The sequence below is a fragment of the Streptomyces longispororuber genome, from assembly GCF_024448165.1.
Classification (GTDB): domain Bacteria; phylum Actinomycetota; class Actinomycetes; order Streptomycetales; family Streptomycetaceae; genus Streptomyces; species Streptomyces longispororuber_A.
The window spans coordinates 1-55,054 of sequence record NZ_JAMOLN010000007.1 but is presented as its reverse complement, the minus strand read 5'-3'; the positions used below and the strand labels follow the sequence as shown (position 1 = coordinate 55,054).

Genomic DNA, 55,054 nt, shown 5'->3' with positions numbered 1-55,054 from the left:
TCCAGGAGCACGGCACCGAGGAGCAGATCCGGGCCGTGGTCACCGCCATGGCGCTGATCGACGAGGTGGCCCAGGCGTGAGCCGGATATCCGAGCGCATCCGCCGCGCCCGGCCCGCCGGGCCGGGCGGCTTCGACCGCCGGCTGGTCGCGCCGATGGTCCTGGGCTCGGTGCTCAACCCGATCAACTCCTCGATGCTCGCGGTCGCGCTGATCCCCATCGGCCGCGCCTTCGGCGCACCGCCCTCGCAGACGGCCTGGCTCGTCTCGGGGCTCTACCTCGCCACCGCCGTCGGCCAGCCGGTCATCGGCCGGCTCGTCGACGCGTTCGGGCCGCGCCGCCTCTATCTCGTGGGCACCGCGCTGGTCGGCGTCGCGGGACTCGTCGGCGTGCTCGCCCCTGACCTGTGGGTGCTGGTCGTCTCGCGGGTCCTGCTGGGCTTCGGCACCTCCGCCGCGTACCCCGCCTCGATGTCGCTGCTGCGCACCGAGTCGGAGCGCACCGGACTGAAGAGCCCCAGCGGCATCCTCGCCACCCTGTCGGCGTCCTCCCAGGTCATCTCCGTCGTCGGGCCGACGCTCGGCGGCGTCCTCATCGGGGTGGGCGGCTGGCACCTGATCTTCGGGATCAACGTGCCGCTGTCGGCGGCCTGTCTGGTCCTCGGCGCGCGGCGACTGCCCAGGACCCCGAAGGGCGAGCGGTCCGACGCGGGCACCGACGTGCCCGGGATGGTGCTGTTCGCCGCGTCGCTGACCGCGTTCATGCTGTTCCTGATGGGGCCCGGCCTCGCGCACGCGTACCTGCTCCTGATCGGCCTGGCCGCGGGCGCCCTGTTCGTCCGCCGTGAGCGCGGCGCCCCCGCGCCCTTCCTCGACCTGCGGGTCCTGGGCGGCAACGGACCGCTGCTCGCGACCTACGCCCGGCAACTCCTCGCGTACACCACCGCGTACGTCTTCCTGTACGGCTACGCGCAGTGGCTCCAGGAGGGCCGCGGGCTGGGCGCCTCGGCGGCCGGGCTGCTCCTGCTGCCGATGTCGCTGGCGGCGCTCGCCGTCACGGTGCTCACCGGCCGCCGTCCCCAGGTGCGCGGCAAGCTCGCCGTCGGCGCCGTCCTCCAACTCGTCGGCTGCGCCTCTCTGTTGTTCCTCGGCGCCGACAGTCCCGTCTGGCTGCTCATCCTGGTCGGCGTGGTCTTCGGCGTCCCGCAGGGGCTCAACGGACTCGCCAACCAGAACGCCCTTTACGCCCAGGCCGACCCGGCCCGCATGGGGGCGTCCGCCGGGCTCCTGCGCACCTTCACCTACCTTGGCGCGCTGCTCGCGGCCGCCGCGAACGCCGCCTTCTTCCAGGACGGCGCCACCACCGCAGGACTGCACGACCTGGCCTGGCTGCTCGTCGCGGTCGCCGCGCTGTTCCTGGTCGTGAGCCTCGCCGACCGCTCGCTGCGCCGCGTCGGCCGCGAGGCGTAACCCCCTTCTCCCGTCTCGCCCCCGTATCCGAAAGGGACCGTACCCATGCCCGTCACCGTGCTCGACCCCACCTCCGCACTCGTCGTCGTCGACCTCCAGAAGGGGCTCATGGGCGTGCCCGCGACCCCGCACAGCACGGCCGACGTCGTGGAGCGCACCGCGCGGCTCGCCGACGCCTTCCGCACCGAGGGGCTGCCCGTCGTCCTGGTCCGTGTCACGTACGCGGCGGACGGCGCCGACAAGGCGCCCGGCCGCACCGACGCCCCGCAGCGCGGCGGCACCCCGCCCGAGGGCTGGGACGAGGTGGTCGACATGCTCGCCGGCCACCCCGGGGACATCGTCGTCACCAAGCGGAACTGGTCCGCGTTCTACGGCACCGACCTCGATCTGCAGCTGCGCCGCCGCGGCGTCACCCAGGTCGTCCTGACCGGTGTCGCCACCAGCATCGGCGTGGAGTCCACGGCCCGCGCCGCCCACGAGCACGGCTACCACGTCACCCTCGCCACGGACGCCATGACCGACCTCGACGACGAGGCGCACCGGGGCAGCGTCGAGCGGATCTTCCCGCGCCTCGGGGAGACCGGCTCGACGGACGACGTCCTGAAGACGCTGGCCCGGCGCGGCTGAGAGAGCTGAGGGGGCTGAGAGGGGGGCCGGAAGGGCGGTGTACGTCGGCGGTGAACGGGTGCGCAAGTCCCGTGCGCTATGGCGTACTTCACCCACCGATCGATGATCGGAATCTGTTGACCTCCGGAAATCCGCGGCCGTAACGTCCACTCCACGACTTTGGAAGTGTGATTTCGGATAGCGGAACCGGAGGGGTCTTCGATGGCCACTGCACAACAACGCCCCCCAACTCCGGCGACGGACTCCGCGACGCCCGCAGGGGCGGAACTCAGCCCCCGCCTCTACAACAGCGATCTGGCCCCCACGAAGGCGGCGGGCCGCAGCTGGGGCGCGTACAACGTCTTCACGCTCTGGGGCAACGACGTGCACAGCCTCGGCAACTACGCGTTCGCCATCGGGCTCTTCGCGCTGGGCATGAGCGTGTGGGACATCCTCATCGCGTTCGCGATCGCCTCCGTGCTGCTGTTCGTGCTGCTCAACCTGTCCGGACGCATGGGACACCGCACCGGTGTCCCGTTCCCGGTGATGAGCCGGATCGCCTTCGGCGTGCGCGGCTCGCAACTGCCCGCCGTGGTCCGCGGGGCCGCCGCCATCGCCTGGTTCGGCATCCAGACCTACCTCGCCTCCCAGGTGCTGCGCACGCTGATCACGGCGCTGTGGGCGGGCGCGGCCGACTACGACAAGAACGCCATCCTCGGCCTGTCCACGCTCGGCTGGATCAGCTTCCTGTTCCTCTGGCTCGTCCAGGTGCTCATCGTCAGCTTCGGCATGCAGGCCATCCGCCGCTACATGGCCGTCGCCGCACCGACCGTCCTGGTCACGGTGCTCGCCCTCGCCGTGTGGATGTTCACCAAGGCGGACATGTCGATCGCGCTCGACAACGGCGAGCCGTTCACGGGCGGTGCGAAGTGGCTGCACATCTTCGAGGCCGCCGCGCTGTGGGTCGTCGTCTACGGCACGTTCGTCCTCAACTTCTGCGACTTCACCCGGTCCGCGAAGTCGCCCCGCTCCATCACCCGCGGCAACCTCATCGGCATCCCGGTGAACATGCTGTTCTTCGCGGTGATCGCCGCGGTGCTCTCCGGCGCCCAGTTCCGCCTCGACGGCGAGGTCATCACCAGCCCCACCGACATCGTGCGGACCATCCCCAGCACGATCCTGCTGGCCCTCGCCTGCCTCGCACTGCTGATGCTGACCGTCGCCGTGAACCTCCTCGCGAACTTCGTCGCGCCGGTCTACATGCTGGTCAACCTCTTCCCGCAGCGCCTCGACTTCCGCAGCGCGGGCGTCGTCAGCGCCCTCGTCGGCCTGGTGATCCTGCCCTGGAACCTGTACGACAGCCCGGTCGCGGTCACCTACTTCCTCGGCGGCCTCGGCGCGCTGCTCGGCCCGGTCTTCGGCGTCGTCATGGCCGACTACTGGCTGCTGCGCAAGGCGCAGATCAACGTGCCGCACCTCTACTCCGAGGACCCCGAGGCCACCTACCACTACCGGCGCGGCATCAACCCGAAGGCCGTCGGCGCCTTCGTCCCGTCCGCCGCGATCGCCGTCGTCATCGCCCTCGTCCCGTTCTTCTCCGGGGTCTCGGGATTCTCCTGGTTCATCGGCGCGGCCATCGCCGCCGCGCTGTACTGGGTGCTGAGCGACCGCACACAGACCTTCGAGCACATCGACGGCGAGGCCATCGCCGTCGCCGCCGAATGAACCACACCTCTGGGAGTACCACCCGCATGCGCATCCTCGTCGCCAACGTCAACACCACCGAGTCGATGACGAAGAGCATCGCCCTCACCGCGGAGTCGGTCGCCGCACCCGGCACCGAGATCGTGCCGCTCACCCCGGACTTCGGGGCGGAGTCCTGCGAGGGCAACTACGAGAGCTACCTCGCCGCCATCGCCGTCATGGAGAAGGTGCGCGCCTACCCCGAGCCGTACGACGCCGTCATCCAGGCCGGCTACGGCGAGCACGGCCGCGAGGGGCTGCAGGAACTGCTCGACGTGCCCGTCGTGGACATCACCGAGGCGGCCGCCAGCACCGCCCAGTTCCTCGGTCACAAGTACTCCGTGGTCACCACCCTCGACCGGGCCGTGCCGCTCATCGAGGACCGGCTCAAGCTGGCCGGGCTCACCGACCGGCTCGCCTCGGTGCGCGCCAGCGGCCTGGCCGTGCTGGAGCTGGAGAGCGACCCGGACGCCGCCGTCGCCGCGATCGTCGAGCAGGCCGCGGCCGCCGTCGAGCAGGACCGTGCCGAGGTCATCTGCCTGGGCTGCGGCGGCATGGCAGGACTCACCGAACAGGTCGTCGCCCGCACCGGCGTGCCCGTCGTCGACGGGGTGGCCGCCGCGGTGACCATCGCCGAGTCCCTGGTCAGGCTCGGCCTGACCACGTCGAAGGTGCGCACGTACGCGCCGCCGCGCCCGAAGGCCATCCGCAACTGGCCGCCGCGCACGGCCTGACGCCCGGTCAGGAGGCCGTGCGTTGCCCGCCGCGGCGCACGGTCACCAGCGCGATGCCCGCCAACGCGCAGCCCAGCAGCGCGAGTTCGGGCACCGTCGGCGGACCGGCCGGGCCGAGCGCCCAGTCGCCGAGCCGCACCGTGAACGGCACCGCCAGCTGCACCGCCGCCGTGAACACCGGCCCGCGCAGCAGGATCAGCCGGTGCTGCACGAGATAGGCGGGGGCGTAGACCGCGCCGCCCAGCAGCACGATGCCGCCCCACCGGGCGAGGGAGGCGCCGTCGGCCGGCACGGCGAACGGCAGCATCATCAGCGTCGCCAGCCCCAGCAGCACCGGCAGCGCGGCCGACGGGGCGACACCCCCGAGCCGCCGCCGGTACAGGAACCCGTACGCGGCGAACGCCAGCATCCCCGCCACCGCGAGCCCGAGCCCCGGCAGATCGACCCGCCCGGCCCCGTCCCGCACCGCGTACGCGCCGGTCGCCGCCGTGGCGAGTGCCGCACCCGCGGCCTGCCGGACCGTCGCCCGCTGCCCGAACAGCAGCGCCCCCACCGCAAGGGAGGCGCACGGCATCAGTGCCACGACCAGATTGGTCAGCGAGGTGCCGATGCGCGGCAGCGCCAGCAGCGTTCCCATCGCGTACGCGGCGAACCCGAGCAGCGCGAGCAGCGCCAACGTCCCCGGCTGTCGCGGCACTTGACGCAGCTCATGGCGCCCCTTGGCCCGTGCCGCGGCGCACCCCGCGAGCACCGCGCAGCACACCCCGGTCCGCCCCGCCGCGACCACCAGCGGGTCGGTGCCCTCGACCAGCGCCCCGGACAGCAGCCACGTGCCGGCGAGGAGCGCGACGAGCACCGCGGCGAGCACGGCGACACCGGCCGGGCCTGGCCCCTCCCGCGTGGCGGGAGCCGTCGAACCCGCCCGGCGCTCACCGACCGCCGACCGGCGCATGTGACGCCCCCTCTCGACGGTCTGGCTCGGAACGACCTGCCGGGCACGCTAGTTGACCTTGCCGTGGTGGTATAGACCGGCGACCGTCGGGGCGTGGGTGCGCAGGGCGACGAAGTGCCGGCCGCCCGCCGTCCACCGGTCGGAGATCCGCCACGTCGACGGCCCGGCGTGGCGGAGCAGCGCGGGCGTGCCGAGCCGGGCCCACGGGAACGGGGTGCTCGCGGCCGTCGGACCGCCCGGCGCCCCGACCAGCCGGACGGTGACCCGCTCGTCGATGTCCCCCGGCGCCGTCTCGACGATCAACAGGCCGCCGGGGCAGAGGAGTTCGGCCATCCGGGCCAGCAGCGCTCCCGGGTCGCCACCGATGCCGAGATTGCCGTCCACGAGCAGCGCCGTGCGCCACCGGCCCGCACCGGGCAACGGCGCGAACACCGACCGCACCAGCGCCCGCCCGCCCAGCCGCCGGGTGTGCGCGACGGCGGCCTCGCTGACGTCGATGCCGAGCGCCGGTTCCCCGCGTGCGGCCAGCTCCGCGACCAGCCGCCCCGGCCCGCACCCGACGTCGAGGACGGCCGGCTCGCAGCGGTCCAGGAGCTCCCGGTCCACGGCGTCCGCCCGGGCGCACCAGCGGTCGACCTCCAGGGGCAGCAGCCAGCCGTCGCCCCGGCGCAGGAAGAGCGGTCCGCCGCCGGCCCGCAATGCGTCGGCGTAGGGATCGGCCGACCAGTGGCGCGCGGCGGCCCGCGCCTGGCGTACGACGCTCATCGGCGGCCGACCGCCCGGCAGCGGGCCAGTTCCGCGGCGAAGCGGCTGCCGGGCGCCGCGGCGGCGACCGCCTCCGCGTCCGCGGCCGTGTCCACGTCCCGCAGCCCGGGCAGGTCCCGGACCCGCAGCCCCGCGGCCATCAGCCGGGCCCGCTGGACGGCGCCCGTCGCGGGAGTCGACATGGGGACGCCCCGCAGCAGCCCCGGGTCGGGATCGGCCAGGCCCAGCGCCCAGAACCCCCCGTCGTCGGCGGGGCCGAAGCACGCGTCGTACCCGGCGAAGTCCACGGTGAGCAGCTCCGGCGTCACCTGCGGGGTGTCCATGCCGATCAGCAGGGCGGGCCCGGCGCAGCCGGCGAACGCGGCGGCGAGCCGCTCGTCCAGACCGCCCGCGCACTGCGGGACGACCTCGAAGCCGGGCGGCAGCCAGGGCCCGGCCGAACCGTCCAGCACCAGGACCCGGCGTCGCGCCGGGGTCGCGGCCACCGCCCGCAGCGTGTCCGTGAGGGCCGCCGTGGCGAGCGCCGCCGCCTGCTCGGGGGTGAACGGCGGGGTGAGCCGGGTCTTCACCCGGCCGGGCCGTGGTTCCTTGGCGATCACGAGCAGGGTGGTCACGGACGGTTTCCTCTCGACGGGGGTGCGACGGGCGACGGGGACGCGACGGGCGGCTCGGCCAGCACCCGGTTCATGTCGCGCACGGCCTGCCAGGTCCCGCGCCACGTACCGGTCACCTTCGAGGCACCCGAGCGCGGCAGGTACGGGACGTCGTGCTCGGTGACCCGCCAGCCCGCGTCGGCCGCCCGCACGACCATCTGCAGCGGGTAGCCGCTGCGCCGGTCGGACAGGCCGAGGCCGAGCAGCGCCTCGCGCCGGGCGGCCCGCAGCGGACCGAGGTCGTGCAGCCGCAGGCCCGTGCGCCTGCGCAGCAGCAGGGCCAGCGCGACGTTCCCCGCCCGGGCGTGCGCGGGCCAGGCGCCCCGGCCGTGCGGCCGGCGCCGCCCGAGCACCAGATCGGCCGCGCCGCCGCGCACCTCGTCGACGAACGGCACGAGCAGCGCCGGATCGAGGGAGGCGTCGCAGTCGCAGAAGCACACGACGGGGGCCGTCGCCGCGGTCAGTCCCGCGTGGCAGGCGGCGCCGAAACCGCGCCGCGGCTCCTCGACGACGTTGGCGCCCAGCGCGCGGGCGATGCCGGCCGAACCGTCGGTGGAGCCGTTGTCCACGACGATCGCCCGCCAGCCCGGCGGAATCCGCCCGAGCACCCACGGCAGGGCCTCGGCCTCGTCGAGGCAGGGCAGGACGACATCGACGCCATCGGGCGTGGAGGGGATCAGCACGGCTCTCACCCTACGAACCCAAAAGCCGCAGAACGGACTTCATCTCCTTACGAAACAAGGACGTCGGAGCGCGGCGGCGGGCGGGTGCCGCGGCCGGTGCGACGCTTGGACGCATGGAACAGCAGCAGTCGTCCGAACAGGTGCCCGCCGGCGGAGACGCGAGCCGGGCCCGCGTCCTCGTCGTCGACGACGACCCCACGGTCGCCGAGGTCGTCGCGGGCTACCTGACCCGGGCCGGGCACCTCGTCGACCGGGCCGGGGACGGCCCCGCCGCGCTCGCCCGCGCCGCGGAGCACTGGCCCGACCTCGTCGTCCTCGACCTCATGCTGCCGGGCATGGACGGCCTGGAGGTGTGCCGCCGACTGCGTTCGCGCGGACCCGTCCCCGTCGTCATGCTCACCGCGCGCGGCGACGAGGACAACCGCATCCTCGGCCTGGAAGTGGGCGCGGACGACTACGTGACGAAACCCTTCAGCCCCCGCGAGCTCGTCCTGCGCGTGGGCTCGGTGCTGCGCCGCACCCGGCCCGCCCCGGGCGTCCGCCCGCTGGACGCGGCCGGACTCACGGTCGACCCGACCGCCCGCCGCGCCACCCGGGGCGGCACCGAACTCGCCCTCACCCTGCGCGAGTTCGACCTGCTCGCCTTCTTCCTGCGGCACCCCGGACGGGCGTTCAGCCGCGAGGACCTGATGCGCGAGGTGTGGGGCTGGGACTTCGGCGACCTGTCGACGGTCACGGTGCACGTCCGACGGCTGCGCAACAAGGTCGAGGACGACCCGGCCAGGCCGCGGCTGATCCAGACGGTGTGGGGCGTCGGCTACCGCTTCGACGCCGGGGACGCCGGGGACGCCGGGGACGCCGGGGACGCCACGGACCGTGTGGGGGAGTGACCGTGCGCGACATCCTGCTCATCGCCCTGTTCGCTTTCCTCGGCGCGTGCGCCGCGGGCCTGCTCGGCGCGACCGTGCTGTGGCTGCTGCGCCGCCGCTCCCTGACCACCTCGCTCGCCGTGGTGGCCACGGTCGCCGTGGGCGCGATGCTCGCCGGCACCCTGGCCGTGGCCCAGGCCATGTTCCTGTCCGCGCACGACCTCACGGTCGTCACCACGGTCGTCGCGATGGCGGCGGTCGTCTCGCTGGCCACCGCACTCCTGCTGGGCCGCTGGGTCGTGGCCCGCAGCCGTGAACTCACCCTCGCCGCCCGGCACTTCGGCGACGGCGGTGGCTTCACCGCGCCCACCGGACCGGCCACCGCCGAACTGGCCGCGCTCAGCCGGGAGCTGGCCGCCACCAGCGACCGGCTGACCGAGTCGAGGGAGCGCGAGCGCCGGCTGGAGACCTCCCGGCGCGAACTCGTCGCCTGGATCTCGCACGACCTGCGCACCCCGCTCGCCGGACTGCGCGCCATGTCGGAGGCGCTGGAGGACGGCGTCGCCGAGGACCCGGACCGCTACCTGCGCCAGATCCGCACCGAGGTGGAACGCCTCAACGCCATGGTGGGCGACCTCTTCGAACTCTCCCGCATCCATGCGGGCAGCCTCGTCCTGACCCCGGCCCGGGTCTCGCTGTACGACCTGGTGGGCGACGCCATCGCGGGCGCCGACCCGCTCGCCCGCGAGCACGGGGTGCGGCTCGTCGGCGACGGCGTCGAGCGGGTCCCGGTGGACGTGGACAGCAAGGAGATGAGCCGGGTGCTCGGCAACCTCCTGGTCAACGCGATCCGCAGGACCCCGGCCGACGGCACGGTCGCCGTCTCCGCGGCCGGCTCCCCCGACGGCGTGGTCCTCGCCGTCTCCGACGGCTGCGGCGGCATCCCCGACGAGGATCTGGCCCGGGTCTTCGACACGGGCTGGCGCGGCACCCACGCGCGCACCCCGCCGGCCGGCGCGGGCCTCGGCCTCGCCATCGTCCGCGGCATCGTGGAGGCCCACCGGGGCCGGGCCACCGTACGGAACATCCCCGGCGGCTGCCGCTTCGAGGTCACGCTGCCGCCCGCCGGACCCTGAGCGGGCGCCGTCACTCCCCGCGCAGCCGGGCCCGCGCGAACTCCCGCATCCCGTCGGCGAACGCGACCCCCGGCCGCCAGCCCAGCTCGGCCCGCAGCCGCGCCGAGTCCGCCGTGATGTGCCGGACGTCGCCCAGCCGGTACTCGCCCGTCACCACCGGCTCGGGCCCGCCGTACGCCGAGGCCAGGGCGCGGGCCATCTCCCCGACGGTGTGCGGGTCGCCGCTGCCGGTGTTGTACGCGGTGAGCGCACCGGCGGCCGGCTCCGCCTCCAGGGCCGTGACGTTGGCCTCCGCCACGTCCCGCACGTGCACGAAGTCCCGCCGCTGGCGGCCGTCCTCGAAGACCCGCGGCGCCTCCCCGCGGGCCAGCGCCGACCGGAAGAAGGAGGCGACCCCCGCGTACGGGGTGTCCCGGGGCATCCGGGGCCCGTACACGTTGTGGTAGCGCAGCGACACCGCGGAGCCGCCCGTCGACCGGGCCCACGCGGCGGCCAGGTGCTCCTGGGCGAGCTTGGTCGTCGCGTACACGTTGCGCGGGTCGGCCGGGGCGTCCTCGGTGACCAGCCCGGCGGCCAACTCCCGCCCGCACACCGGACAGTGGGGCTCGAACCGCCCCGCCGCCAGATCGTCGACGGTCCGCGGACCCGGCCGGACCACCCCGTGCACCCCGCACGCGTAGCGGCCCTCGCCGTAGACCACCATCGACCCGGCGAGGACCAGCCGCCGCACGCCCTGCCCGGCCATCGCCGTGAGCAGCACGGCCGTCCCGAGATCGTTCCGGGAGACGTAGTCGGCCGCGTCACCGAAACCGGTGCCGAGCCCGACCATCGCGGCCTGATGGCACACGGCGTCCATCCCGCGCAGCGCCCGTGCCACCGCCTCCGGATCCCGGACGTCCGCCGCCGCGGACGCGCGCACGTCGAACACGACGGGCTCGTGCCCGCGCGCCGCCAGCGCCTCGACGACATGGGACCCGATGAACCCGGCACCGCCGGTGACCAATACCCGCATGGCGTCACGCTAGGGCGCGGCCCCGACGGAATCCGCCGCCACGCCCGGCACGTCACCGCTCCGTAAGACATCGCGGCCCACCCGGGGGAGCTGGCCGGACGAACACTATGAACGCAATGATCCAAGGGGTGGCTCCCGACCCGCGCGGGTTCCTAACATCCCGGCTCTCAGCGCCATTTCGTGTACAGCCGGCACAGGAGCCGCTCCCTTGAACACAGTTGACCTCGTCCGCAGAAGCCGCCCGGCCGCCGTCGCCGCGACCCTCGCCGCCCTGCTGCTCGGCAGTCTCGGCACCGCCTCCGCCGCCCCCGCCGCCCGAGGTGAACAGGGGCGACGAGAACAGGAGGTGAACGGGGCCGGGCGGGACGCCCCACGGCCCCACGAAGATCGTCCGGCACTCGGACCGGCGGAGCACCTTCGCACGCAGGCCCGATAACGTAAGCCCATCATGAGCGCTTCGCAGCCCCAGCACCCCGCTGATGTCCCGGCCGGCACAGAACTCGCCGCGGCCGATGTCCCGACCCTCCTGGTCAAGATCTTCGGCAAGGACCGGCCCGGCATCACCGCCGGCCTCTTCGACACCCTCGCCGCCTACTCCGTCGACGTCGTCGACATCGAGCAGGTCGTCACCCGTGGCCGCATGGTCCTGTGCGCCCTGGTGACCGCGCCCCCGGCCGGGCTCGAGGGCGACCTGCGGTCCACCGTCCACAGCTGGGCGGAGTCGATGAAGATGCAGGCCGAGATCATCTCCGGCACCGGTGACAACCGGCCGCGCGGCACCGGCCGCTCCCTGGTCACCGTGCTCGGGCACCCGCTCACCGCCGAGTCGACCGCCGCGATCGCCGCGACGATCACCGGTACCGGCAGCAACATCGACCGCATCTTCCGGCTCGCCAAGTACCCGGTCACCGCGGTCGAGTTCGCGGTGTCCGGCACCGAGACGGAGGCGCTGCGCACCGCGCTCGCCATAGAGGCCGCGCAGCAGGGTGTGGACGTGGCGGTCGTCGCGGCCGGGCTGCACCGGCGCGCGCAGCGGCTCGTCGTGATGGACGTCGACTCGACGCTCATCCAGGACGAGGTGATCGAGCTGTTCGCGGCGCACGCGGGCTGTGAGGCCGAGGTCGCCGAGGTGACGGCGGCGGCGATGCGCGGCGAGCTGGACTTCGAGCAGTCGCTGCACGCGCGCGTGGCGCTGCTCGCGGGGCTCGACGCGTCGGTCGTCGACAAGGTCAGGAGCGAGGTGCGGCTGACCCCCGGCGCGCGCACGCTGATCCGTACGCTCAAGCGCCTCGGCTTCCAAGTGGGCGTGGTCTCCGGCGGGTTCACCCAGGTCACGGACGATCTGAAGGAGCGCCTCGGGCTCGACTTCGCGCAGGCCAACACGCTGGAGATCGTCGACGGCAGGCTGACCGGCAAGGTGACCGGCGAGATCGTGGACCGGGCGGGCAAGGCGCGGCTGCTGCGCCGGTTCGCCACGGAGGCCGGGGTGCCGCTCGCCCAGACCGTGGCGATCGGCGACGGCGCGAACGACCTGGACATGCTGAACGCAGCCGGGCTCGGCGTGGCCTTCAACGCGAAGCCGGTGGTCCGCGAGGCCGCGCACACCGCGGTGAACGTGCCGTTCCTGGACACCGTCCTCTATCTGCTCGGCATCACGCGCGAAGAGGTCGAGACGGCGGACCTGCACGAGGCGTAGGGCCTGTCCGGCGCGGTCACGTGAGGGCCCCGGCACCGACGATGCGGTGCCGGGGCCCTCACGTCCGTGTGGGTGGCTACTCGCTCGGCGCCCAGTAGTCGACGAGCGTGGCGGTGCCCGGTTCCAGGCTCTTCCACGGGCCGGAGAAGGTGAGGACGGCGAACGCGGCGGTCGGGAAGCCGCGCCGGTTCAGCCGCTCCCGTGCCTCTCCGCCGGACTCCGGGGCGAGGATCTCGGTGAGGGCCTGCACTCCGGGGTTGTGGCCGATCAGGACGGCGTTGCGCACGTCGTCCTGGGTCTCGTTCAGCAGGGCGATCAGCTCGCCCGGTGACGCCTCGTAGATCCGCTCCTCGTAGACCGTCTTCGGTCGCTCGGCCAGTTCGGCCACGGCGAGCTTCCAGGTCTCGCGGGTGCGGGTGGCGGTCGAGCAGAGGGCCAGGTCGAACGGGACTCCGGAGTCGGCCAGCTTGCGGCCGGCGACGGGTGCGTCCCTGCGGCCCCGCTCGGCGAGCGGCCGCTCGTGATCGTTCACCTGAGGCCAGTCCGCCTTGGCATGCCGGAAAAGGACAATCCTGCGGGGTTCTGCGACGCTCATGGGTCCCAGCTTCGCATGAAACCGGGCGCGGGGCGCAGGGAGTTGACGTGCTCCCCCGGCACGGGTGAACAGCGGCTGAAAGGTGTCAGGGAAGCACGAGTTCCCTGGCGCGCTCGAGGATGTGGGCGAGGCTCGGGTCACCCGCCGCGGCCTGCGCGTCGGACGGGTTGAGGATCAGCAGGAGCAGCGCCACGAAGGCGACGGCCGGCAGCACGACGGCCCACCAGGGCAGCCGGATGTCGACGCCACCGGTGACGGCCGGGCGGGTCCGGGTGTGCGTGGGGGCCGACATCGGTGCCTCCGTGGTCCGTGGTCTTCTTCGTCCGCGTCACCGACGGTCCCGGCGACACTTCGAAGGTACGGACCCGGCGGCTCCCGCCCCATCCGGTGATCCACCCACTTCACCCTGACACTGGCCCCCTAGGGGATGGTGGAGTTAACCCCACCCCCGGGGCCGCGCGTCAGGTCACGGCGATGCGATGGTCGCAATGATGCCGACGATCACGGTGACGGCCAGCATCGCGCCGAGCACGAGAAGGAGCTTCTTCTGGCCGTTCTGGGGATTGGGTTCGAGCACAGGCGACATGCGGCAAGTGTCGCACCCGTCCCCCGCCGTCAGGACGCCGGGGCACCCTCGCGTACGGCCGCCGCCTCGTCCTCGACCGTGCGGTTGCGGCCGGCGAGGACACCGATCACGATCTGCGGCACCATCAGCGTGGCCATCAGGGCGATCGGCACGCCCCAGCCGTCGGTGGCCTCGTAGAGGACGCCGACGAGCAGCGGGCCGGGGATCGAGATCAGATAGCCGGTGGACTGCGCGAACGCGGACAGCTTGACGACACCGGCGCCGGTGCGGGCGCGCATGCCGACCATCGTGAGGGCCAGCGGGAAGGCGCAGTTGGAGATGCCGAGCAGGATCGCCCACGCCCAGGCCCCGGACGCCGGGGCGAGGTACAGGCCCGCGTATCCGGCCAGACCGCACACGCCGAGCGCGATCACCATCGGGCCCTGGCTGGGCAGCCGGGCGGCGACGCGCGGGATGACGAAGCCGAGCGGCACGCCCATCACCATGGTGACGGCGAGCAGCAGGCCCGCGGTCGACGCGGAGACCCCGGAGTCCCGGAAGATCTGCGCCATCCAGCCCATCGTGATGTACGCGGCGGTGGCCTGGAGGCCGAAGAAGACGGCGAGCGCCCACGCGGTGCGGCTGCGGGTGATGCGCAGTCCGTCGCCGTCGGCGTCGGCGGTCGCGGACCGCGTGACGGGTGCGGCGGGGGCCGGGCCCTTCTCCCGGACGAGCGGGATCCAGGGCAGCACGGCGGCGGCGCCGAGCGCGGCCCACACGGCGAGGCCGGTCTGCCAATTGCCGCCCAGGGCATCGGTCATGGGCACGGTCGCGGCGGCGGCGAGGGAGGTGCCGGCCGCGAGGGCCATCGAGTAGACGCCGGTCATGGAGCCGACGCGGTCGGGGAACCAGCGCTTGACGATCACCGGCATCAGGACGTTGCTGACCGCGATGCCCATGAGCGCGAGGGCGCTGGCGACGAGGAAGCCGACCGTGTTGCCCGTGTACGGGCGGATGATCAGGCCCGCCGTGATCGCGGCCATGCCGGCGCAGACGACGGCGCTCGCGCCGAAGCGCTTGGCGAGCCGGGGCGCCATCACGCCGAAGATCGCGAAGCAGAGCGGCGGCACGGAGGTGAGCAGTCCGGCGACGCCGCCGCTCATGCCGAGCCCGTCACGGACCTCTTCGAGGAGGGCGCCGAGGCTGGTGATGGCCGGGCGCAGGTTCAGCGCGGCGAGGACGATGCCGACGGTAACCAGCCGCACCGCCCACGTGCGCGGGGCGGTTTTCTCCTCGCGTACGGCGGTCTCGGCGGTCGGTGGTGGTGCCATCGTCGGGGTTTCCTCACTAGCCATGAGACCCATCTTAGAATCATGGGATGATTGGTTGTCCAATCCGTTTGCGTCACACTTGAGCCACCTCCAGACCCCCGGTGCCCCACAGCGAAGGAACGTCATGCCGCTGACCTCCCCCCGGCGCTCGGCCCTGTCCGAGCAGGTCATCTCCGCCCTGCGCGCCCAGATCTCCTCGGGCGAGTGGCCGGTGGGCTCCCGCATCCCGACGGAGCCGGAGCTCGTCGAGCAGCTGGGCGTCGCCCGGAACACGGTGCGCGAGGCGGTGCGCGCCCTCGCGCACAACGGCCTCCTCGACATCCGGCAGGGCTCGGGCACGTACGTCGTGGCGACCAGTGAGCTGGCGGGCGTGATGCAGCGGCGGTTCGCGGAGGCCGACCCCCGGCACATCGCCGAGCTCCGTTCCACGCTGGAGTCGAGCGCGGCGAAGCTGGCCGCCGTGCGGCGCACCGAGCGCGATCTGAAGCAGCTGGACACGCTCCTCGTACGGCGTGAGGAGGCGTGGGAGTCGCGGGACACGGAGGCGTTCGTGACGGCGGACGCGACGTTCCACATGGCCGTGGTGGCGGCGTCCCACAACGACGTGATGACGGCGATGTACGCGGACCTGGGCGAGGTGCTGCGGGACTGGCTGCGCGAGGACGTGGGCGAGCGGCTCACCGCCGAGAACCACATGGACCACACGCGCCTGGTCGACGCGATCCGGGTCGGCGACGCGGAGGCGGCCGCCCTGGAGGCGGCGGGCTATGCGTTCCAGTGCCGGCAGGCCCGGCTCACACCGGCGCCTTCCGGTGACTGACCCAGGCGCCGCGCACGTTCTTCCAGCACCGCCCGTCGAGGCGTACGGTCTCGGCGGGGTCGACGGCCCGCGGCCGTGAGTCGGTGTCGATGTCCCACCACTGGTCGCACTCGATGTGCAGGGCGACCCGGTCGACGCCCGGGTACGGGTTGTGACAGGTGGCGCTCACCCGTGACCGGTCGACCTCGATGCGGCACTGGGCGCCGAAGAGCTCGCGCTTCTTCCCGGCGGACCGGTCGTCGGGCACCGCCTGGGACGGCACCGCGATGATCAGCGCCAGGGCGGCTATGGCGGGGGCTATCCGGTGGGCCAGACGCACGAAGGGACCTCCTCGCACCAGAGTGCGGTGAGGCCCCTTCGGTCCGCCCGGCCGGTGAGCCGAACGGGTGGTGCGCCCTTCAGGGGCGCGGGGAACCGAGCGGAGCGCTTACGCGCCGATGGCGTGCAGGCCGCCGTCGACGTGGATGATCTCGCCCGTCGTCTTCGGGAACCAGTCCGAGAGCAGCGCGACGATGCCGCGGCCGGCCGGCTCCGGGTCCTCGAGCTTCCACTCCAGCGGGGAGCGGCTGTCCCAGACCGAGGCGAGCTCGCTGAAGCCGGGGATCGACTTCGCGGCCATGGAGCCGATCGGGCCCGCCGAGATCAGGTTGCAGCGGATGTTCTGCTTGCCGAGGTCGCGCGCCATGTAGCGGCTGGTGGCCTCCAGCGCGGCCTTGGCCGGGCCCATCCAGTCGTACTGCGGCCAGGCGAACTGCGCGTCGAAGGTCAGGCCGACGACGGAACCGCCCTCGGACATCAGCGGCAGCAGCGCCATCGTCAGCGACTTCAGGGAGAAGGCGGAGACGTGCATGGCGGTGGCCACGGACTCGAACGGCGTGTTCAGGAAGTTGCCGCCGAGCGCGTCCTGCGGGGCGAAGCCGATGGAGTGCACGACGCCGTCGATGCGGTCGCCGAGGTGCTCGCGGACCTGGCCCTCCAGGCGGGCGAGGTGCTCGTCGTTCGAGACGTCGAGCTCCAGCACCTTCACCTTGTCGGGGTGGGGCAGCTTCTTGGCGATGCGCTCGGTCAGCGTCGGCCGCGGCCAGGCGGTGAGGATGATCTCCGCGCCCTGCTCCTGGGCCAGCTTCGCGGTGTGGAAGGCGATGGAGGACTCCATCAGCACACCGGTGATGAGGATCTTCTTGCCCTCGAGGATTCCAGTCGTGTTCGTCATCGTGCTCAGTGACCCATTCCCAGTCCGCCGTCAACCGGGATGACGGCTCCAGTGATGTACGAAGCGTCGTCCGAGGTCAGGAACCTCACCACACCGGCGATCTCCTCGACCTGCGCGTACCGCCCGAGCGGCACCTGCGACACGATGCCCGCGCGCTGCTCGTCGGTGAGCGCCTGCGTCATGTCGGTGTCGACGAAGCCGGGGGCGACGACGTTGAAGGTGATGTTGCGCGATCCCAGCTCACGGGCGAGGGACCGCGCGAAGCCCACAAGGCCCGCCTTCGAGGCGGCGTAGTTCGCCTGCCCCGCCGAGCCGAGCAGCCCGACGACGGAGGAGATCAGCACGACGCGGCCCTTCTTGGCGCGCAGCATGCCGCGGTTGGCACGCTTCACGACCCGGAAGGTGCCGGTGAGGTTGGTGTCGAGGACGGACGTGAAGTCCTCCTCGGACATGCGCATGAGGAGCTGGTCCTTGGTGACGCCGGCGTTGGCGACCAGGACCTCGACGTTGCCGTGCTTCTCCTCGATCTCCTTGTAGGCCTGCTCCACCTGCTCGGCGTCGGTGATGTCGCACTTGACGGCGAGGAAGCCCAGCTTTTCGAGTTCCGCGGGGTCACCTGAGCGGTACGTGATCGCGACCTTGTCGCCCGCCTCGGCGAACGCGCGGGCGATGGCGAGGCCGATGCCCCGGTTTCCTCCGGTGACGAGAACCGAGCGGCTCAACGGATCACCCTTTCGATAGCGGTGGTGGTCCTCGAAACCTATCGGTACGACCCTTGGTACGGAGAATCGACCACCGACAGTGGCGTACACGACTCACTGTCGGGTCCCTACAGAAAGGTCTGGCCGCGCACCCCCGCCGCGCGACATGATCGGGGCTCACGGTGGCAACGACAGGGAGACACTCGTGCCTCATACGATCGATGAAGCCTTCACGGCGCTCCCGCTGCGGGCCCTCGCCGACGCGGCCCTCGCCAGGGCCCGCGCCCTGGGCTCCGAGCACGCGGACTTCCGGTTCGAGCGGGTGCGCAGCGCGGCGGTGCGGCTGCGGGACGCGAAGCCGTCGGGCTCGTCCGACACCACGGACCTGGGCTATGCGGTGCGGGTCGTCCACGGCGGTACGTGGGGGTTCGCCTCGGGCGTCGATCTGACGATGGACGCGGCGGCGAAGGTGGCGTCGCAGGCCGTGGCGATGGCGAAACTGAGTGCGCAGGTCATCGCGGCGGCGGGCTCGGACGAGCGGGTGGAGCTGGCCGCCGAACCGGTGCACGCGGAGAAGACCTGGGTCTCCTCGTACGAGATCGACCCCTTCTCCGTACCGGAGGAGGAGCGGTCCGGGCTGCTCGCCGACTGGAGCGCGGGGCTGCTGCGGGCCGACGGGGTGTCCCATGTGGACGCCTCGCTGCTGTCGGTCCACGAGAACAAGTTCTACGCGGACACGGCCGGCACGGTCACGACGCAGCAGCGCGTGCGGCTGCACCCGCAGCTCACGGCCGTCGCCGTGGACGAGTCGAGCGGCGAGTTCGACTCCATGCGCACGATCGCGCCGCCGGCCGGGCGCGGCTGGGAGTATCTGACCGGCACCGGCTGGGACTGGGCGGGCGAGCTCGCGCGGATTCCCGAGCTGCTCGCCGAGAAGATGCGGGCGCCGAGCGTGCGGGCGGGCTCCTACGACCTGGTCGTCGACCCGTCGAACCTGTGGCTGACCATCCACGAGTCGATCGGGCACGCCACCGAGCTGGACCGTGCGCTCGGCTACGAGGCGGCCTACGCGGGCACCTCCTTCGCCACGTTCGACCAGCTCGGCAAGCTCAAGTACGGCTCCGAGATCATGAACGTGACCGGCGACCGCACCGCCGAGCACGGGCTCGCCACCATCGGCTACGACGACGAGGGCGTGGCCGGACAGTCCTGGGACCTGGTGAAGGACGGGACCCTGGTGGGCTATCAGCTCGACCGCCGGATCGCGAAGCTGACCGGGTTCGACCGGTCCAACGGATGCGCGTACGCCGACTCCCCCGGGCACGTCCCGGTGCAGCGGATGGCGAACGTGTCGCTCCAGCCGGACCCCGGCGGGCTGTCCACGGAGGACCTGATCGCGGGCGTCGACCGCGGGATCTACGTCGTGGGCGACCGGTCGTGGTCCATCGACATGCAGCGCTACAACTTCCAGTTCACCGGGCAGCGCTTCTTCAAGATCGAGAACGGGCGGCTGGCCGGTCAGCTGAGGGACGTGGCGTACCAGGCGACGACCACCGACTTCTGGGGTTCGATGGCCGCGGTCGGCGGCCCGCAGACGTACGTCCTCGGTGGCGCCTTCAACTGCGGCAAGGCCCAGCCGGGCCAGGTCGCGGCGGTCTCGCACGGCTGCCCGAGCGCCCTCTTCAAGGGTGTCAACATCCTCAACACCACTCAGGAGGCGGGCCGATGAGCCCCCGTACGCCCGGGAACAAGCCGTACGAGATCGTCGAGCGCGCCCTGGAGCTGTCGCGGGCCGACGGCTGTGTCGTCATCGCCGACGAGACGTCCACCGCGAACCTGCGCTGGGCGGGCAACGCGCTGACGACGAACGGGGTCACGCGGGGCCGCACCCTCACCGTGATCGCGACCGTCGACGGCAAGGAGGGGACGGCGACCGGTGTCGTGTCCCGGTCGGCGGTGACCGCGGACGACCTGGAGGCGCTGGTCAGGTCCGCCGAGGAGGCCGCGGCGAAGGCCGGGCCCGCGGAGGACGCGCAGCCGCTCGTCTCCGGCGTGCCGCACTCCGCCGACTTCACGGACGCGCCCGCCGAGACGTCGTCGGCCGTCTTCAAGGACTTCGCGCCCGCGCTCGGCGAGGCGTTCGCGCGGGCCGGCGCGGGCGGGCGCGAGCTGTACGGGTTCGCCAACCACGAGCTGACGTCGAGCTACCTCGGCACGTCGGCGGGGCTGCGGCTGCGCCACGACCAGCCCAACGGGACGCTGGAGCTGAACGCCAAGTCGCCGGACCGCCGGCGCTCGGCGTGGGCGGGGCGCTCGACCAGGGACTTCACGGACGTCGATCCGGCGGCGATGGACGCGGAGCTGGCGAAGCGGCTCGGCTGGGCCGAGCGGCGGATCGAGCTGCCCGCCGGCCGGTACGAGACGCTGCTGCCGCCGACCGCCGTCGCCGACCTGCTGATCTACCAGCTGTGGTCGGCGGGGGCGCGGGACGCCGCCGAGGGCCGGACCGTCTTCAGCAAGCCGGGCGGCGGCACCCGCGTCGGCGAGCGGCTGACCAGGCTGCCGCTGTCGCTGCGCAGCGATCCGCACGCGCCGGGCCTGGAGTCGGCGCCGTTCGTGCTCGCGCACGCCTCCGGGGACGACGCGTCCGTCTTTGACAACGGGCTGCCGCTCGGTGCGACCGAGTGGATCTCCGGCGGTGAGCTCCGGCACCTGACCACGACGCGGCACAGCGCCGGGCTGACCGGTCTCCCGGTCGCGCCCGCGGGCGACAACCTGATCCTGGACGGCGGCTCGGACACATCCCTCGACGAGATGGTCGCCGCGACGGGCCGCGGGCTGCTGCTGACCTGCCTCTGGTACATCCGCGAGGTCGATCCGGCGACGCTGCTGCTGACCGGTCTGACCCGGGACGGCGTGTACCTCGTGGAGAACGGCGAGGTCGTCGGCGAGGTGAACAACTTCCGGTTCAACGAGTCGCCGGTGGACCTGCTGGGCCGGGCCACGGAGGCCGGGCGGACGGAAAAGACGCTGCCCCGGGAGTGGGGTGACTGGTTCACTAGGGCTGCGATGCCGGCTCTGCGGGTGCCGGACTTCAACATGAGCTCGGTCAGCCAGGGCGTCTGACCCTCCGGTTTCGCCCATAGACTGGCAGGGCCCCAACAGAACTGTTCAAGGAGAACCAGAACCGTGACGGACATCGTCGACGAACTCAAGTGGCGCGGGCTCATCGCCCTGTCCACCGACGAGGACGAGCTGCGCAAGGCGTTCGCGGACGGTCCGGTCACGTTCTATTGCGGCTTCGACCCGACCGCGCCGAGCCTGCACCTGGGCAACCTGGTGCAGATCCTCACCATGCGGCGCATCCAGCAGGCGGGACACCGCCCGCTGGGTCTGGTCGGCGGCGCCACCGGCCTGATCGGTGACCCGAAGCCGACGGCCGAGCGCACCCTGAACTCACCGGAGGTCGTGGCCGGCTGGGTGCAGCGGCTGCGCGGTCAGATCGAGCGGTTCCTCGACTTCGAGGGCCCGCACGCGGCGACGATGGTGAACAACCTGGACTGGACCCAGGGCATGTCCGCCATCGAGTTCCTGCGCGACATGGGCAAGTACTTCCGGGTCAACAAGATGATCGCCAAGGAGGCCGTCTCCCGGCGGCTCAACTCGGACGCGGGCATCAGCTACACGGAGTTCAGCTACCAGATCCTGCAGGGGATGGACTACCTCAAGCTGTACGAGCAGTACGGCTGCACCCTGCAGACCGGCGGCAGCGACCAGTGGGGCAACCTGACCTCGGGCACCGACCTGATCCACCGGGTCCACCCGGAGGCCGGGGTGCACGCGATCGGCACGCCGCTGCTCACCAAGGCGGACGGCACCAAGTTCGGCAAGACCGAGTCCGGCACCGTCTGGCTGGACCCGGAGATGTTCTCGCCGTACGCCTTCTACCAGTTCTGGCTGAACGCGGACGACCGGGACATCTCCAAGTTCCTGCGCACCTTCTCCTTCGCGTCCCGTGAGGAGATCGAGGAGCTGGAGCGGCAGACCGAGGAGCGGCCGCAGGCCAGGGCCGCGCAGCGGGCGCTCGCCGAGGAGCTGACGACGCTGGTGCACGGCGCCGACCAGACGGCGGCCGTGGTCTCGGCGTCGAAGGCACTGTTCGGCCAGGGCGACGGGAACCTGGCGGACCTGGACGAGGCGACGCTGGCCGCCGCCCTGTCCGAGCTGCCGAGGGTCGAGGTCGCCGAGCTCGGCCCGGTCGTCGACCTGTTCGCCGAGGTCGGTCTCGTCGCCAGCAAGTCGGCCGCTCGCCGCACCGTGAAGGAGGGCGGCGCCTACGTGAACAACGTCAAGGTCGCCGCCGAGGACGCCGTCCCGGCCGCGGACGATCTGCTGCACGGCCGGTGGCTGGTGCTGCGGCGCGGCAAGAAGAACCTGGCCGCGGTCGAGGTCAAGAGCGCCTAGCCGGGCCCGTCGCACGACGTCACGGTTCCCCGCGCCCCTTCCGGGGCGCGGGGAACCTGCATGTCTAGGCCTTCTTCTTGTTGCCGCGCAGCGCCGCCCACGCCATGTCGCCCACGCCGACCACGACCACCGCTCCGATCAGCTGCAGCAGATGGCGGGTCCAGTCGATGCCCCGGGTGTCGTTGACGCCGAGGCCGGTGGCCGCCCAGTTGCCCAGGACGCTGCCGATGATGCCGAAGACGGTCGTCAGCCACAGCGGGATCTGCTGCTTGCCCGGCAGGATCGCCTTCGCGATCAGGCCCAGTACGAAGCCCACGATGATCGCCCACAACCAAGTCATGACGTCGCCTCCTCATGCGGCGCGGAGGTGCGCGAAGTGCGACGCGCACGTGCGATCAGTCTCGGGCCGTACTCCGTACGGCGCATGTCGGGGCACCCCGTACGCGGTACGGCGCAGGCGGTACGCCCGGGTCAGGCGCGCCCCGGTCTCGTAGTCGGCGCACCCCGGGCGTAACGTGGATGCGGTCCGGGCCGGGGAGAGTCCGGCGAGTTGGCGGGTGGTGGAATGTGATGCGGAAGCAGAGCGACAACGGTGCGGCGCAGGTTTTCCGGATCACAGGAGCCCGGCAGGGGCTGGCCGAGGACGTGCGGGGCAGGCAGCGCCGGTACGTCATCTCGATGGCGATCCGCACGCTCGCGGTGATCCTCACGGCGGTGCTGTGGAACGTGGAGCGGCACGTCGCCATCGTGACCCTGGTGCTCGGCGCCTTCCTCCCCTACGTCGCGGTCGTGATCGCGAACGCCGGCCGGGAGAACGCCCCGGGACTGCCCTCGACCTTCGTGCCGGCCCCCTCGCGACCCATGATCTCGCCCGCGCCGACGGCCGGTCCGGCGGAATCCGTCCCGGAGGACCGGAGCTAGTCCACGGGCTCCGCGGACACCGTCGGGGGCCGTCCGACCGCGCTCCGCGACCGGTACACAAAGCTCAAGAAAAGCTCAGATCAATCATGTTGTTCAGGTGCCGGGCGGCGGGTCCCGCGTGACATACTGCGTACGCGCTCCGCATCCCCCGTCGGAGCGACGGACCGACGCCGGGCAGCTCCCCCCGTGGCTGCTCGGCGTCGCCATTTCCGGGGCGTCTAAGGTTGACGCGTGAATCTCGCGAACCTCTCCGAACCGCCGCCCGCCACCCCGCAGTGCTCCGCCAAGGGCTGCCGTGCCGACGCGGTGTGGGTGCTCGCGTGGAACAACCCGAAGCTGCACACGCCGGAGCGGCGCAAGACCTGGCTGGCCTGCGAGGAGCACCGCGAGCACCTGTCCAAGTTCCTCGGCGTCCGCGGGTTCCTGAAGGACACCGTGACGCTGGCGGAGTGGGACGCCCGCGAGGAGCCGGACGCCGAGGAGCGGGACGCCGAGGAGCGGGACGCCGAGAAGTAGGGCGTCAGCCGCCGATCGCCGACATCGGGCGGTCGGGCTGCAGGAACGACGGGTCGTCAAGACCGGAGCCCGCCTTCTTGCCCCACATGGCGAGCTTCCAGATGCGGGCGATGTTCTCGTCGGTGCCGTCCGGGCCCTCGGCCCTCAGCGCCGCCCGCAGGTCCGTCTCCTCGGTGGCGAACAGACAGGTGCGGACCTGGCCGTCGGCGGTGAGCCGGGTGCGGTCGCAGGCCGAGCAGAACGGGCGGGTGACCGAGGCGATGACGCCGACGCGGTGCGGCCCGCCGTCCACGACCCAGCGCTCGGCCGGGGCGGAGCCGCGCTCCTCGGAACCCTCGGGCGTGAGCTCGAAGCGCGTACGGAGCGAGGCGAGGATGTCGCCCGCGGTGATCATGCCGTCGCGCTTCCAGCCGTGCTGGGCGTCGAGGGGCATCTGCTCGATGAAGCGGAGCTCGTAGTCGTGGGCGACGGCCCAGGCGAGGAGGTCGGGGGCCTCGTCCTCGTTCAGCCCCGGCATCAGGACCGAGTTGATCTTCACCGGGGTGAGGCCCGCCTCGTGGGCGGCGGCCAGGCCCTCGATGACGTCCTTGTGGCGGTCGCGGCGGGTCAGGGTCTTGAAGACGTCGGGGCGGAGCGTGTCCAGTGACACGTTCACCCGGTCGAGGCCCGCCGTCTTGAGCGCCTGTGCCGTGCGCTTGAGCCCGATGCCGTTCGTCGTCAGGGACATCCGGGGGCGCGGCTCCAGGGCCGCGACGCGCTCGACGATCCCGACCAGGCCCGGGCGCAGCAGGGGCTCGCCGCCGGTGAAGCGGATCTCGGTGATGCCGAGGTGGGTGACGGCGATGCGGACGAGGCGGACGATCTCGTCGTCCGTCAGCAGGTCCGGCTTGGCCAGCCACTGGAGGCCCTCTTCGGGCATGCAGTACGTGCAGCGGAGATTGCACCGGTCGGTGAGCGAGACCCGAAGGTCGGTGGCCACTCGGCCGTAGGTGTCGATGAGCACGTGGGCCCCCTCCCATTGCCTGTCTGCTTGTCGCTGTGTCGTGTCGTTCTGCCTTACGTGGTCCGAGCCTACGTGACGCGTCTGACAGCGGCAGGCCTGTGATCCCACGAGCGTGCCGCGCCCCCGTCGTAGAGAGCTACTAGCGGTCTACGGCGGGGGCGCGGCAGCGAGTCCGGATCAGTGGGCTCCGGTGCCCGTGAGGGAGCGCACCTCCAGCTCCGCGTACTTGCCCTTGTCGGCCTTCTCCTTGGCCATGTAGGTGCCGATGACACCCAGCAGGAAGCCGACCGGGATCGAGATGATGCCCGGGTTCTCCAGCGGGAACCAGTGGAAGTCGACGCCCTTGAACATCGACGTCTTCGGGTTGCCGGAGACGACGGGCGAGAAGAGGACGAGGAAGACGGCCGTGAAGAGGCCGCCGTAGATCGACCACAGCGCTCCGTTGGTGTTGAAGCGCTTCCAGAAGAGGCTGTACAGGATCGTCGGCAGGTTGGCGGACGCGGCGACCGCGAAGGCCAGGGCGACCAGGCCGGCCACGTTCAGGTCGCGGGCGAGGGCGCCGAGGCCGATCGAGACGATGCCGATGAAGACGGTGGCCCAGCGGGCGGCCTTCATCTCCTGCTTCTCGTCCGCCTTCCCCTTCTTGATGACGTTCGCGTAGATGTCGTGCGCGAAGGAGGAGGACGAGGCGAGGGTCAGGCCCGCGACGACGGCGAGGATCGTCGCGAAGGCGACCGCCGAGATCGAGGCGAGCAGGATCGCGCCCCAGTTGGAGTCGGTGCCGCCGAGATGGAGGGCGAGCAGCGGTGCGGCCGTGTTGCCCGCCGGGTTCGACGCGATGATCTCGGCCGGCTTGATGAGGGCGGCGGCGCCGAAGCCGAGCGCGATCGTCATCAGGTAGAAGGCGCCGATGATGCCGATGGCCCAGTTGACCGACTTACGGGCGGCCTTGGCGGTCGGCACCGTGTAGAAGCGGATCAGGATGTGCGGCAGTCCGGCGGTGCCGAGGACGAGCGCGATGCCCAGCGAGATGAAGTCGATCTTCGACGTGGACGTGGCGCCGTACTTGAGCCCGGGCTCCAGGAACGCCGCGCCCTTGCCGCTGTTCTCCGCGGCCGTGCCGAGCAGGTCCGAGACGTTGAAGTCGAACTTCAGCAGGACCAGGAAGGTGAGCAGGATGGCGCCGGCGATCAGCAGGACGGCCTTGACCATCTGCACCCAGGTGGTGCCCTTCATGCCGCCGATGGTGACGTACACGATCATCAGGACGCCGACGAGCGCGACGATGAGGATCTTGCCCGCGTCCGAGGTGATGCCGAGCAGCAGCGAGACGAGGACGCCCGCGCCGGCCATCTGCGCGAGCAGGTAGAAGATCGAGACGACGATCGTCGAGGTGCCGGCCGCGGTGCGGACCGGGCGCTGGCGCATCCGGTAGGCGAGCACGTCGCCCATCGTGTAGCGGCCGGAGTTGCGCAGCGGTTCGGCGACCAGGAGGAGCGCCACCAGCCAGGCGACCAGGAAGCCGATCGAGTAGAGGAAGCCGTCGTACCCGAAGAGGGCGATGGCGCCGGCGATGCCGAGGAACGACGCGGCGGACATGTAGTCGCCGGAGACCGCGAGGCCGTTCTGGAAGGCGGTGAACTGGCGGCCGCCCGCGTAGAAGTCGGAGGCGCTCTTGGTCTGGCGGCCGGCCCAGACGGTGATGACGAGCGTCGCGAGGACGAAGACCGCGAACAGACTGATGATCAGCGGCCGGTGCTCGCTGGCCTCGCCGGCGGCGAGGGTGATTGCGGGGCTCATGCGCCGCCCTCCATACGGGACTTGATGGCCTCGGCCTTGGGGTCGAGCTTCGCGGCGGAGTACCGCGAGTACCACCAGGCGATGAGGAACGTGGTGAGGAACTGGGCGAGGCCGAGGACCAGGGCGACGTTGATGTTGCCGAAGACCTTGGTGCCCATGAAGTCGCCCGCGTAGTTCGACAGCAGGACGTAGAGCAGGTACCAGGCGATGAACGCGATGGTGAGCGGGAAGGCGAACGAGCGGTGCGCGTGGCGCAGTTCGCCGAACTCCTCGCTCTGCTGCACCTCGATGAACTCCTCGGTGGAGGGCAGCGCCGGACGGTCGTCGGGGCTGCCCTTCTGGGGTGGTGGTGGTGCGTCGGTGGCCACGGAGTCTCCTCGTGATGCGGGTGCTGTCGGGGACGGGGGTGCGGTCATGGGGGCGAGCCTCACAGTGACGTGGATCACGTGGGCCGGGTCGCGATGGTAGGGCTCTCCGGCGTGATCCAACAGGGGGCCGGATCGTGCGTGTACCCCCTGCACAACGTCACGGGGACACGCGCACGGCGGTTCAACTCCCCTGCTTTCTTTCGTAACTCGTTGATGACCTGCGGGGACTAGAGATACGTTCACACCGCACCACGCGTCATGTACCTGCCCGAGCACCATGCGTGTTCGGGCTTTTCCGTATTCGCCCCATACGACGGATGATGTGGAGATCCCATGGCTCATCTGCCTGCCAGACGCCGCATGGCCCTCGCTCTGCCGATCGGCATCGCGCTGACGGCCTCCTTCGGCTTCCTGCCGTCCGCGAGCGCCGCCGCCCCTGCCGACTCCCCCGCCGCCACGGCCGGTTCGGCGTCCTCGCTCGCGTACGTCGTGAACACGCGCAGCACCGACGCCCGCACCATCGCCTCCGTGAGCAGGGCGATATCCGCGGCGGGCGGCTCCATAGTCGAGACGTACGCGAAGATCGGCGTCTTCGTCGTCCACTCGTCGAACGCCGACTTCGGCAAGCAGATCCGCGCGACGAAGGGCGTCGCCACCGCGGGCGCCACCCGTACCGCGCCGCTCAGCCTGGCCGGCACGACCGACGAGGGCGCCGTCCAGAAGCTCTCCAAGGCCGACGCGAAGGCCGTCGCCGCGCAGGCGGCTTCCGGCCAGGAGCCGCTCGAGGCCGACCAGTGGGACCTGCGGGCGATCGGCGCCGACAAGGCCGCGACGGTGAACCCGGGCAGCAGGAAGGTCACCGTCGGCGTCATCGACACCGGTGTGGACGACACCCACCCCGACCTCGCCCCGAACTTCTCGGCCTCCCAGTCGGCCAGCTGCGTCGGCGGCAAGGCGGACACCTCGCCGGGCGCCTGGCGGCCCGCGAACCCCGAGCACTACCACGGCACGCACGTCGCCGGTGAGATCGCGGCCGCGCGCAACGGCGTCGGCGTCGCGGGCGTCGCCCCGGGCGTGAAGGTCGCGGGCATCAAGGTGGCCGACCCGGTCAGCGAGCTGTTCTACCCGGAGAGCGTCGTCTGCGCCTTCGTGTTCGCCGCCGACCACGGCATCGAGGTCACGAACAACAGCTACTACGTGGACCCGTGGATGTACAACTGCATGGACGACCCCGACCAGCGGGCCATCGTCGACGCGGTGAACCGGGCCCAGCTGTACGCCCAGAAGAAGGGCACCCTGAGCTTCGCCTCCGCGGGCAACTCCAACCACGACCTGGACTCCGACGCGATCCTCGACGACTCCAGCCCGGACGACTCGACCGCGGTGGAGCGCACCATCAACCCGCACACCTGCTTCGACGTGCCGACCCAGCTCCCGGGCGTCGTCACGGTCAGCTCGACCGGTGTCACCAAGTCCAAGGCGTACTACTCCAGTTACGGCAACGGAGTCATCGACATCGCGGCGCCGGGCGGCGACAAGCTGCAGATCCCGGCCGACACCCCGTCGAAGAACGGCCGCATCCTGTCCACCATGCCGGGCGGCGAGTACGGCTGGCTGCAGGGCACGTCGATGGCGTCGCCGCACGCCGCCGGTGTCGCCGCGCTCCTCAAGTCGACGCACCCGAAGGCCACTCCGGCGCAGCTGCAGGCGCTGATGAAGGCGCAGGCCGACGAGGAGGTCTGCCCGGCCTCGTACGACGGTGACGGCGACGGCGTCGTGGACGCCACCTGCGAGGGCGGCAAGCAGCGCAACGGCTTCTACGGCTACGGCATCGTCGACGCGCTCAAGGCCGTCAAGAAGTGAGGGGCGACGGCAGCAGGCCCCGTCTGCTGAGACCGCTCGCCGCCGCGTCCGGCCTCGCCGTGGCGTCGGCGCTCGCGGTGATGCCGAACGCGGTGGCCGCCGACGCACCCGTCGCGACCGACGGTCCGCTCCTCAGCTACGTCGTCAACGTCCGTGCGGGGCACGGGACGTCGGCGGCCGTGCAGAAGGAGATCGGCCGGGCGGGCGGCAGCGTCGTCATCGCCTACGACCGGATCGGCGTGATCGTCGCCCACTCGAAGAACCCGGACTTCGGGAAGACCCTCCGCGCGGTGCGCGGCGTGCAGAGCGCGGGCGCGACCCGTACCGCGCCGCTCGCCGCGTCCGCGACGGACGAGACGGGGACGACGCAGGCGCTGAGCGCCGCTCAGGCCGCCCGGGCGGCCGGGTCCGCCGCCGCGGGTCAGGAACCGCTGGAGCCCAACCAGTGGGACATGCGGCTGATCGGTGCCGACCGCGCCAACGCGATCGAGGACGGCAGCCGGAAGGTGACGGTCGGTGTCATCGACACCGGCGTCGACGACACCCACCCGGACCTGGCGCCGAACTTCTCGCCGGCGCAGTCCGCGAACTGCGTGGGCGGCAAGCCGGACGCGTCGTTCGGGGCGTGGCGGCCGTCCGAGGCCGCAGCCGACCACGGGACGCACGTGGCGGGCACCATCGCCGCCGCCCGCAACGGCGTCGGCGTCGCCGGTGTCGCGCCGGGCGTGCGGCTCGCCGCGATCAAGGTGGCCGACCCGGGCACCCAGATCTTCTACACGGAGTCCGTCGTCTGCGGCTTCGTGTGGGCGGCCGACCACGGCATCGACGTCACCAACAACAGCTACTACTCCGACCCCTGGTACATGAACTGCGTGACCGACGCCGACCAGAAGGCCCTGGTCGACTCGATCAGCCGGGCCATCCGGTACGCGCGGGACAAGGGCGTCACGAGCGTGGCGAGCGCCCACAACTTCAACGACGACCTGGCGTCGGACTCGGTGGTCGACACCTCCAGTCCCGACGACAGCACGCCCGTGGAGCGCACGGTCGATCCGTCCGAGTGCCCGATCGCGCCGGAGATGCTGCCGGGGATCGTGACGGTGTCCTCGGTGGGCGTCACCAAGCAGAAGGCCTACTACTCCAACTACGGCAACGGCGTCATCGACGTGGCGGGCCCCGGCGGCGACGGCCTCAAGCCCGCCGACACCCCGGACAGGAACGGGCGGGTCCTGTCGACGCTGCCCGGTGGCGGCTGGGGCTACAAGCAGGGCACCTCGATGGCCGCCCCGCACGTGACGGGCGTCATCGCGCTGCTCAAGTCCGAGCACCCGAAGGCGACTCCGGGTCAGCTGGAGGCGCTGCTGAAGAAGCAGGCCGACGAGCAGACGTGCCCGGCCTCGTACGACGGTGACGGCGACGGGGTCGTCGACGCGGTCTGCGAGGGCGGCCGGCAGCACAACGGCTTCTACGGAAACGGCATCGTCAACGCGCTCAAGGCCGTGACGAAGTAAGGGATTCACCTATGAAATCGCGTCTCATACGGGCCCTCTCGCTCCCGGCGGGACTCGCCATGGCGTCGGCGCTCGCGGTGGTGCCGAACGCGGTGGCCGCCGACGCGCCCGTCGCCACGGACGGCCCGCAGCTCAGCTACGTCGTCAACGTCCGTCCCGGGCAGGGCAATGCGGCCGGGATCCGGCAGGCGATCGGCAAGGCCGGCGGCTCCGTCGTCATCGCGTACGACAAGATCGGCGTCCTCGTCGTCCACTCCAAGAACCCGGACTTCGCACGGACGATCCGGACCGCCCACGGCGTCGAGTCGGCCGGTGCCACGCGCACCGCGCCGCTGGCCGCGCAGTCCAGCGACGACATCGCCACGGAGAAGGTGCTGACCGCCGCCGAGGCCGAGAAGGCCGCCGCGGCGGCCACGTCGGCCCAGGACCCGCTGGAGCCGTTGCAGTGGGACCTGCCCGCCATCAAGGCGGACCGGGCCCACGAGAAGTCGCTGGGCAGCTCCAAGGTGACCGTCGGCGTGCTGGACTCCGGCGTCGACGACACCCACCCGGACATCGCGCCGAACTTCGACCGGCAGGCGTCGGCCAGCTGTCTGGGCGGTGTGCCGGTGCAGAAGGACAACGCGTGGCGTCCGGTGGCGGGCGAGTCCGACCACGGCATGCACGTGGCGGGCACCATCGCCGCCGCGAAGAACGGCGTCGGCGTCACCGGCGTCGCGCCGGGCGTGAAGGTGGCGAGCCTGAAGGTGGCCGAGCCGGCCACCGGCATGTACTACACGGAGGCCGTGGTCTGCGGCTTCATGTGGGCGGCCGACCACGGCGTGGACGTCACCAACTCCAGCTACTACACCGACCCGTGGCTGTTCAACTGCAAGACGGACGCCGACCAGAAGGCGCTCGTCACGGCCGTCACCCGGGCCACGCAGTACGCCGAGCGCAAGGGCGCGGTGAACGTGGCGGCGGCCGGCAACGCCGAGACGGACCTCGCGCAGGACCAGATCGTCGACGACTCCTCGCCGGACGACACGAACCCGGTCACGCGGACGATCAACACCAAGGACTGCTTCGACATCCCGTCGCAGCTGCCGGGTGTCGTGACCGTCTCGGCGACCGGCGCCAAGGGCATCAAGGCGTCCTACTCGAACTGGGGCAAGAACGTCGTCGACATCGCGGCGCCGGGCGGCGACAGCACCGCGTACCAGACGCCCGCCCCGCCGGCCACCAGCGGACTGATCCTGTCGACGCTGCCGGGCGGCAAGTACGGCTACAAGGCGGGGACGTCGATGGCGTCGCCGCACGTCGCGGGTGTCGCCGCGCTCATCAAGTCGACGCACCTGCACGCCTCGGCCGCCCAGGTCAAGGCGCTGCTGTACGGGGAGGCCGACGCGACGCCGTGCACCGACCCGTACGACATCGACGGCGACGGCACCGTCGACGCGGTGTGCGTGGGCAGCAAGAACAAGAACAGCTTCTACGGTTCCGGTACGGCCGACGCGCTGGACGCGGTGACCAAGTAGCGGGTTCCTGACGGGGGTCGAGTGGCGCACGCCACTCGGCCCCCGTCTCCGTGCGCGGCCCCGTGCTGGGCGATAGTGCCTGCATGACACACGCACCCGACACCGCTTCGGTGTGGCAGGCGCTCGGCGGCGACCCCGCTCTGCTCCCCCGCATCGCGTACCGCACGCGCGCGGACGCACTGCCCGCCCGGCTTCCCGTCGTCGAACTGGCCCGCGCCTGCGTGGGCGCCTGCGCGCTGGCCGGCGCGGAGTGGACCGCCACGCGCGCCGGGCGGCCGGTTCCCGCGGTGACCGTCGACGACGGCGCCCTCGACACCGCGTTCACCAGTGAGCGGCACCTCCTCATCGACGGGCGGGCCCCGGTCAACTTCGCGCCCCTGTCCCGCTTCTGGCGCACCGCGGACGGCTGGCTGCGCACCCACGCGAACTATCCGCACCACCGCGCGCGGCTGCGTACGGCGCTCGGCGTCGGCGAGGACGCGACGGTGGACGAGGTGGCGGCGCTGCTCGCCGGGCGGTCGGCGTACGAGGTCGAGGAGACGGTGTACGCGGCCGGCGGCCTGGCCGTGGCGCTGCGCACGCCCGCGCAGTGGGCGGCGCATCCGCAGGGCGCGGCGGTCGCGCAACGGCCGCTGCTGACCCGGGAGTCGGTCGACGCGGCGCCGCCCCGCCGCGCGGAGCGGCCGGTGCGGGTGCTGGACCTGACCCGGGTCCTCGCGGGCCCGGTCGCCACGCGGACCCTCGCGCTGCTCGGCGCGGACGTACTGCGGGTGGACGCGCCGCAGTTGCCGGAGGCCCCGGACGCGCACGCCGACACCGGGTTCGGGAAGCGGTCGACGCGGCTCGATCTGACGGACGGCGCCGACCGGCGCACCTTCGAGGACCTGCTCGCCGGGGCCGATGTGGTGGTCACGGGCTACCGGCCGGGCGCCCTCGACCGGTTCGGGCTCGCGCCGGAGGCGCTCGTGGAGCGGCGGCCGGGGCTCGTGGTGGCGCAGGTGTCGGCGTGGGGCGCGTACGGGCCGTGGGGCGAGCGGCGCGGCTTCGACAGTCTGGTGCAGGTGGCGTCGGGCATCGCCGCGATCGAGGGGTCGCCGTCCGCGCCGGGTGCGCTGCCCGCGCAGGCCCTCGACCACGGCACGGGGTACCTGATCGCGGCGGCGGTGCTGCGCTCGCTCACCGAGCAGGCGACGCAGGGCGGTTCGCGGGTGCTGCGGTTCGCGCTGGCGCAGACGGCCGGGTGGCTGACGGCCGGGTGGGCGAGCGGCGACCTCGCGGCGGGGCGGCTCGCGGAGGTCGACGGCGCGGTGGGGCGGCTGCGGTACGCGCTGCCGCCGGTGTCGTTCGACGGCGGTCCCACCGACTGGGAGCGGCCGCCGGGGGTGTGGGGCACGGACGAGGCGGCGTGGCGCTGAGCACCGAGCGGTCCGGACGGCTTTGCGCCAGTTGTTCCTCTGCACTTGCCCCGGTCTGCGCCCACTGGTGAAGATCCAGTGGTGAGCTCGATACCACCCACCACCGACATGCCCGCGGCGCCGGCGGCGGACGCCGTGCCCGGCCACGGACCCGGCGCCGGGCGCGCCGTCGCCGTCGTCGTGCTCGTCGCCGCCGCGGCCCTCGTCCCGATGTTCGGGCCGCGGGCGGCGCTCGACGGCACGGGCGAGGCGGCGGCGCCCGGCGTCGGCGGGATCGCGCTGCTGCGGACGGTGCTGTTCGCGGCGCTGTGCGTGCAGCTGGGCGAGGCGTTCGCCGGGTTCCTCGCCCGCCGGGTGGCGCCCGCGCAGACGGCGCCGCGCACCTGGTCGCCGTACGCGGCGTGGGTGGGTTTCGCGGCGGCCCTCGGCCTCGCCTCCGTGGTCGCTGCGGGGAACCTGATCCCGCACGGCATCGGCGACCTCGACATCGGCGGTCTCTACGGGACGCGCGACGGCACCCTCGCCCTCCTGGAGGTCAACGCCTTCCTGGTGGCGGCCCTGTGCGCCCGCTCGCGCCGCCCGGACACCGCCCTGCTGCCGCTGGCGGCGGTGGTCGTCGCGGAGGCGCTGCGCGCCCATCCGCCGGCCGAGGACACCCCGCTCGTCGGGTCGGGGCTCACCCTCGTCCATCTGACGTGCGCCGCGCTGTGGGCGGGCGGACTGCTGTACGTGCTGCGCGCCCTGCGCCAATGGCGGCGGACCGCGCCCGAGGCGGGCACGGCGCTGCTCGGCCGCTACGCGCGCGTGGCCGCGGTGCTGCTCGCCGCGATCACCGCGACGGGGGTGTGCAGCACGCTGCGCCGGATGCCGCCGGGCACGGTCCTCGACCAGCTGACGACGACCGCCTACGGGCGCACGCTCCTGGCGAAGGTGCTCCTCGTGGCGGTCGTCGCGGCGCTCGCCCTCGCCGCCAGGTTCCGGCTGCGCGGGGCGCGGGACCGTACGGCCGCGTACGTGCCCGCGCGCGCGGAGGTCGTGGTCCTGGGCGTCGTGGTGGCGGTGTCGGCGGTGCTGACGGCGCTGCCGCTGCCGATCCGCTGGTGAGGGCCGGGGCCCGCCGTCAGTTGGTGACGAGCACCTTCAGGGCGGTGCGCTCGTCCATCGCCTTGTAGCCGCCGGGCACGCCCTCGATGCCGACCGTCAGGTCGAAGACGGGCGACGGGTCGATGGTGCCGTCCAGGACGTCGGGCAACAGCTCGGGGATGTAGGTGCGCACGGGGGCGACGCCGCCGCGCAGCGCGATGTTCCGGTCGAACATGACGCCCAGGTCGAGGCCGGTGCCGCTGCCGTGCGGGACGCCGACGAAGCCGATGGCGCCGCCGTCACGGGTGATGTTGACGGCGGTCTTCATGGACTGCTCGGTGCCGACGGCCTCGATCACGGCGTGCGCGCCCTGGCCCTTGGTGAGGGCGCGGATCGCCTCGACGGCCGCGTCGCCGCGCTCGGCGACGACGTCCGTGGCGCCGAAGCGGCGGGCGATGTCCGTACGGACCTGGTGGCGGCCGAGCGCGATGATCCGCTCGGCGCCGAGCCGCTTGGCCGCGAGGACGCCGCACAGGCCCACCGCGCCGTCGCCGACGACGGCGACGGTGGAGCCCTCGCGCACGCCCGCGCCGAGCGCCGCGTGGTGGCCGGTGCCCATGACGTCGGAGAGCGTCAGCAGGGCGGACAGCAGGTGGTCGTCGGACGCGGCGTCGGCCGGCAGCTGCACGAGCGTGCCGTCGGCGTACGGGACGCGCACGGCCTCGCCCTGCCCGCCGTCGTAGCCGACCGAGCCCCAGAAGCCGCCGTGCTCGCAGGACGTGGTGAGGCCCTCGCGGCAGTAGTCGCACACGCCGTCCGACCACATGAAGGGGGCGACCACCAGGTCGCCGCGCCGCACGCCGGTCACCTCGGAGCCGGTCTCCTCGACGATGCCGAGGAACTCGTGCCCGATGCGCTGGCCGGGCTCGCGCTTGGCCTCGCCCCGGTAGGCCCACAGGTCGCTGCCGCAGACGCACGCGCGCAGGACGCGCACGACGGCGTCCGTGGGCAGGACGACGACGGGGTCGGGGACGTCCTCCACCCGCATGTCGAACGGGGCGTGGATGGTGGTGGCGCGCATGCGGGTGTTTCCTTTGTGCTGCTCAGAGAGGGCTGCGCCGGGTTTCGGCGCGCATGTCACGGTACGCCGCCCAGGGCGCCCTCCGCTCCCCGAGGGCGCCCTGCACCAGCAGGAACTGCGCCGCCACGTAGGTGAGCATCACCCAGAAGTCGGACTGCGGCAGGGCCGGCCAGTCGGCCACGCCCATGGCGATGAGCGAGTCGGAGAGCAGGAAGAGCGCGCCGCCGGCGCCCGCCACCGGGCCGAGCCGGGCCGCCCCGAACGCCATGCAGGTCAGCAGCACGCTGTAGACGGCGACCGGCACCCGCATGCCGGCCGGCAGGTCCGGCCAGAGCGAGGCGACGGTCGTGGTGAGCACGACGCAGTACACGACGCCGAGCATCGAACCGCGCGGGAGCGGCGCCCCCTGGCGCCGGAAGAGGATCAGGTAGCAGACGTGTCCTGCGGCGAAGCTGCCCATGCCGGCGAGGAACGCGGCGTCCTGGTCGAAGAGGAGCAGGACGTCGCCGCCCCACCCGAACAGCAGGGCGCCGTACAGGAGCCGGGGTCCGCCGCTCGCGACGGCGTACGCGAGGATGACGGGCATCAGCAGCGGCTTGAGGACGGTGTGCGCGACGTCGACGTCGGCCAGCAGCGCGATCAGGTCGGCGGCGCACACCGCGAGGAAGGCGGTGCGCAGGACGCGGGGGAGGTTCACGCGGCGCCCTCGGTGACCTTCTCGGCGGCGTTCTGCCCGTCCTTCGGCGTGCTCCCGGCCGCGGGCTGCCAGCCCGGGCCCCGGAAGACCCGGCCGGCCCGCTCGCCCCAACTGTCGGCCGCCTTCAGGTCCTTGGCGATGGCGGCGTACTCGTGGGTGGCGACGCGCAGCGGGTTGTAGGTGGTGATGTTCTTGGTGAGCCCGAAGACGGGCCGCTCGACCTCGGCCGCCCACGAGCCGAAGAGCCGGTCCCACACGATCAGGATCCCGCCGAAGTTCCGGTCCAGGTAGCCGCCCTGGGAGGCGTGGTGGACCCGGTGGTGGGAGGGCGTGTTGAAGACGAACTCCAGCGGCCTGGGCAGCTTGTCGATGCGCTCGGTGTGGATCCAGAACTGGTACACGAGGTTGACCGACGAGCAGAACGCGAGCGCCGCCGGGTGCACGCCGCACGCGATGAGGGGCAGATAGAACGGCCACGAGGTGAGGCTCGTCCAGGGCTGGCGCAGCGCGGTGGAGAGGTTGAACTTACGGCTGGAATGGTGCACCACGTGGCAGGCCCACAGGATGCGGATGACGTGGTGCCCCCGGTGCGACCAGTAGTAGAAGAAGTCCTGGCCGAGCAGCATCAGCGGGATCGTCCACCACAGCACGGGCACGCGCAGCGGCGTCAGTTCGTAGACCGCCGTGTAGATCGCGACGATCGGGATCTTCCACAGGAAGTCGAAGAAGAGGCTCCCGAGCCCCATGGTGATGCTGGTCGTCGCGTCCTTGGTCTCGTACCCGGCATCGTCCTCGTCGGGATGGATGCGTACGGACACGATCTCGATGACCGTGAGCAGCACGAAGGCGGGTATCGACCACAGCACGACATCGGGCAGGTTCGGCGACGACATGCGAGCACGGTAAGGGCAGGTGACGGGCGTCGGCTAGGGGTTGTTACCGACAAGTATTACCGGCGGTACAGCGGGCGTGGGCCGAAGCGGCGGATCTCTCCGTCACCGTCAGGACGACGGGTCCGCCGCTCCGGCCCACGCACCGAAAGCGGCTGCCCTCCCTCGTCCGGTTCCGGCGTCGACCACGTCAGACGCCCGCGGCCCCCAGCAACGACCCCGCCGCGTACGTGACGGCCATCGCCAGTGCTCCCCCGCCCACGTTCCGGAGCATCGCGGGACGGACGGCGGAGCTGCCCGTGCGGGCGCTGGCCCAGCCGGTGAAGGCGAGTGCCACCAGGACCGAGCCGACCGTGACCGGGAGGCGCAGGGCGGTGGGTGGCAGGACGATGGCGAGCAGCGGCAGCAGGGCGCCCGCCGTGAAGGCGAGGAAGCTGGCCCACGCCGCGTGCCAGGGGTTGGTGAGGGCGTCGGGGTCGATCCCGAGCTCCACGCGCGCGTGGGCGCGCAGGGCGTCGCGCGCGGTGAGCTGCTCGGCGGCCTCCCTGGCGACCTCGCGGCTGAGTCCACGGCGCTCCAACAGGCCGGTGAGTTCCTGGAGTTCGGCCTCGGGGTCCGCCGCCAGCTCCCGGCGCTCCGCGGCGAGCGCGGCCTTCTCGGAGTCGCGCTGCGTGGACACGGACACGTACTCGCCCGCGGCCATGGACATCGATCCGGCGAGCAGCCCCGCCAGTCCGGCCGTGAGCAGGGCGGAGCGGTCGTCGGTGGCCCCGGCGACACCGACGACGAGGCCCGCGGTGGAGACCACGCCGTCGTTGGCGCCGAGGACGGCGGCGCGCAGCCAGTTCAGCCGCGCGCCGAGCCCGCCGCCGTGGGCCTCGTCGTGGGTGTTCTCACGGGTGGGTTCGGTCACGGGGCGAGCATGGCAGCCACCGCGTCACCAGACCCGTACCGACCCTCCCGTCGCGAACACCGGACTGGTCGCGTCCGCGGGCGGTTCCTTGAGCGGCTCGTCGAGTTCGGCGACGGTCGGGCCGACGCGGGCCGCGATCGGGTCGAGGAGGTCGAGGTCGAAGCCGTAGACCCGGGCGGTGTTGCCGCCGACCATCGCGGCGATCTCCTCGCGCGGCAGCCCCGCGTAGGCGATGCGCAGGCCCTCGCGCGTGTACGGGTAGGTGCCTTCGTCGTGCGGGTAGTCGCTGCCCCACATGATCTTGTCGAGGCCGATCCGGTCGCGCAGCGGCACTTCGTGGGGGCGCATGAAGCTCGCTCCCACGTAGCAGTTCTCGCGCCACACGGTGGAGGGGCCCTTGCCCATCGACTCGGCGAGCCCCGCGCCGAACTTGGACTCCGCGGTCTTGGCCGTCGAGGCCGTCGCCTTCGTCGCGGCGGCCACCAGGCGCCCGTGGTAGTAGTCCAGCATGTCCAGGACGCCGGGGATCCAGCCCGAGCCCTGCTCGGTGAGGACCAGTTTCAGGTCCGGGTGCTTGCGGAAGGCACCGCCGAAGACGAGGTGCCACAGGGCGCGGTGCGAGAACCACGTCGTCTCGACCATGAAGACGGCGCGGGCCGCCGGTTCGTCGCCGAGCGGCGGGGACGCCGAGCCCGCGTGGTGGTTGACGGGCACGCCGAGTTCGGCGCAGACCCGCCAGATCGGGTCGTACGCGGCCGAGTAGAGCTCGGGCAGGCCGGAGCCGGGCGGGGTGCCGGGCAGCAGCAGGCCGCCCTTCAGGCCCGCCCCGGCCGCCCAGCGGATCTCCTTCACCGCCTCGTCGACGTCGTTGAGGAGGATCTGGAAGACGCCCGCCCTGCGTCCGGGGGCGGCGGCGCAGAAGTCCGCGAGCCACCGGTTGTGGGCCCGCAGCCCGGCCCAGCGCTGCTCGAACTCCGCGCGGGTGGGCGCGGGAGCCATCAGCGAGGCCGACGGGAAGAACGGCGGGATGGTGTTGGGGAAGACGACCTCGGCGACGATGCCGTCCCGCTCCAGCTCGGCGATGCGCCGGTCCGAGTTCCAGTTGCGGTCGGCGGTGTCGGCGAGGAGGTCCTCGTACGGGTTCACGTACGTGGCCGCCCACGCGTCGAACGCGTCGTGGTGTCCGGCGTCCAAGTAGGGCTTGTAGTCGAGGAGGTCGGCGCCCGCGTGGCAGTCGGCGGAGATGACGGTGTAGCGGTCCCCGGAAGGGTGCGATGCGGTCATGGGGTCACCCCGAGCGTCGGGAAGTCGTGGTCGGTCAGCCAGTGCCGGCCCACCTCGCGCGAGCGCGCCCAGGACGCCTCGACGGCGCTCTGGTCGGCGTCCTGCCCGAGGTCGGCCGGGGTCGGCCCGATCCGGGCGGCGAGCGGGGCCAGCTTCTCGGTGTCGAAGCCGAACACCTCGGCGGCGGCGAGGCCGAGCATGCGGCGGGTCTCGGCGACCGGGATGTCGTGGAAGGTCCGGCCGAGCCACGCGCGTGTGTCGGGCCAGGTGCCCTCGGGGTGCGGGAAGTCGCTGCCCCACAGGATGTTGTCGACGCCGATCTCGTAGCGCTGGGCGAGTTCGCGGCGCTTGGTGTTGGTGGCGCAGACGAAGACCTGCCGGTCGAGGTACTCGTGCGGCGGGCGCTTCAGCTCGGCGAACGGGGACAGCTTCTTGCCGCCGTGGGCGCCCAGGTAGAGGCGGTCCATGAACCACAGCAGGTTCGGCAGCCACCAGCAGCCCGACTCCGCGACGCCGAACTTCAGTCCCGGGTGCCGCTCGAAGACCCCGGACCACAGCAGGAACCACAGCGGACGCGCCGGCCACCACGTCACTTCGCTCACGTAGATGCCCAGATGGTCGCCGTACTCGTGGCGCGGCGCCGCTCCTGAATGTGTCACCACAGGCATCTCGCACTCGGCCGCCGCCGCCCACACGGGGTCGTAGCGAGCCGCGTGGTACGGGTCGTGGTCGACCCACATGGAGGGGATCATCAGGGCGCCGAGCCCCGACTCCTTGGCGCGGTGCACCTCTGCGACGACCTTGTCCGGGTCGGCGGTGATCGGCAAGAGGGCGACGCCGCAGTGCCGTTCGGGATTCTGCCCGACGAACTCCGCGAGCCACCGGTTGTGCGCCTGCGCGCCCGCCATGCCGAGCTCGGGGTCCTGGTCGCCGGAGAGGCCGAGGCCGACGCCGAAGGGCGCGGCCGTCCGGCTGTCGACGGCGTCCGCGTCGGGGAAGACGACCTCGGCGGCCACGCCGTCGCCGTCGAGCTCCTTGAGGCGCTGCGCGGCGTCCCAGCCGCCGCGCAGTCCCTCCTCGTTGTCGGCGAACCACTTCGCGGCGAAGGCGTCGTTGCGGATGCCGAGCCGCGTGGCCTCCTCGCGGCGCGCGTCGCGCTCGCCGAGGAACTGGTCGAAGGCCCGGTGGAACCGGCTGTCCAGATAGGGCCGGTACTCCTCGGTGGGGAGTCCGGCGTGGCAGTCGGAGGAGATGATCAGGTACGGGTCCTGGTTGCTCATCGTGCGTCCCTCCTGTCGGTCGGGGCGGTGGAGTCGGTCGGGTCGGGTCGGGTCGGTCCAGCCGGTCCGGTCAGTCGAGGATGAAGCTCTCCAGGTACGCCGGGTTCGCCCGGTCCAGCATCGACTGCGAGCGAGCCCTGATCTGCCGGTCGCTGTGCTCGCTCTCCGGGAGCAGCCAGAACCGGTCGGCGGCGATGCCGTCGGCGACGAGCTCGGCCACCTGCTCCACGGGCGTGAACTCGACCTCCTTGCCCGCCGCCTTCATGGCGGCCTCCCACTGGTCGAGGCTGCGGTACGGCGTCCTGCGGGGGCGCTCCTTGGCGAACCGGTCGGGCCGGTTGCGGTGCGACTCCCACAGGCCGGTGCGCAGCATGTGGGGGCCCGGGAAGAGGACGGAGGCGCCCACGCGCGCGTGCTCCGCCTTCAGATGGGCGTACAGCGACTCCGTCATCGTGACCACGGCCGCCTTCGTGATCGCGTACACGGAGGCCGTCGGCAGCGGGGCGATGCCGCCGTCCCCGGAGGACGTGTTGACGACGTGGCCCGGCTCGCCGCCCGCGATCATGCGGGGCACGAACGCCTGGATGCCGTGGAAGACGCCCCACACGTTGACGTCGAACGCCCACTTCCAGTCGTTGGGTTCGTGCTCCCACATGCGGCCCTCGGCGCCCGAGCCGACGCCCGCGTTGTTGCACAGCACGTGGCACGCGCCGAACGTCGCGTACGTGTCCTCGGCCAGCGCCATGACCTGCTCGCGCTCGCCGACGTCGACCACGCGCGCGTGCACGGTCGCCCCGTCCGCCCGCAGCCCAGCGGCCGCGGCCTCCAGGGCGCCCTTCTCGACGTCGGCGAGGACCACCTTGAGGCCGCCGGCGGCGAACCGCCGGGCCATCGCGAGCCCGATGCCGCTCGCCGCACCGGTGACGACGGCGACCTGCCCCTCCGTCAGCTCCATGTCACACGCTCCCCTCGGGCGGGCCGTCGAGGATCTGCTGCGGGTCGTCGTAGCGCTGGTGGATGTACGGGAGCAGGGCCTGGGCGCTGACCCGCTCGGCGACCCGGCCCTTCTGGTCGGTGGTCTTCTCGCCGATGGTGATCTCGACCAGGGTGCGCACGGGCAGGTCGGCGACCGGGTCGTACATCGACTCGCGCAGGACGACGTCGCCGGTGACCGCCTCCAGCTTCCTGACCTTCTCGTTGCGCAGGCAGTGCACGAGGACCGGGTCCGCGTCGAAGCCCGACCCGACCACGGCGGGCAGGAACTTGAAGTAGAAGTCCGTCTTCTGCGTCGGTTCGGGGAGCGGCAGGCTGCCGCTGACCGCGCCGCGCACCTCCACGAACGCGATGCCGTGCCGGGCGAGCGCGGCCCGCACCACGAGACCGTCGCGCTCGACGGTGACCTCGCCGAGCTTCTTGGGCTCGCCGAAGACCTCGCGGCCGCCGATCAGGGCCCGCTCGTGCGTCATCGGCATGACGAGCGGATACCAGCCCGCCACTCCCCCGTGCTCGGCGGCGACGGCCACGGACCCGGCGCCCAGCGGGTAGCCCGGCAGGTCGACCTTGCTGATGTTGGCCCGCACCAGGGGGCGGGCGGTGGGCTTGAGCGGCGGCGGGAGCACCGCGGCCACCGCGTCCGGGTCGGACTCCCACACGGCGACCACGCCGGTGGACCAGATGTCGGGGAGCTTGCTGCTCGCTGTGCGCGCGGCGGTGATCTCCGCCTCGGTGCGCGCTCCGTACCGTACGCGTGCCATGTCGTGCCGCCCTTCTCGAAACCGGTGATGGCTTTCAGGAGGTCGTTCGCGAGGCGCCTGTAACACAGTTACACCGACGCCGATGAAGGGTAAAGACACGTGCACGTACGGGAGTCGGCGACCGGTCGTCGAGGGGGTGAGGAAGATGGCACGCGCACCGCTCACCCGGGACGAGGTGCTCGCGACCGCCGCGGACCTGGTCAAGCAGCACGGCCCCGAGGCGCTGACCATGCGCAAGCTCGCCGCCGAGCTGGGCACGGCGGTCACCTCGATCTACTGGCACGTCGGCAATCGCGAGTCGCTGCTCGACGCCCTCGTGGAGCGCACCGTCGCCGACCTCGGCGCGATCCGCGCGCGCGGCGCCGGCCCGGCCGAGCGGATCGTCTCCGTCGCCCGCGCGCTGCGCCGGCAACTGCGCGCCCATCCGCATCTCGTGGCGATGGTGCACGAGCGCGGCCTGACCGAGCGGATGTTCCTGCCCGCGCAGCGCGCCCTGGTGCACGAGGTGCACGCGGCCGGACTGCGGGGCGCCCGCGCCGCCGAGGCCGTCCGGGCGGTGCAGTTCCAGGTCGTCGGTTTTGTCCTGATCGAGCGGAATCGCGAGCGGGCCCCGGTGCAGCGGCCGGGCGAGGAGGAGCTGTGGGACGCCGCGACCGCCGAGGACGACGCGGCCCTGGCCCGCGCGCTCGCCGGACCGGTCGATCCCGACCGGCTCTTCACCCTGTCCGTGCGCGCGCTGGTCAAGTCACTCCTGGAACCGGGTACTTGACCCGGACGGGCGGTCGAGGGGGCGGGCGGCGACCGAAGTGTCAGTGACGGCCCGTATCCTCAGGGACCATGCTCGAAGACCGCCCGACGCCAGCGTCCGCAGCCCCCTGGCCGACCGCGTACCCCCAGGGATACGCGGTCGTCGACGTGGAGACCACCGGCCTCTCCAGGGACGACCGGATAATCTCCGCTGCCGTCTACCGGCTCGACGCGCAGGGCGAGGTCCAGGACCACTGGTACACGCTGGTCAACCCGGAGCGCGACCCCGGCCCGGTGTGGATCCACGGCCTGACGACGGACGTCCTCAAAGGGGCGCCGCTGTTCCCGGAGATCGCCGAGGAGTTCGCCGCGCGCCTCGACGGCCGCGTCCTGGTCGCGCACAACGCGGTCTTCGACTGGTCGATGATCGCCCGTGAGTACGCCCGCGCGCAGCGCACCGCCCCGGTCCGCCAGCGGCTGTGCACCATCGCGCTCTCCAAGGAGCTGGGCCTGCCGCTGCCCAACCACAAGCTGGAGTCGCTCGCCGCGCACTTCGGGGTCGTGCAGGAGCGCGCGCACCACGCGCTGGACGACGCGCGCGTGCTCGCGGAGGCGTTCCGCCCGAGCCTGCGCGCGGCCGCGGCGGGCAACGTCCGGCTGCCGCTCCTGGAGTGCAGGCCGCTCACCGAGTGGACCGACGGCGCGTCCGGGGCGGTGCCGCGCCAGCCGCAGTCCTCGTACCGGGGCGGCGGGGCCGGCTCCTGGCGCCCCTCGCGCAAGCGGTCCGCCTGCCCGTATCCGAACCCCGGCCGTTACGAACCGGGCAAACCGCTCAAGCAGGGCATGCGGGTCGCGTTCTCCGGGGACACGTCCGTGGAGCGGGAGTTGCTGGAGGACCGGGCCGTCGAGGCGGGGCTGCACGTGGCGACGAGCCTGTCGCGGCTGACGAGCCTGCTCGTGACCAACGACCCGGACTCGTACACGTCGAAGGCCGTCAAGGCGAAGCAGTTCGGGACGCCGGTGGTGGACGAGGCGGCGTTCGGGCAGCTGCTGCAGGACGTGGCGCCCGCGGAGAAGGCCTGAGCGCGGACGAGCGGCGTGGACGGCCGAGGGCCGTCCGGAGGGACAGACGGGTGATTGTCGGGTGATTGCGGGGCGACTCGCCCCGCGTCCGCTCGCCACCCGGAGCCCCGGCGCCCACCCTGTGGCGCATGGCACGTTGCGAGGTCTGCGGAAACGACTACGGCATGTCCTTCGAGGTGCACGCGCAGGGCGCGGTGCACGTCTTCGACTGCTTCTCCTGCGCCATCCACCGCATGGCGCCCATCTGCGAGCACTGCCGGTGCCGCATCATCGGGCAGGGCGTCGAGGTCGACGGGCACTGGTTCTGCGGGGCGCACTGCTCCCGCGCGGAAGGGAAGGTGGGCATCGTCGACAAGGTCTGAGCCCCGCCCCGCGCCGCGTCGCAGCGGGCGGGCGCACCCCCTGATGGCACCCCATGGATGACACCCCATGACGGAGTTGTACCGTCATGGGGTGTACCGCTTCCTGTTGACCCGGCAGTGGGTGATCCTCACGCTGGTCGCCCTCGTCCTCATCCCCACGATGATCAAGCTGGGCATCTGGCAGATGCACCGCTACGACGAGCGCACCGCACGGAACCAGCTGGTCACCGACGCGCTCGGCGCGAAGCCTGTGCCCGTGGAGGAGCTGGCCTCCCCCGGGCACACCGTCACCAGCAGCGAGCGGTACCGCACCGTGACCGCGCAGGGCCGCTTCGACACCGACGACGAGGTCGTCGTCCGCCGCCGCACCAACTCCGACGACGCGGTGGGCTACCACGTCCTGACGCCGTTCGTCCTGAAGGACGGCAAGGTCCTCCTGGTCAACCGGGGCTGGATCCCCGCCGACGGCCCGAGCCAGACCGCCTTCCCGAAGATCCCGGCGCCGCCCCGCGGCGAGATCACGGTCTCCGGGCGCCTGATGCCCGACGAGACGACCGCGGCGAGCGGCATCAAGAACCTCAAGGGCCTGCCCGACCGTCAGATCATGCTGATCGACAGCGAGCAGCAGGCGCGGCGCCTGGACGCGCAGGTCCTCGGCGGGTACATCGCGCAGACCGCCCCCGACTCCGGGAACGACACCCCCGAGCTGATCGGCCGGCCCGGCAAGGAGGACGCGGCGCTGAACTTCGCGTACGCGTACCAGTGGTGGCTGTTCGCCGCCGCGGTGCCGGTTGGGTGGGTGGTCCTGCTGCGGCGGGAGCTGCGGGACCGGCGGCGCAAGGACGAGACCGGTGCCGTGGACGAGGTGCCGGCCGCCGTGGGCTGAGCCCGCGCCCCGTTCGTCCGCCTGGCAGACCTCTGCCGGCTCGTGCCGGTTGCGTGTGGTCGACCGCGCAGTTCCCCGCGCCCTTGCCGGGGCATACGGATCGGTATGCATCGCCCCATCGAGGACTACGCCCTCATCGGTGACCACCAGACCGCCGCGCTCGTCGGACGGGACGGTTCGGTCGACTGGCTCTGCCTGCCCCGGTTCGACTCGCCCGCCTGCTTCGCCGCGCTGCTCGGCGACGACGAGAACGGGCACTGGCGGCTCGCCCCCGTGGGCGCCGGCGACTGCACCCGCCGCGCCTACCGGCCCGGTTCCCTGGTGCTCGACACCGAGTGGGAGACGGACGACGGCAGCGTCCGGGTCACCGACTTCATGCCGCAGCGCGACCGCGCTCCGGACGTCGTCCGCATCGTCGAGGGGCTCAGCGGGCGTGTCACCGTGCGCGGCACGCTGCGGCTGCGCTTCGACTACGGGTCCGTGGTGCCGTGGATGCGGCGCGCCGACGGGCACCGGGTCGCCGTCGCGGGCCCGGACTCGGTGTGGCTGCGCAGCGAACCCGCCGTCCGCACCTGGGGCGAGTCCTTCTCCACGCACTCGGAGTTCACCGTCGAACAGGGCGAGCGGGTCGTGTTCGTCCTGACCTGGCACCCCTCGCACGAGGACCGCCCACCGCTCGTCGACCCGCACGAGGCGCTGCGGCACAGCCTGGAGGACTGGCGGGCGTGGTCCGACCGGTGCCGCTACGAGGGCCCGCACCGCGAGGCCGTCCTACGCTCCCTGCTCACGCTCAAGGCCCTCACCTTCGCGCCGACCGGCGGCATCGTGGCGGCCCCCACGTCCTCCCTGCCGGAGGAGATCGGCGGCGTACGGAACTGGGACTACCGCTACTGCTGGCTGCGCGACTCCACCCTCACCCTCGGCGCCCTCGTGTCGGCCGGCTATCTGGACGAGGCCGAGGCGTGGCGCGACTGGCTGCTGCGGGCCGCCGCCGGGGACCCGGCCGACCTGCAGATCATGTACGGGCTCGCGGGCGAGCGGCGCCTGCCCGAGCACGAGCTGCCGTGGCTGGCCGGCTACCACGGCTCCCGGCCCGTACGCACCGGGAACGATGCCGTGCAGCAGTTGCAGCTCGACGTGTACGGCGAGGTCGTGGACTCCCTGGCCCTCGCCCGCCGGTCCGGCCTCAAGGCCCAGCCGCACGCCTGGCGGCTGCAGTTGGCGCTGCTCGACTTCCTGGCGGACGCCTGGCGCGAGCCCGACGAGGGCCTGTGGGAGGTGCGCGGGCCGCGCCGGCACTTCGTGCACTCCAAGGTGATGGTGTGGGTCGCCGTCGACCGCACCGTGCGCGCCCTGGAGGACGATCCGCGGCTGCCCGGCGACCTCGACCGGCTGCGCAAGCTGCGCGACGACGTCCACCGCGACGTCTGCGAGCGCGGCTTCGACGCGGAGCGCGGCACCTTCACCCAGTTCTACGGCTCGACGGAGCTCGACGCCTCGCTGCTGCTCATTCCGCGCGTGGGGTTCCTGCCGCCGGACGACCCGCGGGTCGTCGGCACGGTCGACGCGGTCCGCGAGGAGCTGGCCCACCACGGTTTCCTGCGCCGCTACAGCTCGGACGAGACGGTCGTCGACGGGCTGCCGGGGCGCGAGGGCGCCTTCCTCGTCTGCTCGTTCTGGCTGGCGGACGCGCTGCACATGACGGGCCGCACGAAGGAGGCGCGCGAGCTGTTCGAGCGGCTGGTGGCCCTCGGCAACGACGTGGGGCTGCTCGCCGAGGAGTACGACCCGGTGGGCGAGCGCCAGCTCGGCAACTTCCCGCAGGCGTTCAGCCACATCGGTCTCGTCGGCACCGCGCTGACCCTGTTCGGCACGGCCCGGGACGGAGAGGCAGGATAGAGCCATGGATCTTGGACTGAAGGACCGTGTCTACGTAGTCACCGGCGCCACCCGTGGCCTCGGCAACGCCGCCGCGCGCGAGCTCGTCGCCGACGGCGCGAAGGTCGTCATCACCGGCCGCGACGAGCAGAAGGCGAAGGACGCCGCGGCGCAGCTCGGGCCGAACGCGATCGGGGTGGCCGCCGACAACGCCGACCCGCGGGTCGCGGAGCGGCTCATCGCCGCCGCGCGCGAGCAGTTCGGCGGGTTCGACGGGATTCTGGTCAGCGTCGGCGGGCCCGCGCCCGGCTTCGTCGCCGACAACACGGACGAGCAGTGGACGTCGGCGTTCGAGTCGGTGTTCCTCGGGGCGGTGCGGCTCGCTCGGGCCGCGGCGGCCGAGCTGGGCGAGGGCGGCGTCATCGGGTTCGTGCTCTCCGGCTCCGTGCACGAGCCGATCCCGGGCCTGACCATCTCGAACGGGCTGCGCCCGGGGCTCGCCGGGTTCGCCAAGTCCCTCGCGGACGAGCTGGGGCCGCGCGGGATCCGGGTGGTCGGGCTGCTGCCGGCCCGCATCGACACGGATCGCGTGCGCGAGCTGGACGGGTACTCGGCCGATCCCGAGGCGACCCGGGCCGCGAACGAGTCGCGGATTCCGCTGCGGCGGTACGGGGCTCCGGAGGAGTTCGGGCGGGCCGCGGCGTTCTTCCTGTCTCCCGCGGCTTCCTACTTGACCGGGGTGATGCTGCCGGTGGACGGCGGGTACCGGCACGGGTTCTGAGTGTCCGTCGCGGCGTGGGTGCACGGGGGCTGCGCCCCCGTCGATCGCCCTTCGGGCTCGTCCTCAATCGCCGGACGGGCTTGATTGGCTCAACTCACCCTCTCCGCGCGGTGCTTGACCGCTCGGAGGCGTACCTCTGCCGGGAGTGCGGCCAGGCCCGCCGAGTCCCTCGCCTGGGCCAGGGCCTCCTCGCTCAGGCGGTGCAGGGCCTCGCCGGGGGCGGCGTGCGGCTGGAGGGTGAGGGCGACGCGGGCCTGCGGGGTCGAGCGGCGGCCGGTGAGGCGGACGCCGGCCCGCTCCACGCCGTCGAGCGCCTCGGCGCCGCCCGCGAGCACGCCCTCCAGCGCCCGGCCGCGCAGCAGCGCGCCCTCGCCGTCGCCCGTGTCGACGAGCACCTCGGCGAGACGGCGCCGCCGCAGCTGCGCCACCAGCCACCACAGGGCGAGCAGGACCAGGACGCCGAGCACGGCGATGACCGTCGGCCACCACCAGCCGTCGTCGCGCCAGCGGTTCCGGTCGGCGACGCTCAGCAGGACGTCGTCCTTGCCGTCGTGGATCCACCAGGACGGCGGTTTCACCCCGAGCCCGACGGCGAGCACGGAGCCGCCGCCGAGCACCAGGACGAGGCCGAGCAGGCCGAGCACGATCCGGTTCACGGTCCTGAGCACGCCGTTCATCCCTTCCGGCCGGGCCGCGCCACGTGCACGGAGAGCCCCGGGGCGCTGCCCAGACCCAGCTCCCGGATGCCGTCGCCCAGCGAGGTGTCCAGATCGGCCCGTACGTCGTCGAGTTCACGGAAGTGCGAGACGGCCCGCACCTCCACCTTGGAGCGCTTCATCCGGACCCGTACGGACTGCACGCCCGAGACCTCCATGGCCCGGTCGCGCAGCACCATCGCGGCGGCGTCCCGGTGCAGACCGGCGCGGACGTCGGTGTGCGTGCGGCGCATCGGCAGGATGCCGCGCAGGCCGGGCGTCGCGGCGAGGACCAGCAGCCAGACGCCGAGGGCGACGGCGACACCCGCCCCGACCAGGACGCCGGTGTCGTCGAGGGGCCGCTCGGCGAGCTCCCGGGCGAGGCTGCTGCGCCACTCCATGGCCGACCGTCCGGCGCGGACGGCCGCGATGTCGTAGAGCAGGACGCCCACGCCGCCGAGCAGCACGAGTGCGGCGAGCGCCGCGGGGATGCGGCGGTGGGACCAGAACCGGGCGGGTTTCTCCTCGCCCTCCAGAGTGGGGTGCGGTTCGTACGAGGCGGCGGACGCCGACTGGTCGCCGAGGTCGGCGCCGGCCCGCTCGACGACGGGCACCGGCTGGGTGGGCTCGCTCACCGGATCCTCCCCCGGTCCGTACCGCGCGTCTGTGCCGAGTGCAGCCGTTCCACCTGGACGGCCACCTCCGGCACCTCCATTCCCGCCAACGTCCTTACCCGCTCCGCCACTTGGTGACGCACGGCACCGCACTGCGCGCCGATGTCGGCCGGATAGTCGAGCTCCAGGCTGATGCGCACGCGGGCCGTGTCGTGGTGCACGGTGACGGTGGCGTGCGGCGGCGCACCGTCCTCGGGGACGGCGTCCAGTGCCTCACGTGCCGCGTACGCGGCGATCTTCGCGACGACCCGGTCGGCGATCCGGGTCGCGCCGCGCTCGGCGGGCGCGACCTGTGTCGCCATCGGTCACCGCCGCCGGTCGCCGCGCGTACGGAAGAACTCGCCGGGTTCCAGGTCCCCTTCGAGGAACCGGCCGGCGACGAAGCCGATGGCGCCGAGTGCCGCCACCAGCAGGAAGGCCCCGAAGCCGCCGAAGTATCCGGCGAATCCCAGGGCCATGCCGGCGATCATGCCGATCACGGCCAGATTCATCGTGCGTTCCTCCTACGGCTGCGTGCCCGGGGTGCGGACCCTGCTGTCACCGGATGCCACCGGTTGTCATTGGAGCCGGGACTCCGGCTCTTCGTCCTCCTCGTCCGGCAGCTTCACGTCGCTGACGGCGATGTTCACCTCGACGACCTCGAGCCCGGTCATGCGCTCGACGGCCGCGATGACGTTCTCGCGCACGGCGCGCGCGGTGTCCGCGATCGACACCCCGTACTCGACGACGATCTCCAGGTCGAGGGCGGTCTGTACCTCGCCGACCTCGGCCTTGACCCCGCGCGACACGGACTTGGTGCCACCGGGTACCCGGTCGCGCACCGCCCCGAACGTGCGGGACAGGCCGCTGCCCATCGCGTGGACGCCGACCACGTCGCGGGCGGCGAGCCCGGCGATCTTCTCGACGACTCCGTCGGCGATGGTGGTCCGGCCGCGGCTCGCGGGGTCGCCGCCGCCCCGCTTGGTCACGTTGGTCCTGCTGGGCGTCGCGGGTGTCTCACCCGGCTTCTGTGCGGTGTCGCTCATCGGGGGTGTCCCCTCTGTGAGGTGCGGTCTCCCTGCGGGTGCTGCTTTCTTTTGCCCACACTAAGTGCGGTTACCCGGGGCCGCGCCCGGGATGAGGCAGCCTGGGGCCATGACGGCTGACCGATGGGCACAGGCAGTACGGCAACAGCTCGGGCTCGGCAGGCTGCTGCCGCTGGGCGGACCGGGCGACGGGGCGTGGATCGCGGAACCGGCGGCCGTGGCGGTGCTGCGCCGCGCGGTGTCCGCCGTCCGTGGTGTGCGCCTCGGATCGCTGCGCCTCGCGCTCGCCGATCCCGAGGGCGCGTACGCGTCCACGGTCCCGGCCCCGCCGAGCGCGCTGCCGCCGGGACCGCTGCGGATCGTGGCGGAGTGCGCGGCGACGGCGGACGAGCCGCTGCCGCAGGCCGCCGCCCGGCTGCGCACGGCGCTCGCGGAGGCGGCGGACGCGGGGCTCGGTCTGGTGGTGACGGAGGTCGACCTCCGGGTCACGGCACTGCTGGACGAGGCTCAGGACCGGCCGGAAGAGACGGAGACGCCGGAGCCGGCGGAACCGGCGGAACCGGCGGAGAAGAAGGCGGAGGGGGACGAGGAGACGGCGGAGCCCGCGTCCCCCGCCTCCGGGCCGAAGTCCCCCTCGCTCACCGGCGACGAGGCACGGGTCGCGGCGGCCGCCCTCGCGGTTCCCGGGGTCACCCGGCTGACCGGTGCCCTGGGCGGTCTCGGCCGGGCGGTCCACATCGAGGAGACGGGCGCGGCGACGTCGCTGCCGCGCCGTCACGTGCGGGTGGAACTCGCGGTGGGGCCGGGGCACCGGGCGTCGACGGTGGCGGGTGCGGTCCGGGAGGCCGTGCCTGCGGCGCTCCCGGACCGGCCGACGGTCACGGTGCTGGTGACGGAGGTTTCTTCGTGACGGGTGCACCGCACCGCACGGGACCGGACGGCGGGCGCCGGGGCGTCACTCGCCCAGGCCGGCCAGGTCCCGCAGACGCCGCCCCTGCGCGGCGCGCTCGGCCGCCCGCTGCTCGTCGAGGGACCGGCCGCCGACGCCCTGGAGCAGTGCCTTGGTCTCGATCACGGCGTCCCGCGGCGCGGCCACGAGCGCGGCGACGAGGTCCTGCGTCGCGGCGTCCAGCTGCTCGGCCGGGACCGCCACGTTGGCCAGGCCGCTGGCGACGGCCTCGTCCGCGTGGACGTACCGCCCCGTGACACAGATCTCCAGGGCACGCGCGTAGCCGACGAGCGAGACGAGCGGATGCGTCCCGGTGAGGTCGGGGACCAGGCCCAGGCTGGTCTCGCGCATGGAGAACTGCACGTCGTCGGCGACGACGCGCAGGTCACAGGCGAGGGCGAGCTGGAACCCCGCACCGATCGCATGGCCCTGGACCGCGGCGACGGACAGGATGTCGCTGCGCCGCAGCCAGGTGAAACCGTCCTGGTACTCGGCGATCGTCGCGTCGAGGACGTCGTCGGCGCCGCGTGCCAGGTCGATGAAGGACGGCTCGCCGTCGAACCCGTCGGGCGTGAACGCCTGACGGTCCAGGCCGGCGGAGAAGGACTTGCCCTCACCGCGCAGCACCACGACCCGCACGGACCCGGGCAAGGACCTTCCGGCTTCGGTCAACGCCCGCCACAGCGCGGGACTCTGGGCGTTGCGCTTGTCCGGATTGGTCAGGGTCACCGTGGCGATCGCGTCGTCGACGGTGAGCCGTACGCCGTCCTTGTCGAGCAGCGGTGCGGGCATGGTCATCAGGACCTCCGGGTCTGCGCAGTCATCAGCAACGCAAAAGCGTAAGTGACTGCACAGTAACCACCCGGTCGATCAGCCGACCGACCGGGTGGTCACCGACGGAGCAGTGAACCGGACGAGCCATGTGGGAAAACGAGGGAAGACAGGACGGAGAGCGCTAGCTCGCCGCCGCCTTCTTGCCTCGCGTGGCCCCGCCGCGACCTCGCAGCGTGACCCCGGACTCGCTGAGCATCCGGTGGACGAAGCCATACGAGCGGCCGGTCTCCTCGGCCAGTGCCCGGATGCTCGCACCGGAGTCGTACTTCTTCTTCAGGTCTGCCGCGAGCTTGTCGCGCGCGGCGCCGGTTACCCGGCTGCCCTTCTTCAGAGTCTCGGCCACCCGTGCCTCCTCATGGGAAGTGCGCTCTGGATTTCCCATGATCACCCCTTGTCGCCTTCCTGGCCACCCATTCGGCAAGGTCCGTAGGCCCGGAATTCCGGGCAGGAAGGCGTTCCACACGAGTGGAACATGAGGTTCCGGAGGCCCTTCGCCACGACCGGAAGCAGTCGTTCGAGAGAACCGGCAGGTCAGCGACTACCCAGGCGCCACAAGGGCTGTACGGCCGACGCCGCGGCGAAATCCATGTAGGACACACCGCAGTACGAGGCGATCTCACTCAGATGAAGGATCACGGATCGGCCGAATGATCCATACGGAGTGGATCAGTCATTCGATCAAGCCGTGCTGACGCCTTTCCGCCCCTCGGACCGGCTTCCCCGGGGAGGTCAGGCGAGTGCGACGAGATCCGCGTAGCCCTGACCCCAGAGGTCCTCGACGCCGTCCGGGAGCAGGATGATCCGCTCCGGCTGGAGCGCGTCGACGGCGCCCTCGTCGTGCGTGACGAGGACGACGGCTCCCTTGTAGGTGCGCAGCGCGCCGAGGATCTCCTCGCGGCTGGCCGGGTCGAGGTTGTTCGTGGGCTCGTCGAGCAGCAGCACGTTGGCGGACGAGACCACCAGCGTCGCGAGCGCGAGCCGGGTCTTCTCGCCGCCGGAGAGCACGCCGGCCGGCTTGTCGACGTCGTCGCCCGAGAACAGGAACGAGCCGAGCGTCTTGCGCACCTGGACCAGGTCGAGGTCGGGGGCGGCGGAGCGCATGTTCTCCAGGACCGTGCGCTCGGGGTCGAGGGTCTCGTGCTCCTGCGCGTAGTAGCCGAGCTTGAGGCCGTGCCCCTCGATGACCTGGCCCGTGTCGGGCTTCTCGGCACCGCCGAGGAGCTTGAGCAGGGTCGTCTTGCCCGCACCGTTGAGACCGAGGATGACGACGCGCGAGCCCTTGTCGATGGCCAGGTCGACGTCGGTGAAGATCTCCAGGGAGCCGTACGACTTCGACAGGCCCTCCGCCATCAGCGGCGTCTTGCCGCACGGCGAGGGCTCGGGGAAGCGCAGCTTGGCGACCTTGTCGGACTGGCGCACCTCCTCCAGACCGGCGAGGAGCTTGTCGGCCCGCTTGGCCATGTTCTGCGCGGCGACGGTCTTGGTGGCCTTGGCGCGCATCTTGTCGGCCTGCGCGTTCAGCGTCGCGGCCTTCTTCTCGGCGTTCTGCCGCTCGCGCTTGCGGCGCTTCTCGTCGGCCTCGCGCTGCTGCTGGTAGAGCTTCCAGCCCATGTTGTAGACGTCGATCTGGGAGCGGTTCGCGTCCAGGTAGAAGACCTTGTTGACGACCGTCTCGACCAGGTCGACGTCGTGGGAGATCACGATGAAGCCGCCGCTGTACGTCTTCAGGTAGTCGCGCAGCCAGATGATCGAGTCCGCGTCCAGGTGGTTCGTGGGCTCGTCGAGCAGGAGCGTGTCCGCGTCCGAGAAGAGGATCCGGGCCAGCTCGATACGGCGGCGCTGACCACCGGAGAGCGTGTTCAGGGGCTGGCCGAGCACCCGGTCCGGAAGGTTGAGCGCGGCGGCGATGGTGGCGGCCTCGGCCTCGGCGGCGTACCCGCCCTTGGTGAGGAACTCCGTCTCCTGGCGCTCGTACTGCTTGAGGGCCTTGGCCTGCGTGGCGCCCGAGCCGTTCGCGATGCGCTGTTCGTTCTCGCGCATCTTGCGCATCAGGGTGTCGAGGCCGCGGGCCGACAGGATGCGGTCGCGGGCCAGCACGTCGAGGTCGCCGGTGCGCGGGTCCTGCGGCAGGTAGCCGACCTCGCCGGAGCGGCTGATGGTGCCGCCGGCCGGGATGCCCTCACCGGCCAGGCACTTGGTGAGGGTGGTCTTGCCCGCTCCGTTGCGGCCGACCAGGCCGATGCGGTCGCCCTTGGCGACACGGAAGCTGGCGTTCTCGATGAGGATGCGGGCGCCGGCGCGCAGTTCGATACCGGATGCGGTGATCACGGGGACTCCAGGACAGGATTAACGGCTGACTGACGAGCAAGGGCCAGGGCGAGGGCCGGTCGGCGCCGCTAATGCACCCAGAGAAGAAACGTCATACGAGCCAGTTTAACGGTGGGGTGCAAGCTCTTTTTCCACGCCTCCGCGCAGCCCCGCGCGCGGCATGCCGTTGCCCAGCGGCGTACGCCCCGGCACGACCCTGCCCAGGCCGTCGACGGCGATGATCCGCTCGCTCCAGGCGATCGCGGAGTCGGCGCAGGGCTGAGCGACGAGGAGGACGCCGCTCCGGCGCACGAAGGAGGCCGGTTCGAAGACGCAGCCCGCGCGCGCGGGCAGCACCCAGCGCAGGTCGCCGTCCTCGGTGCGGTAGCCGGCGATGCGCTGCGGCGTGACGACCGCCAGCATCCGGGCGCCGGGGTCGAGCGGCTGGAGGACGCCGGCGCCGCCGCGCGCGTCCGGGGTGCGCAGCCAGGCCGCGGCGTCGGGGATCGCCCGGTGCCAGCGCACGGAGCGGCCGTCGGCGCGCTCGGTGTCGGTCACCATGCCGTCGCTCCACAGGGCGAAGGCCTGGCCGGGTGCGGCGCTGACGGCGAGCGGGCGCCGCCCGGCGCGGGTGTGGCGCCAGCGGGTCACGGTGTCGTACGCCTCGACCGCCGCTCCCCGGGTCCGCAGCCGGGGGGCCGGCCCGCCCGGCTGGGCGGCCACGCGCACGAGGTGGTCGCCGTAGGGGGTGGGGCGGACCTGGTGCGCGGCGGCGGCCAGGGGCAGGGCGAGCAGGGCCAGGAGGACCGGCAGGACGAGGCCCGCGCGACTCCGGCGGGGCGGGGCCGGCCGGGCGGTGCGCAGCGGTCGTGGCGCCTCCTGCGCGGGCCTCGTCCCTCGCGTCGCGTCGAGCGGCACCACCGCCATCACG

At 72.5% G+C, this 55,054-nt stretch carries 59 protein-coding genes (1 of these 59 cut by a window edge); 26 read left to right on the top strand and 33 right to left on the bottom strand.

The features are described 5' to 3' along the window. From M4J07_RS03575 to M4J07_RS03555, 5 genes are all read left to right on the top strand, one after another. A protein-coding gene (locus tag M4J07_RS03575; RefSeq protein WP_255967066.1) for a MarR family winged helix-turn-helix transcriptional regulator crosses the window boundary here: on the top strand, positions 1-80 show its 3' end. Its footprint begins 379 nt before the window's first position; the window shows 80 of its 459 coding nt (coding positions 380-459); its start codon lies off the left edge, out of view; the stop codon is at positions 78-80. 74 nt (positions 81-154) lie between these two features. Further along, positions 155-1,468, top strand: coding sequence for an MFS transporter (locus M4J07_RS03570; RefSeq protein ID WP_305127222.1), 1,314 nt, complete (start codon positions 155-157; stop codon positions 1,466-1,468). Between the two features lie 45 nt (positions 1,469-1,513). Beyond that, entirely contained in the window at positions 1,514-2,095 is a 582-nt protein-coding gene (locus tag M4J07_RS03565) for a hydrolase (RefSeq protein WP_255967062.1), read from the top strand. A gap of 201 nt (positions 2,096-2,296) precedes the next feature. Beyond that, the gene (locus M4J07_RS03560; RefSeq protein ID WP_255967060.1) at positions 2,297-3,799 is read left to right on the top strand and encodes an NCS1 family nucleobase:cation symporter-1; all 1,503 of its coding nucleotides are present in this window, start codon (positions 2,297-2,299) and stop codon (positions 3,797-3,799) included. A gap of 26 nt (positions 3,800-3,825) precedes the next feature. Then, positions 3,826-4,551, top strand: coding sequence for an aspartate/glutamate racemase family protein (locus M4J07_RS03555; RefSeq protein ID WP_255967058.1), 726 nt, complete (start codon positions 3,826-3,828; stop codon positions 4,549-4,551). Between the two features lie 7 nt (positions 4,552-4,558). Here the strand turns inward: M4J07_RS03555 and M4J07_RS03550 are convergent, their stop codons facing one another. The 4 genes from M4J07_RS03550 to M4J07_RS03535 are packed head-to-tail and all read right to left on the bottom strand — an operon-like array spanning position 4,559 to position 7,601. Further along, positions 4,559-5,503, bottom strand: coding sequence for a DMT family transporter (locus tag M4J07_RS03550; protein WP_255967056.1), 945 nt, complete (start codon positions 5,501-5,503; stop codon positions 4,559-4,561). 48 nt (positions 5,504-5,551) lie between these two features. Then, positions 5,552-6,268, bottom strand: a complete 717-nt coding sequence (locus M4J07_RS03545; protein WP_255967053.1) for a class I SAM-dependent methyltransferase — start codon at positions 6,266-6,268, stop codon at positions 5,552-5,554. Next, a complete protein-coding gene (locus M4J07_RS03540; protein ID WP_255967051.1) occupies positions 6,265-6,882 on the bottom strand; it encodes a TIGR04282 family arsenosugar biosynthesis glycosyltransferase in 618 nt (205 codons plus the stop codon). Before M4J07_RS03540 ends, M4J07_RS03545 begins: the two co-directional genes overlap by 4 nt. Next, on the bottom strand, positions 6,879-7,601 hold the full coding sequence (locus M4J07_RS03535; protein WP_255967141.1) for a glycosyltransferase family 2 protein: 723 nt from the start codon (positions 7,599-7,601) through the stop codon (positions 6,879-6,881). The genes M4J07_RS03540 and M4J07_RS03535 overlap by 4 nt, the downstream gene beginning before the upstream one ends. A 116-nt stretch (positions 7,602-7,717) precedes the next feature. On the opposite strand from M4J07_RS03535, the gene M4J07_RS03530 reads away from it, so the two are divergent. After that, positions 7,718-8,494: a response regulator transcription factor gene (locus tag M4J07_RS03530; RefSeq protein ID WP_255967050.1), complete on the top strand. Its 777-nt coding sequence runs from the start codon at positions 7,718-7,720 to the stop codon at positions 8,492-8,494. 2 nt (positions 8,495-8,496) lie between these two features. Continuing rightward, on the top strand, positions 8,497-9,609 hold the full coding sequence (locus M4J07_RS03525) for a sensor histidine kinase (RefSeq protein ID WP_255967049.1): 1,113 nt from the start codon (positions 8,497-8,499) through the stop codon (positions 9,607-9,609). Between the two features lie 10 nt (positions 9,610-9,619). Here M4J07_RS03525 and M4J07_RS03520 read toward each other — a convergent pair whose 3' ends face one another. Beyond that, positions 9,620-10,621 (bottom strand): NAD-dependent epimerase/dehydratase family protein, encoded by a 1,002-nt coding sequence (locus M4J07_RS03520; protein ID WP_255967048.1) that lies wholly within the window; start codon positions 10,619-10,621, stop codon positions 9,620-9,622. Between the two features lie 448 nt (positions 10,622-11,069). On the opposite strand from M4J07_RS03520, the gene serB reads away from it, so the two are divergent. After that, on the top strand, positions 11,070-12,317 hold the full coding sequence (gene serB / locus M4J07_RS03515; RefSeq protein WP_255967047.1) for a phosphoserine phosphatase SerB: 1,248 nt from the start codon (positions 11,070-11,072) through the stop codon (positions 12,315-12,317). A gap of 76 nt (positions 12,318-12,393) precedes the next feature. Here the strand turns inward: serB and M4J07_RS03510 are convergent, their stop codons facing one another. From M4J07_RS03510 to M4J07_RS03495, 4 genes are all read right to left on the bottom strand, one after another. Further along, positions 12,394-12,912: a SixA phosphatase family protein gene (locus tag M4J07_RS03510; protein WP_255967046.1), complete on the bottom strand. Its 519-nt coding sequence runs from the start codon at positions 12,910-12,912 to the stop codon at positions 12,394-12,396. Between the two features lie 85 nt (positions 12,913-12,997). Continuing rightward, positions 12,998-13,204: a hypothetical protein gene (locus M4J07_RS03505; RefSeq protein WP_255967044.1), complete on the bottom strand. Its 207-nt coding sequence runs from the start codon at positions 13,202-13,204 to the stop codon at positions 12,998-13,000. Positions 13,205-13,378: 174 nt separating this feature from the next. Beyond that, positions 13,379-13,498, bottom strand: coding sequence for an SGM_5486 family transporter-associated protein (locus M4J07_RS03500; RefSeq protein ID WP_255967042.1), 120 nt, complete (start codon positions 13,496-13,498; stop codon positions 13,379-13,381). A 29-nt stretch (positions 13,499-13,527) separates the two neighbouring features. Further along, positions 13,528-14,808 (bottom strand): CynX/NimT family MFS transporter, encoded by a 1,281-nt coding sequence (locus tag M4J07_RS03495; protein WP_374214988.1) that lies wholly within the window; start codon positions 14,806-14,808, stop codon positions 13,528-13,530. A 124-nt stretch (positions 14,809-14,932) separates the two neighbouring features. Between M4J07_RS03495 and M4J07_RS03490 the strand changes: the two genes are divergently transcribed. Beyond that, positions 14,933-15,628 (top strand): FadR/GntR family transcriptional regulator, encoded by a 696-nt coding sequence (locus M4J07_RS03490; protein ID WP_255967038.1) that lies wholly within the window; start codon positions 14,933-14,935, stop codon positions 15,626-15,628. On the opposite strand, the gene M4J07_RS03485 is transcribed toward M4J07_RS03490, so the two are convergent. From M4J07_RS03485 to fabG, 3 genes are all read right to left on the bottom strand, one after another. Next, a complete protein-coding gene (locus tag M4J07_RS03485; RefSeq protein ID WP_255967036.1) occupies positions 15,603-15,947 on the bottom strand; it encodes a hypothetical protein in 345 nt (114 codons plus the stop codon). The genes M4J07_RS03490 and M4J07_RS03485 overlap by 26 nt on opposite strands. 108 nt (positions 15,948-16,055) lie before the next feature. Further along, positions 16,056-16,841, bottom strand: a complete 786-nt coding sequence (fabI, locus tag M4J07_RS03480; protein WP_255967034.1) for an enoyl-ACP reductase FabI — start codon at positions 16,839-16,841, stop codon at positions 16,056-16,058. A gap of 5 nt (positions 16,842-16,846) precedes the next feature. Next, complete coding sequence (fabG, locus tag M4J07_RS03475) at positions 16,847-17,563, bottom strand: 3-oxoacyl-[acyl-carrier-protein] reductase (RefSeq protein WP_255967032.1); 717 nt, start codon at positions 17,561-17,563, stop codon at positions 16,847-16,849. Positions 17,564-17,747: 184 nt separating this feature from the next. Here fabG and M4J07_RS03470 point away from each other — a divergent pair, with 184 nt between their 5' ends. The 3 genes from M4J07_RS03470 to tyrS all read left to right on the top strand — a co-directional run bounded on the left by M4J07_RS03470 (position 17,748) and on the right by tyrS (position 22,006). Then, positions 17,748-19,271, top strand: a complete 1,524-nt coding sequence (locus M4J07_RS03470; RefSeq protein WP_255967030.1) for a TldD/PmbA family protein — start codon at positions 17,748-17,750, stop codon at positions 19,269-19,271. Further along, complete coding sequence (locus M4J07_RS03465) at positions 19,268-20,668, top strand: metallopeptidase TldD-related protein (protein WP_255967028.1); 1,401 nt, start codon at positions 19,268-19,270, stop codon at positions 20,666-20,668. Before M4J07_RS03470 ends, M4J07_RS03465 begins: the two co-directional genes overlap by 4 nt. A 63-nt stretch (positions 20,669-20,731) precedes the next feature. Next, complete coding sequence (tyrS, locus tag M4J07_RS03460) at positions 20,732-22,006, top strand: tyrosine--tRNA ligase (RefSeq protein ID WP_255967025.1); 1,275 nt, start codon at positions 20,732-20,734, stop codon at positions 22,004-22,006. Between the two features lie 64 nt (positions 22,007-22,070). On the opposite strand, the gene M4J07_RS03455 is transcribed toward tyrS, so the two are convergent. Continuing rightward, positions 22,071-22,346, bottom strand: coding sequence for a GlsB/YeaQ/YmgE family stress response membrane protein (locus M4J07_RS03455; protein WP_255967023.1), 276 nt, complete (start codon positions 22,344-22,346; stop codon positions 22,071-22,073). A 230-nt stretch (positions 22,347-22,576) separates the two neighbouring features. Between M4J07_RS03455 and M4J07_RS03450 the strand changes: the two genes are divergently transcribed. Both M4J07_RS03450 and M4J07_RS03445 read left to right on the top strand, forming a co-directional pair. Further along, positions 22,577-22,927, top strand: coding sequence for a DUF3099 domain-containing protein (locus M4J07_RS03450; protein WP_255967021.1), 351 nt, complete (start codon positions 22,577-22,579; stop codon positions 22,925-22,927). A 231-nt stretch (positions 22,928-23,158) separates the two neighbouring features. Then, positions 23,159-23,443, top strand: a complete 285-nt coding sequence (locus M4J07_RS03445) for a hypothetical protein (protein ID WP_255967019.1) — start codon at positions 23,159-23,161, stop codon at positions 23,441-23,443. A gap of 4 nt (positions 23,444-23,447) precedes the next feature. On the opposite strand, the gene moaA is transcribed toward M4J07_RS03445, so the two are convergent. The 3 genes from moaA to M4J07_RS03430 form a co-directional block, all read right to left on the bottom strand. After that, positions 23,448-24,446 carry a GTP 3',8-cyclase MoaA gene (gene moaA, locus M4J07_RS03440; RefSeq protein ID WP_255967017.1) on the bottom strand — a complete coding sequence of 333 codons (999 nt, stop codon included), beginning with the start codon at positions 24,444-24,446 and terminating at the stop codon, positions 23,448-23,450. Between the two features lie 177 nt (positions 24,447-24,623). After that, on the bottom strand, positions 24,624-26,246 hold the full coding sequence (locus M4J07_RS03435) for a solute symporter family protein (protein ID WP_255967015.1): 1,623 nt from the start codon (positions 26,244-26,246) through the stop codon (positions 24,624-24,626). After that, positions 26,243-26,614 (bottom strand): DUF485 domain-containing protein, encoded by a 372-nt coding sequence (locus tag M4J07_RS03430; protein WP_255967013.1) that lies wholly within the window; start codon positions 26,612-26,614, stop codon positions 26,243-26,245. Before M4J07_RS03430 ends, M4J07_RS03435 begins: the two co-directional genes overlap by 4 nt. Positions 26,615-26,947: 333 nt before the next feature. On the opposite strand from M4J07_RS03430, the gene M4J07_RS03425 reads away from it, so the two are divergent. The 5 genes from M4J07_RS03425 (at position 26,948) to M4J07_RS03405 (ending at position 34,024) form a co-directional block, all read left to right on the top strand. Beyond that, positions 26,948-28,477, top strand: a complete 1,530-nt coding sequence (locus tag M4J07_RS03425; protein ID WP_255967011.1) for a S8 family peptidase — start codon at positions 26,948-26,950, stop codon at positions 28,475-28,477. After that, positions 28,474-29,988, top strand: coding sequence for a S8 family peptidase (locus tag M4J07_RS03420; protein ID WP_445276295.1), 1,515 nt, complete (start codon positions 28,474-28,476; stop codon positions 29,986-29,988). Before M4J07_RS03425 ends, M4J07_RS03420 begins: the two co-directional genes overlap by 4 nt. Before the next feature lie 11 nt (positions 29,989-29,999). Beyond that, on the top strand, positions 30,000-31,505 hold the full coding sequence (locus tag M4J07_RS03415; RefSeq protein ID WP_255967009.1) for a S8 family serine peptidase: 1,506 nt from the start codon (positions 30,000-30,002) through the stop codon (positions 31,503-31,505). An 83-nt stretch (positions 31,506-31,588) separates the two neighbouring features. Further along, a complete protein-coding gene (locus M4J07_RS03410; RefSeq protein ID WP_255967007.1) occupies positions 31,589-32,920 on the top strand; it encodes a CoA transferase in 1,332 nt (443 codons plus the stop codon). 108 nt (positions 32,921-33,028) lie between these two features. Further along, positions 33,029-34,024 (top strand): CopD family protein, encoded by a 996-nt coding sequence (locus M4J07_RS03405; RefSeq protein WP_255967137.1) that lies wholly within the window; start codon positions 33,029-33,031, stop codon positions 34,022-34,024. Positions 34,025-34,040: 16 nt separating this feature from the next. Here M4J07_RS03405 and M4J07_RS03400 read toward each other — a convergent pair whose 3' ends face one another. The 8 genes from M4J07_RS03400 to M4J07_RS03365 form a co-directional block, all read right to left on the bottom strand. After that, a complete protein-coding gene (locus M4J07_RS03400) occupies positions 34,041-35,084 on the bottom strand; it encodes a zinc-dependent alcohol dehydrogenase family protein (RefSeq protein ID WP_255967005.1) in 1,044 nt (347 codons plus the stop codon). A 22-nt stretch (positions 35,085-35,106) separates the two neighbouring features. Beyond that, positions 35,107-35,781, bottom strand: coding sequence for a lysoplasmalogenase (locus M4J07_RS03395; protein ID WP_255967003.1), 675 nt, complete (start codon positions 35,779-35,781; stop codon positions 35,107-35,109). Continuing rightward, positions 35,778-36,674 (bottom strand): sterol desaturase family protein, encoded by an 897-nt coding sequence (locus M4J07_RS03390; RefSeq protein ID WP_255967001.1) that lies wholly within the window; start codon positions 36,672-36,674, stop codon positions 35,778-35,780. Before M4J07_RS03390 ends, M4J07_RS03395 begins: the two co-directional genes overlap by 4 nt. 187 nt (positions 36,675-36,861) lie before the next feature. Then, complete coding sequence (locus M4J07_RS03385) at positions 36,862-37,584, bottom strand: VIT1/CCC1 transporter family protein (protein ID WP_255966999.1); 723 nt, start codon at positions 37,582-37,584, stop codon at positions 36,862-36,864. Between the two features lie 24 nt (positions 37,585-37,608). After that, the gene (locus M4J07_RS03380; protein WP_255966997.1) at positions 37,609-38,868 is read right to left on the bottom strand and encodes an amidohydrolase family protein; all 1,260 of its coding nucleotides are present in this window, start codon (positions 38,866-38,868) and stop codon (positions 37,609-37,611) included. Further along, the gene (locus M4J07_RS03375) at positions 38,865-40,148 is read right to left on the bottom strand and encodes an amidohydrolase family protein (protein ID WP_255966995.1); all 1,284 of its coding nucleotides are present in this window, start codon (positions 40,146-40,148) and stop codon (positions 38,865-38,867) included. Before M4J07_RS03375 ends, M4J07_RS03380 begins: the two co-directional genes overlap by 4 nt. A gap of 70 nt (positions 40,149-40,218) precedes the next feature. Further along, positions 40,219-41,103, bottom strand: coding sequence for an SDR family NAD(P)-dependent oxidoreductase (locus M4J07_RS03370; RefSeq protein WP_255966993.1), 885 nt, complete (start codon positions 41,101-41,103; stop codon positions 40,219-40,221). 1 nt (position 41,104) lies between these two features. Continuing rightward, positions 41,105-41,902 carry an acetoacetate decarboxylase family protein gene (locus M4J07_RS03365; RefSeq protein ID WP_255966991.1) on the bottom strand — a complete coding sequence of 266 codons (798 nt, stop codon included), beginning with the start codon at positions 41,900-41,902 and terminating at the stop codon, positions 41,105-41,107. Positions 41,903-42,047: 145 nt separating this feature from the next. Between M4J07_RS03365 and M4J07_RS03360 the strand changes: the two genes are divergently transcribed. From M4J07_RS03360 to M4J07_RS03335, 6 genes are all read left to right on the top strand, one after another. Then, entirely contained in the window at positions 42,048-42,671 is a 624-nt protein-coding gene (locus M4J07_RS03360; protein WP_255966989.1) for a TetR/AcrR family transcriptional regulator, read from the top strand. Between the two features lie 68 nt (positions 42,672-42,739). Continuing rightward, on the top strand, positions 42,740-43,732 hold the full coding sequence (locus tag M4J07_RS03355) for a DEDDh family exonuclease (RefSeq protein WP_255966987.1): 993 nt from the start codon (positions 42,740-42,742) through the stop codon (positions 43,730-43,732). Between the two features lie 128 nt (positions 43,733-43,860). After that, entirely contained in the window at positions 43,861-44,094 is a 234-nt protein-coding gene (locus M4J07_RS03350) for a hypothetical protein (RefSeq protein WP_255966985.1), read from the top strand. Between the two features lie 91 nt (positions 44,095-44,185). Then, positions 44,186-44,980: an SURF1 family cytochrome oxidase biogenesis protein gene (locus M4J07_RS03345; RefSeq protein ID WP_255967136.1), complete on the top strand. Its 795-nt coding sequence runs from the start codon at positions 44,186-44,188 to the stop codon at positions 44,978-44,980. A 105-nt stretch (positions 44,981-45,085) separates the two neighbouring features. Further along, complete coding sequence (locus tag M4J07_RS03340; RefSeq protein ID WP_255966983.1) at positions 45,086-46,879, top strand: glycoside hydrolase family 15 protein; 1,794 nt, start codon at positions 45,086-45,088, stop codon at positions 46,877-46,879. 4 nt (positions 46,880-46,883) lie between these two features. Then, on the top strand, positions 46,884-47,639 hold the full coding sequence (locus tag M4J07_RS03335; protein ID WP_255966981.1) for an SDR family oxidoreductase: 756 nt from the start codon (positions 46,884-46,886) through the stop codon (positions 47,637-47,639). A gap of 89 nt (positions 47,640-47,728) precedes the next feature. Here M4J07_RS03335 and amaP read toward each other — a convergent pair whose 3' ends face one another. The 5 genes from amaP to M4J07_RS03310 form a co-directional block, all read right to left on the bottom strand. Beyond that, positions 47,729-48,316 carry an alkaline shock response membrane anchor protein AmaP gene (gene amaP, locus M4J07_RS03330; RefSeq protein ID WP_255966979.1) on the bottom strand — a complete coding sequence of 196 codons (588 nt, stop codon included), beginning with the start codon at positions 48,314-48,316 and terminating at the stop codon, positions 47,729-47,731. Further along, positions 48,313-48,969 carry a DUF6286 domain-containing protein gene (locus M4J07_RS03325; RefSeq protein WP_255966977.1) on the bottom strand — a complete coding sequence of 219 codons (657 nt, stop codon included), beginning with the start codon at positions 48,967-48,969 and terminating at the stop codon, positions 48,313-48,315. The genes amaP and M4J07_RS03325 overlap by 4 nt, the downstream gene beginning before the upstream one ends. Then, the gene (locus M4J07_RS03320) at positions 48,966-49,310 is read right to left on the bottom strand and encodes an Asp23/Gls24 family envelope stress response protein (RefSeq protein WP_255966976.1); all 345 of its coding nucleotides are present in this window, start codon (positions 49,308-49,310) and stop codon (positions 48,966-48,968) included. The genes M4J07_RS03325 and M4J07_RS03320 overlap by 4 nt, the downstream gene beginning before the upstream one ends. Before the next feature lie 3 nt (positions 49,311-49,313). Further along, on the bottom strand, positions 49,314-49,499 hold the full coding sequence (locus tag M4J07_RS03315) for a hypothetical protein (RefSeq protein WP_127830364.1): 186 nt from the start codon (positions 49,497-49,499) through the stop codon (positions 49,314-49,316). A gap of 66 nt (positions 49,500-49,565) precedes the next feature. Beyond that, positions 49,566-50,033 (bottom strand): Asp23/Gls24 family envelope stress response protein, encoded by a 468-nt coding sequence (locus M4J07_RS03310; protein ID WP_255966975.1) that lies wholly within the window; start codon positions 50,031-50,033, stop codon positions 49,566-49,568. Between the two features lie 109 nt (positions 50,034-50,142). Between M4J07_RS03310 and M4J07_RS03305 the strand changes: the two genes are divergently transcribed. After that, complete coding sequence (locus M4J07_RS03305; RefSeq protein WP_255966974.1) at positions 50,143-50,943, top strand: nucleopolyhedrovirus P10 family protein; 801 nt, start codon at positions 50,143-50,145, stop codon at positions 50,941-50,943. A 45-nt stretch (positions 50,944-50,988) separates the two neighbouring features. Here M4J07_RS03305 and M4J07_RS03300 read toward each other — a convergent pair whose 3' ends face one another. From M4J07_RS03300 to M4J07_RS03285, 4 genes are all read right to left on the bottom strand, one after another. Beyond that, a complete protein-coding gene (locus tag M4J07_RS03300; protein WP_255966973.1) occupies positions 50,989-51,780 on the bottom strand; it encodes an enoyl-CoA hydratase/isomerase family protein in 792 nt (263 codons plus the stop codon). Positions 51,781-51,937: 157 nt separating this feature from the next. Beyond that, positions 51,938-52,159, bottom strand: a complete 222-nt coding sequence (locus M4J07_RS03295) for a helix-turn-helix domain-containing protein (protein WP_018533414.1) — start codon at positions 52,157-52,159, stop codon at positions 51,938-51,940. A 386-nt stretch (positions 52,160-52,545) separates the two neighbouring features. Beyond that, the gene (locus M4J07_RS03290; protein WP_255966972.1) at positions 52,546-54,144 is read right to left on the bottom strand and encodes an ABC-F family ATP-binding cassette domain-containing protein; all 1,599 of its coding nucleotides are present in this window, start codon (positions 54,142-54,144) and stop codon (positions 52,546-52,548) included. Positions 54,145-54,249: 105 nt separating this feature from the next. Next, positions 54,250-55,054: hypothetical protein (locus M4J07_RS03285; protein ID WP_308284726.1), on the bottom strand; the 805-nt coding region annotated here is incomplete at its 5' end.

Bases quoted from the DNA above. Each gene is read 5' to 3' on its own strand.
- M4J07_RS03410 (WP_255967007.1), top strand. From the start codon at position 31,589: ATGACACACGCACCCGACACCGCTTCGGTGTGGCAGGCGCTCGGCGGC.
- amaP (WP_255966979.1), bottom strand. From the start codon at position 48,316: ATGAACGGCGTGCTCAGGACCGTGAACCGGATCGTGCTCGGCCTGCTC.
- M4J07_RS03380 (WP_255966997.1), bottom strand. From the start codon at position 38,868: ATGACCGCATCGCACCCTTCCGGGGACCGCTACACCGTCATCTCCGCC.
- M4J07_RS03530 (WP_255967050.1), top strand. From the start codon at position 7,718: ATGGAACAGCAGCAGTCGTCCGAACAGGTGCCCGCCGGCGGAGACGCG.
- M4J07_RS03565 (WP_255967062.1), top strand. From the start codon at position 1,514: ATGCCCGTCACCGTGCTCGACCCCACCTCCGCACTCGTCGTCGTCGAC.
- M4J07_RS03505 (WP_255967044.1), bottom strand. From the start codon at position 13,204: ATGTCGGCCCCCACGCACACCCGGACCCGCCCGGCCGTCACCGGTGGC.
- M4J07_RS03300 (WP_255966973.1), bottom strand. From the start codon at position 51,780: ATGACCATGCCCGCACCGCTGCTCGACAAGGACGGCGTACGGCTCACC.
- M4J07_RS03510 (WP_255967046.1), bottom strand. From the start codon at position 12,912: ATGAGCGTCGCAGAACCCCGCAGGATTGTCCTTTTCCGGCATGCCAAG.
- M4J07_RS03370 (WP_255966993.1), bottom strand. From the start codon at position 41,103: ATGGAGCTGACGGAGGGGCAGGTCGCCGTCGTCACCGGTGCGGCGAGC.
- M4J07_RS03500 (WP_255967042.1), bottom strand. From the start codon at position 13,498: ATGTCGCCTGTGCTCGAACCCAATCCCCAGAACGGCCAGAAGAAGCTC.
- M4J07_RS03490 (WP_255967038.1), top strand. From the start codon at position 14,933: ATGCCGCTGACCTCCCCCCGGCGCTCGGCCCTGTCCGAGCAGGTCATC.
- M4J07_RS03350 (WP_255966985.1), top strand. From the start codon at position 43,861: ATGGCACGTTGCGAGGTCTGCGGAAACGACTACGGCATGTCCTTCGAG.
- M4J07_RS03335 (WP_255966981.1), top strand. From the start codon at position 46,884: ATGGATCTTGGACTGAAGGACCGTGTCTACGTAGTCACCGGCGCCACC.
- fabI (WP_255967034.1), bottom strand. From the start codon at position 16,841: ATGACGAACACGACTGGAATCCTCGAGGGCAAGAAGATCCTCATCACC.
- M4J07_RS03425 (WP_255967011.1), top strand. From the start codon at position 26,948: ATGGCTCATCTGCCTGCCAGACGCCGCATGGCCCTCGCTCTGCCGATC.
- M4J07_RS03450 (WP_255967021.1), top strand. From the start codon at position 22,577: ATGCGGAAGCAGAGCGACAACGGTGCGGCGCAGGTTTTCCGGATCACA.
- M4J07_RS03465 (WP_255967028.1), top strand. From the start codon at position 19,268: ATGAGCCCCCGTACGCCCGGGAACAAGCCGTACGAGATCGTCGAGCGC.
- serB (WP_255967047.1), top strand. From the start codon at position 11,070: ATGAGCGCTTCGCAGCCCCAGCACCCCGCTGATGTCCCGGCCGGCACA.
- M4J07_RS03570 (WP_305127222.1), top strand. From the start codon at position 155: ATGGTCCTGGGCTCGGTGCTCAACCCGATCAACTCCTCGATGCTCGCG.
- M4J07_RS03355 (WP_255966987.1), top strand. From the start codon at position 42,740: ATGCTCGAAGACCGCCCGACGCCAGCGTCCGCAGCCCCCTGGCCGACC.
- M4J07_RS03555 (WP_255967058.1), top strand. From the start codon at position 3,826: ATGCGCATCCTCGTCGCCAACGTCAACACCACCGAGTCGATGACGAAG.
- M4J07_RS03375 (WP_255966995.1), bottom strand. From the start codon at position 40,148: ATGAGCAACCAGGACCCGTACCTGATCATCTCCTCCGACTGCCACGCC.
- M4J07_RS03315 (WP_127830364.1), bottom strand. From the start codon at position 49,499: ATGAATCTGGCCGTGATCGGCATGATCGCCGGCATGGCCCTGGGATTC.
- M4J07_RS03520 (WP_255967048.1), bottom strand. From the start codon at position 10,621: ATGCGGGTATTGGTCACCGGCGGTGCCGGGTTCATCGGGTCCCATGTC.
- M4J07_RS03455 (WP_255967023.1), bottom strand. From the start codon at position 22,346: ATGACTTGGTTGTGGGCGATCATCGTGGGCTTCGTACTGGGCCTGATC.
- M4J07_RS03320 (WP_255966976.1), bottom strand. From the start codon at position 49,310: ATGGCGACACAGGTCGCGCCCGCCGAGCGCGGCGCGACCCGGATCGCC.
- M4J07_RS03365 (WP_255966991.1), bottom strand. From the start codon at position 41,902: ATGGCACGCGTACGGTACGGAGCGCGCACCGAGGCGGAGATCACCGCC.
- M4J07_RS03550 (WP_255967056.1), bottom strand. From the start codon at position 5,503: ATGCGCCGGTCGGCGGTCGGTGAGCGCCGGGCGGGTTCGACGGCTCCC.
- M4J07_RS03560 (WP_255967060.1), top strand. From the start codon at position 2,297: ATGGCCACTGCACAACAACGCCCCCCAACTCCGGCGACGGACTCCGCG.
- M4J07_RS03390 (WP_255967001.1), bottom strand. From the start codon at position 36,674: ATGTCGTCGCCGAACCTGCCCGATGTCGTGCTGTGGTCGATACCCGCC.
- M4J07_RS03495 (WP_374214988.1), bottom strand. From the start codon at position 14,808: ATGGCACCACCACCGACCGCCGAGACCGCCGTACGCGAGGAGAAAACC.
- M4J07_RS03405 (WP_255967137.1), top strand. From the start codon at position 33,029: ATGCCCGCGGCGCCGGCGGCGGACGCCGTGCCCGGCCACGGACCCGGC.
- M4J07_RS03310 (WP_255966975.1), bottom strand. From the start codon at position 50,033: ATGAGCGACACCGCACAGAAGCCGGGTGAGACACCCGCGACGCCCAGC.
- M4J07_RS03340 (WP_255966983.1), top strand. From the start codon at position 45,086: ATGCATCGCCCCATCGAGGACTACGCCCTCATCGGTGACCACCAGACC.
- M4J07_RS03360 (WP_255966989.1), top strand. From the start codon at position 42,048: ATGGCACGCGCACCGCTCACCCGGGACGAGGTGCTCGCGACCGCCGCG.
- M4J07_RS03305 (WP_255966974.1), top strand. From the start codon at position 50,143: ATGACGGCTGACCGATGGGCACAGGCAGTACGGCAACAGCTCGGGCTC.
- M4J07_RS03435 (WP_255967015.1), bottom strand. From the start codon at position 26,246: ATGAGCCCCGCAATCACCCTCGCCGCCGGCGAGGCCAGCGAGCACCGG.
- M4J07_RS03400 (WP_255967005.1), bottom strand. From the start codon at position 35,084: ATGCGCGCCACCACCATCCACGCCCCGTTCGACATGCGGGTGGAGGAC.
- M4J07_RS03415 (WP_255967009.1), top strand. From the start codon at position 30,000: ATGAAATCGCGTCTCATACGGGCCCTCTCGCTCCCGGCGGGACTCGCC.
- M4J07_RS03545 (WP_255967053.1), bottom strand. From the start codon at position 6,268: ATGAGCGTCGTACGCCAGGCGCGGGCCGCCGCGCGCCACTGGTCGGCC.